Source organism: Stenotrophomonas sp. B2, from assembly GCF_014947095.1.
In the GTDB taxonomy this organism is placed as follows: domain Bacteria; phylum Pseudomonadota; class Gammaproteobacteria; order Xanthomonadales; family Xanthomonadaceae; genus Stenotrophomonas; species Stenotrophomonas maltophilia_P.
In genome coordinates, this window is sequence record NZ_JADCQA010000009.1 from 1 (window position 1) to 56,936 (window position 56,936).

Consider the following 56,936-nt stretch of genomic DNA (forward strand, 5'->3'; position numbering starts at 1 on the left):
CCGGTGGCGGGAGTGTCCGCGGCATGGATGCCGCGGCCAAGCCCCCATGGACGGGTTTACGGCGTCTCCCGCCACCGGACCCACCCCGCCATCCCACGGATAGCCTGTTGCTTCGGCTTCGGCTTCGGCTTCGGCCTCTGCAGGTGCAGGGCGGCAGCCCTGCATGGAAAACCCACCCCCTACCAAGGTAGGGCGGAACGCGCGGCAACGCGGCACTATGCTCGAACCCATGACTTCGTCTGGGAGGGCTGCGTCATGAACTACGAGGAAACCTACCGCCGCTCGATCGACGAGCCGGAGGCGTTCTGGGGCGAGGAAGCCAAGCGCATCCATTGGCACAAGCCGCCGCAACAGGTGCTCGACTACAGCAACCCGCCGTTCCGGCGCTGGTATGTGGGCGGCGAAACCAACCTCTGTTACAACGCGGTCGATCGCCATCTGGACACTCGGCCCGACCAGCTCGCGCTGGTGGCCATTTCCACCGAAACCAACAGCACCCGCGAGATCACCTACCGGCAGCTGTACCGTGAAGTGAACGACTTCGCTGCTGTGCTCCAGCGCCTGGGCGTCGGCCATGGCGACCGCGTGGTCATCTACATGCCGAACATGGCCGAAGCCGTCTTCGCGATGCTGGCCTGCGCGCGCATCGGGGCCGTGCACTCGGTGGTGTTCGGTGGATTCGCCGCGCACAACCTTGCCCTGCGCATCGATGACGCCAGACCCAAGCTGCTGATCGCGGCCGATGCCGGCATGCGCGGAGGCAAGCTCATTCCCTACAAGCCGATGGTGGACGCCGCCTGTGCGGAAGCCGGGCATCCACCGCCGCACGTGCTGATCGTTTCGCGCGGGCTGGATCCGGCCGAGCCGCGCATCGAGGGCCGCGACGTCGAGTACGCGACGCTGCGCGCGGAAGTCGGTGCCGTCGATGTTCCGGTGCAGTGGCTGGAAGCGAGCGAGCCGAGCTATCTGCTGTATACCTCCGGCACCACCGGCAAGCCCAAGGGCGTGCAGCGTGATGTGGGCGGATACGCGGTGGCGATGGCACAGTCGATGGAGACCGTCTTCGACTGCAAGCCGGGGCAGGTGATGTTCTCCACCTCCGATGTCGGCTGGGCCGTGGGACATTCCTACAACGTGTATGGACCGCTGATCGGCGGTTGCACATCGCTGTTGTACGAAGGCCTGCCGACCCATCCGGATCCGGGCATCTGGTGGGCCCTGTGCGAGCAGTACAACGTGCGCACGATGTTCTCCTCTCCCACCGCGATCCGCGTGCTGAAGAAGCACGACGCGGATTTCATCCATCGCCACGACCTGCGCGCGTTGAAGTACCTGTTCCTGGCCGGCGAACCGCTGGATGAGCCGACCGCGCACTGGATCAATGAAGCGCTGGGCAAACCGATCATCGACAACTACTGGCAGACTGAAACCGGCTGGCCGGCCTTGACCCTGTTGCCGGGCCTGGAGATGAAGCCGGTGCGCTTTGGTTCGCCGGGCTTCCCCAACCTCGGTTACCGCATGAAGGTGATCGACGAGAACACCGGCGAAGAAGTCGCACCCGGGCAGAAGGGAGTCCTGGTGGTCACCCCGCCATTGCCGCCGGGCTGCATGAGCACGGTGTGGAACGACGACAGCCGCTTCCTGCAGAGCTACTTCAGCCATTTCAAGGAGCTGCTGTACAGCTCGCTGGACTGGGCGATCCGCGACGATGACGGCTACACCTTCATCCTCGGCCGTACCGACGATGTCATCAACGTCGCCGGGCATCGCCTGGGGACACGTGAGATTGAGGAAGCCATCTCCAGCCACCCGCGTGTGGCGGAGGCCGCGGTGATCGGCGTCAAGGATGAACTGAAGGGACAGGTGCCGCTGGTCTTCGTCACCCTCAAGCAGGGGCTGGGGGGCGAAGACCCTGCACCGGTGGTGGCGGAGATGATGGCAACGGTGACCACGTCGCTGGGGGCGGTTGCACGGCCGGCGCACGTGCACGTGGTCAACGCGTTGCCGAAGACGCGCTCGGGGAAACTGCTGCGGCGCTCGCTGCAGGCGCTGGCCGAGCAGCGCGATCCCGGCGATCTGTCGACGCTGGATGACCCGGCCGCCCTGGAGGAGATCCGCCGCGCGCTGGGACGCTAGACCGGTCCTGTATTGCCGGGGCCGCGTGCAGCGGGCCGAGGCAAGGAATGCAGCGGTGCTGCACCGCAGCGTTCACCGTACCAGCAGTGCGTTAAGCTCGATGCCGGGGAGCGCGTCCGTCAGGGCGCGCAGGCATGCGCATCATGGAACGGGGGAGCTATGGCACTGCTGCACGCCAAGACGGCCGCTGGCCGCCAGGAAATCGAGGATCGTGCGCGGCGCCTGCCGGCCGCGCTGCGCTCGATCCTGCTGATGGTCGATGGTCGCCGCGATGACACCGAACTGCGCAGCCTGCTCGAAGGACTGCGGGCGCCACCCGATGCGCTGGAACAGCTGGCCGCGATGGAGCTGATCGAAGTGGTGGGGGGCAGCGCCGATGCGGTGCCGGTCGCTGGCCTCAGCAATGGTCGCGAACAGGACCCGGCGCTGTATCAGCAGCTGTACGAGGCGATGAGCGAAGCCGTGCGGCGCCACCTCGGGCTGAAGGGCTACTTCATGCAGTTGAAGATCGAGCGCTGCACCGATGCCTTGGCCCTGGAGCGCCTGTGCCCGGAACTGCTGGCGGCGGTAGGCAAGGCACGCAGCCCGGCACTGGCACAGCGCTGGTGGCAGGAAACGCAGGCATCGCTGGCAGCCGGCGATCGCGGAGTCGTGCAGGCCTGACGCAGCGCGTAGAGTGGATGGTTTCATTCCCATCAGGAGCCTCTCGTGCAGGACGACCACGACGACACCGACACCCCCGGCTGGGACGCGATCAATGCGGCGTTGGCGCCGCTGTACGCGGGCCAGGAGCCCCTGCATTTCGGAACGGCATTGCCGTACACGCTGGGCGGCCAGGATCCCCTCGATGGCATCAGTGTCTACCGCGCGGAGGCGCCGGTACCGCACTGGCACTACATCACCTATGGCCTGTCCGAGCTGTACGCCAAGGAGAGCAGTGACGCCGAAGCAAGTGGCTACGGATTCGAGCTGACCTTCCGTCTGGCAGCAGGCGAGGGCGTGCACGCCGAACAGGCACCGCCGACATGGCCGATGAACCTGCTGCAGAACCTGGCGCGCTACGTGTTCGGCAGCGGCAACGTGTTCGAGGACGGCCACCACCTTGACGCGAACGGCCCGATTGCCCTCGAGTCCGACACCCGCCTGCGCCATCTGGCTTTCATCGCCGACCCGCAATTGCCGGCGCGCGAGACCGCCAACGGCCGCCTGCAGTTCCTGCAGCTGGTCGGGCTGACGGATGGGGAAATGGCTGCAGTGAAACGCTGGTCGACCCGCGGGGTGCTGCACGTGCTGGAGCCGGCGATGCCCCTGTGGATCACCGATCTGCATCGGGCCGACCTGCTGGATGATCCGGCACTGGCGGCGCAGGTGCAGGCGGGCAGTGCGCGGGAGGGTTCCAGCACCGGCATGTTGTTCATTGAAACGCTGGACTGGCGACAGGTCTCGGGCGTGACCACGCTGGTGCTCGGCGCCGGCCAGGTGCCGAGCGTGCGCGAGCTGCTGCCGCTGCGCCTGCACCATGGCGCATCACTGGTGCTGGTCAGCCGTGAGCGCCAATGGGAGTTCACCCCGGCTGCGGGCGGCGGCGCCAACGACGTCGATGCCGACAGCGCGCGCTGGGCATTGGATGCACAGGGGGTCCAGGCATGGCAGGACGTGCGTGCCGAGCGCGGGATCTACCCGCTGGGCGGCCAGCTGCAGGTGGAGGTGGTGCCGACGCTGCTGCGTGACGCCAAGGGTGCCGTGATCCGCGAGATCGGTTGAACGGTGGACGCAGGTGCCGGCGATGCCCGGCGCGGGGCCGGGACGCCGGATCGGAGCCGCCTGCTCTGCCGGCGGCTCCGTTGTGCGGTCAGGCCAGGCCTTCGGCCTTCAGTGCGGCCTGCACGCCGGCATCGGCGTCCATGCGCGCCTTGTAGGCGGCCAAATGATCCAGCCCCGCCAGGTCGACCTTGGCGCCGGCTGCCCAGCGCAGGGTGATGTAGAAGTACGGATCGGCGAAGCTGCGGAATCCGGCCAGCCACGGCTTGTCCGCCAGCTGCCGGTCGGCCGTCTCGAACAGGCCACGCAGGCGCTTGCGGGCGGCCGCGCGGATCGCGTCGTACTGGCTCTCATCGCCGATGAACTTGCCCGGTGCGAACAGCGGCGAGAACGCCGGGTGCACATCGGAGTTGACGAAGGCCAGCCAGCGGGTGGCCTCGGCACGCTGGCGCGGGCTGCCGTCGCCGGCCAGGCCGGCCTGCGGGAAGCGGTCGGCGATGTAGCCCATGATGGCCGCGTTCTGCAGCAGGATGAAGTCGCCATCGACCAGCGCCGGAACCGAGCCGGCCGGGTTGATCTTGAGGAATTCCGGCCCCTTCAGGGTGTCCTTGTCGAGCAGTTCGACCTCGAACGGCTGGCCGGTCCACTGCAGGGCGATGTGGTCGGCGGTGGAGCAGGCACCGGGCTTGCTGTACAGCTTCATGGGAACTCCAGGCGGGGTGTGCGGGAATCGCCCACTATCCCAGAGCCTGCCGGCGCGCGGCAACGCTGCCGCTGGCAACAGTTCGTTACGACTGCCGGGGCTTGAGGTTCTGCACCTTATAGAAGGTGTGATCACCGATGGTGGCCACCTGGTAGGCATTGCGCCAGTTCGGGCTGGCGATGGCCAGGGCGGCGAAATGGCTGGCACCGGGGACGATCTCGCGGCGCTCGCCGGCCGGCAGCGCCCAGTTGCGCTCCGCATCGAAGGCCACGCTCATGGCCTCGCTCCAGGCCGCGTCGTTGCCCAGCTGGGTGCCGGGGGAGACGATGGTCGGGGCGAACTGCTTGCGTGCGGTCACCACCTGGCACATCGAGTCGCCCCACAGGCCGCTGTCGAGGCGGCGCAGTGCCACTTCGGCCACGGCCTGCTGGCCGCGCAGGGTCTGGTCGCGGGCTTCCAGGTACACGGTGGTGCTCAAACACAATGAATCAGCCGCCGGCTGGGGCAGCAACTGCGACAGCCAGAGAATCCAGGCCAGTTTCATATAACTCCTTGCTCCGTATGGGCCGCACCACGGGGTTCCGGCCGAAGAGAGGGCAGGAGGCGGGGTACGACTTGGCGTCATGGGGAGGCGGCCATCGGGGCCGCCCCGTGGGCGGCCCGGGAAAAGAGGATCGATGAACGATCCGGGAGGGCCGCACCGGCTCACCGGAAACTGGGTGGTGAGCGGAAAGTTGGCGCAAGGTAGGGGGGGCTGGCCGAACGCATCATGAATCGCCCGGCTTGACATTCAGCTTTGAGGTGGGTGACGGAAATCACAGTCCCGCCGCCCATTCAGGTCTGGATCAAAGGGCGGCCGCCACCCGGCTGCCCTGATCGATGGCGCGTTTGGCGTCCAGTTCGGCGGCCACATCGGCACCGCCGATCAGCTGTGCGCTGATGCCCGCCGCCTGCAGTTCGGCCTGCAGCGCGCGGTTCGGTTCCTGCCCTGCACAGATCACCACATGATCCACCGGCAGCAGCTGTTCGCTGCCTTCCACGCGGATGCGCAGCCCCTGGTCGTCCACGCCGAGATACTCGACGCCGCCCAGCATCCGCACGCCCTTGGCCTTCAGCGTGGCGCGATGGATCCAACCGGTGGTCTTGCCCAGGCGCGCACCCGGCTTGCCGGGGCTGCGCTGCAGCAGCCACAGCCGGCGTGGCGAAGCGTCCACCTGCGGGCGGGCCAGCGAGCCGCGGGCCTCGAAGGTGGCGTCCACCCCCCATTCGGCCATCCAGCGCTGCGGGTCCAGCGACGGCGATGGGCCCTCGTGGCTGAGGAATTCCCCGACATCGAAGCCGATGCCGCCGGCACCGATGATGGCCGCGCTGGCGCCCACCTCGACCCGGCCCTGCAGCACGTCCAGGTAGCTGACGACCTTGGCGTGGTCCGCGCCGGGGAAGTCGACCCGGCGCGGCGTGATGCCGGTCGCCAGCACGACCTCGTCGAAGCCGGCCAGGTGGGTCGCATCTGCCCGGGTACCCAGGCGCAGCTGCACGCCGGTGTCCTGCAGCTTGTGGCGGAAATAGCGCAGCGTCTCGTGGAACTCTTCCTTGCCCGGGATGCGCTTGGCCACATTGAACTGGCCGCCGATCTCGTCGCTGGCGTCGAACAGGGTGACCTGGTGACCGCGCTCGGCGGCCACCGTGGCGCAGGCCAGGCCGGCCGGGCCCGCGCCCACCACCGCCACCCGCTTCGGTGTGGACGTCGGGCTGTAGACCAGTTCGGTTTCGTGCGCGGCCCGCGGATTGACCAGGCAACTGGCCAGCTTGTTCTCGAAGACGTGATCCAGGCATGCCTGGTTGCAGGCGATGCACGTGTTGATCGTGTCGGCACGGCCGGCGCGCGCCTTGTTCGGCCATTGCGGGTCGGCCAGCAGCGGGCGCGCAAGCGACACCATGTCCGCACCGCCGTCGGCGAGAATGCGCTCGGCAACCTCGGGCATGTTGATGCGGTTGGTCGCCACCAGCGGCACCGCCACATGCGGCTTCAGCTTGGCGGTGACCCCGGCGAAGGCGGCGCGGGGCACCGAGGTGGCGATGGTGGGAATGCGCGCCTCGTGCCAGCCGATGCCGGAATTGATGATCGTCGCGCCCGCGGCCTCGATGGCCTGCGCCTGCTGCACGATTTCCTCCCAGTTGCTGCCGTCCTCAACCAGATCCACCAGTGACAGCCGGTAGATGATGATGAAATCCGGGCCGCAAGCTTCGCGGATGCGGCGCACGATCTCCACCGCGAAGCGCATGCGCTGGGAGGCATCACCGCCCCAGCGGTCTGTACGCGTGTTGGTGCGGGGGGCGATGAACTCGTTGATGAGGTATCCCTCCGAGCCCATCACTTCGACACCGTCGTAGCCGGCTTCGCGTGCCAGCCTAGCGCTGCGCGCGTAATCGGCGATGTGCCGTTCGACGCCGCTGGCCGACAGTGCGCGCGGGGTGAACGGATTGATCGGCGCCTTGAGCTTCGAGGGCGCCACCGACAGGGGGTGGTAGGCATAGCGGCCGGCGTGCAGCAGCTGCAGACAGATCTTCGCGCCATGCTGGTGGGCGGCGGCCGTCAGTTGCCGGTGCGGACGCACTTCCCAGGGCCAGGACAGCTTGCCGCCGAAGGGTTTGAGCCAGCCGACCACGTTGGGGGCGAAGCCGCCGGTGACGATCAGGCCGACGCCGCCTTCGGCGCGCTCGGCGAAGTAGGCGGCCAGGCGCGGGAAATCGCGCGCGCGATCTTCCAGCCCGGTGTGCATCGAACCCATCAGCACCCGGTTGCGCAGCTGGGTGAAGCCCAGATCGAGCGGGGCGAACAGGTGGGGATAGGCGCTTTCGTTGGCTGGCGACATGGTCAATACGCTTGCGTACGGAAGCGCGAAGCGTGCCGCGAAACGGCGGTCGGGGCAAGGGGCGGGCGATTTGGTAGCGCCGGGCCATGCCCGGCGATGCGGCTACCCGTGGCCGCGCTGCGCGCTCGCCGGGCGTGGCCCGGCGCCATCTGCCGGCAGGGGCCGGCCGATGCCGAACCAGCCCAGCGTCACCCCGCACAGCGGGCCGATCAGCAGCGCAAAGGCCAGGGTGCCGACGCCCACGTTGCCTCCCAGCCACCAGCCCAGCAGCAGGACGCTGCCTTCGATCAGGCTGCGCACCTTCCAGATCGGCCAGCCGGTGCGGGCATGCAGGCCGGTCATCAGCCCGTCGCGCGGGCCGGGGCCGAGCCGCGCGCCGATGTACAGGCCGGTGGCCAGTGCCACCAGCAGCATGCCGGCACCGAACATCGCCGCCTGCCAGACCAGGCCGACAGCCGGCGGCAACAGCCACAGGCCGAACTGCGCGGACGGACCGATCAGCAGCACGTTGAGCACGGTGCCTACGCCCGGCTTCTGCCGCAGGGGCCACCACAGCAGCAGGACCAGCGCGCCGATCACGTTCGTGGCCAGGCCGAAGGACAGCGGGGTCTGCGCCGCGACGCCCTGTGACAGCACGTCCCAGGGCGCGACACCGATCGCGGCACGGATCATCAGCGAGGCGCCGAAGCCGTACAGGAACAGGCCGACGATCAGTTGCAGCAGGCGCAGGGGCAGGGCAGTGGGCATGGGAGCGCTCGGGGGGAGGGAATCTGTCTCCACCGTAATCCCGAATCGCCAGCTCCCATAGATACAGATCCGGGTGAATCCCGCGCCACAGCGCGCGCGTCAGTCGTCCCAGCCTGCCAGTGCCAGCTTGCCCAGCGTGCGGCCGCTGGCCAGCCGCTCATGCGCCGCCTGCAGGTTGGCGGCATTGATCGTGCCGAGTGTCTCGCTGAGCGTGCCACGCAGCTGGCCTGCATCGATCATGCTCGCGGCGCGGCTCAGGATGCGGTGCTGCTCGATGCGGTCGGCGGTATCGAAGCGCGATCGCGCGAACATGAATTCCCAGTGGATGCCGATGCATTTGGCCTTGTACGGGTCGCCGATGCGCAGCGCGCCACGGGGTTCGACGATCAGCCCGACGTGCCCCTGCGGCGCCAGCAGCTGGCCCAGTTCATCCCAGTAGTGATCGGTGTCGGCCAGGTTGAGCGCGATCTGCACGGCGCTGATGCCCAACGCCTGCAGCTGCGGCTGCAGCGGCTGGCGATGGTCGATCACGTGATGGGCGCCCATCTGCCGGCACCAGTCGGCCGACCGCTCGCGGGAGGCGGTGGCAATGACCGTGAAGCCGGCATGGTGGGCCAGCTGGATGGCCATCGAACCGACGCCGCCGGCGCCGCCGATCACCAACAGGTGCTGCCCGGCGTGGCGGCGGTCATCCAGATGCAGCGGCATGCGCTCGAACAGCAGCTCCCATGCGGTCAGCGTGGTCAGCGGCAGCGCCGCTGCCTCGGCAAAATCCAGCGTGGTGGGCTTGCGTGCGACCAGCCGCTCATCCACCAGCTGATACTGGGCATTGCAGCCGGAGCGGGTGACATCGCCGGCGTAGTAGACCTCGTCGCCGGAGGCGAACAGGCGTGCGTCCTCGCCGATGGCCTCGACCACGCCCGCTGCATCCCAGCCGAGCACCCGCGGCGTGTCCAGCGTGGCCGGATCGGTGGCGGCACGCTGCTTGCCGTCGACCGGATTGATCGAAACCGCCTGCACGCGGACCAGCAGATCGCGGCCGGCTGGCGGCAGCGGCGGCGGCAGCCGGAGATCCTGCAGGGCGGGGGCGGATTCACGACTCAGGGCGACGGCTTTCATCTCGGCTCCGGCTCGGTTTCCCTTTTCATCATAAGGTTCCTCACGTTTCCGGGGGCGCGCTGAATCTCCTTCGCCGCGCGTTCCGCAGAATGTCGCCTGCGTTGCCTAAACACCGTCAAACCCTTATGGGGTGAGGGTCTTGCGGATTTTCATCATCCTGTATAGGGTTTCAACGTCGGACCGGTGGCCGGTCGGGCGCAACACTTCACATGTTACGGGACTGTTAACATGGCCTTCACCCGCCTGAGCATAATGTTCGCGGCGGTGGCGTGCTGAATCGGCTGTCTGAACATCGACGCAGTAGTGCTGGCCCATGCCTCTACCGGTTTCATACCCCCGAAATAGGAGCTGTACTCAATGAACAAGAAGATCCTTACTGCCGCGCTGCTGGGTGGTCTGGCTTTCGCCCAGGCTGCTTCTGCGCAGGAGTTCGATGACCGCTGGTACCTGACCGGTTCGGCCGGCTTCAACTTCCAGGACAGCGACCGTCTGACCAACGACGCTCCGTTCGTGACCCTGGGCCTGGGTAAGTTCATCAGCCCGAACTGGTCGCTGGACGGTGAGCTGAACTACCAGAACCCGAACTTCGACAGCAATCAGGACCTGAACTGGTCGCAGTACGGCATCTCGCTGGACCTGCGTCGCCACTTCATCAAGGAAGGCCGCGGCTGGAACCCGTACATCGTCGGTGGCCTGGGCTACCAGAAGTCGGAAGAAGAGTACCCGGCCAACAGCCTGAATGGTCCGCGTGAGCGCAAGGACGGCAACGTTGCCGCCAAGCTCGGCGTCGGCCTGCAGACCACCTTCGACAAGCGCGTTGCTGTCCGCGCCGAAGTGGCCTACCGCGCTGACTTCGACGACAAGAGCTACCACGCTGCCAGCGAAGACTGGTTCGGCGACGTGCTGGCTTCGGTCGGCGTCGTGATCCCGCTGGGCCCGGCTCCGGTCGCGGCTGCTCCGGCTCCGGCTCCGGTTGCCCCGAGCTGCGCCGACCTGGATGACGACGGTGACGGCGTCAACAACTGCGACGACAAGTGCCCGAACTCGCAGCCGGGTCAGACCATCGGTCCGGACGGTTGCCCGGTGCCGGTCTCGATCGACCTGAAGGGCGTGAACTTCGACTTCGACAAGTCGAACCTGCGTCCGGACGCCGTGGCCATCCTGAGCGAAGCCACCGAGATCCTGAAGCGTTACCCGGATCTGCGCGTTGAAGTCGCCGGTCACACCGACTCGAAGGGTACCGACGCTTACAACCAGAAGCTGTCGGAGCGCCGCGCCACCGCGGTGTACAACTACCTGACCAAGAACGGCGTGGACGCTTCGCGTCTGGTCGGCCCGATCGGCTACGGCGAGAGCCGTCCGATTGCTCCGAACACCAACCCGGATGGTTCGGACAATCCGGAAGGTCGCGCCAAGAACCGTCGTACCGAGCTGAACGTCCAGAACTAAGTTCTGACGTTTCGCCCGCAAGACACAGCAGGACCCGGCTTCGGCCGGGTCTTGTTGTTTCTGCGGCGGGAAAAGCCGGAACGGGCCTCCGTGGACCAACCGTTTGTCGGCTTTTTGTCCAAAAAACCAATGAGTTGGCGCATTCATTGAAAGTGGCGCTTGAAAGCTGTCGCCGCATTGCTACACTCGCCGCGTCACCTTCCTTCCGTGGATGCCTCTCATGCTGCGCTCTGCATCGGCCGCCGTCCTGGCGCTGGCCCTGGTTCCTGCCGCTCACGCTGCGGTCGATTGCTCGGTCAATACCAGCGCTTCGCCGCTGCCGCTGCCGGCCACGACCATCGCGCCGGTGGCCGACGAGCTGTACATCCGTGGCAACCAGCTGGGCATGCCGGCCGGTGTGCTGAGCAGCAGCTACGATCCTTCGCAGTCGCTGGACCAGGTGCTGCAGCGCCTGCGCATCGACGGCTGCCAGAACATCGCCAAGGCGATTCCGAGCGCGCCGGCGGTGAAGCCGAACGATCCGGCGGCGTACAAGCCGCAGACCGAATTCGACAATACGCCGTGGCGCTTCGACATGAGCCAGAACGGCAAGCGCATGACCGCCGAGGAATTCGATGCCTGGATGAAGGCGCGTGGCGTCCGCGTGGTCAAGGCGCGCCCGGCACCGGTGGCCACCCCGGCCGCGGCCGAAGTTCCGGCTGAGACCAAGCCGGTCGATAAGAAGTAACCGTCGCGGGGAGCAGAGGCTTGCGTACGCGCCGCCCACCTGCCGCCCCCGCCGCCCGCTCCCACGTCCTGCGTGGGCGCGCGGATCCGGATGCATCCAAGGGTGTGCGCCATGGCCTGGCGCGTGTGCTCTCCAAGGCCGGCGTGTGCTCGCGCAGCGAAGCCGCGCGCTGGATCGCCGAGGGCCGCGTGCGCGTCTCCGGCCGTATCGTCCGTGACCCGGAGTTTCCGATCGGCAGCCCGGCACCTCCCATCGAGGTCGATGGCCTGCCGCTGGCGCCGCCGCAGCGGCTTTACCTGATGCTCAACAAGCCGCGCGGGGTGGTGACCACCGCGCAGGACGAGCGCGGTCGTGACACCGTATACCGCTGCTTCGACGGCGCCGGCCTGCCCTGGATCGCGCCGGTCGGCCGGCTGGACAAGGCCAGTGAGGGCCTGTTGCTGTTCAGCAACGATCCGCAGTGGGCGGCGCGCCTGACCGATCCGCAGACCGGGCCGGACAAGACCTACCACGTGCAGATCGATCGCCTGCCCGATGCGGCCACGCTGGCGGCGCTGCAGGCCGGGGTGGACGACGAGGGTGAATTCCTGGCCGCCCGGGCCGTGCGCGTGCTGCGCAGCGGTGACAAGACCGCGTGGCTGGAGGTGGTCCTCGACGAGGGCCGCAACCGCCACATCCGCCGCCTGCTGGCGGCCTTCGACCTGCAGGTGCTGCGCCTGGTCCGGGTCGCGATCGGCGAACTGGCGCTCGACGATCTCGGCAAGGGCCAGTGGCGGATGCTGGAGGTCAATGACCAGCAGCGGCTGGGGGCCGCTGCACCGGGCTGAGCGTCATGCCCGCGGCCGGCGGATGCCGGTCACCGTTCCAGGCGTAGGGGGCGCCTGGTTGTCGAAATCCCGAACGGAGCCTGCCCATGTACCACTCGTCCCTCAACCGAACCCTGCGCTGTGCCGGCCTGCTGCTGCCGATCGCGCTGCTGGCCGCCTGCGGTGGCCACAAGAAAATGGCCAAGACGGAAACGCCTGCCGAAACCCCGGTGGTGGAAGTGAAAACCCCGGAACTGGATGGTCGCGGCAGTTACCGCTTCCTGATGAGCGACGGCGACAGGAAGATGACCGCCGACGAGTTCGATGCATGGATGAAGGCCAATGGCATCCGCGTCGCCCGTGGCAATGCCCAGGACGCTGCCGCCAAGCCGGTCGTGGTGGCCAGCAAGGATGAGCCGAAGGACAAGAAGAAAAAGAAATGACGCGCATTGCGCGTCATTCCGGTAGCGCCGGGCCGTGCCCGGCGAGCGCATGGCGCGGCTGTCGGGAAACCGCCGGGCATGGCCCGGCGCTGCCCCTCGGGGCGATCAACCCTTGATCACGCCCAGCTCGACGCCGATGCGGGAGAAGGCGTCGATCGCGCGGTCCAGCTGCTCGCGGCTGTGCGCGGCGCTGATCTGGGTGCGGATACGTGCCTGTCCCTTGGGCACCACCGGGAAGAAGAAGCCGATCGCATAGATGCCTTCCTCTAGCAGGCGCTCGGCGAACTTCTGCGCCAACGGTGCGTCGTACAGCATCACCGGGCTGATCGGATGCACGCCCGGCTTCACGTCGAAGCCGGCGGCGGTCATCTTCCCGCGGAAGTACGCGGTGTTCTCGGCCAACCGGTCGCGCAGGTCGTCGGCGGCAGCCAGCATCTCGAAGGCCTTGATGCCGGCGGCGACCACATGCGGCGGCAGCGAGTTGGAGAACAGGTACGGGCGCGAGCGCTGGCGCAGCAGTTCAATCACTTCGGCGCTGGCGCAGGTGAAGCCACCCAGTGCGCCCCCCATGGCCTTGCCCAGAGTGCCGGTGATGATGTCGATCTTTTCCAGCACACCCTTCACTTCGGCCGAGCCACGACCGGTGGCGCCCAGGAAACCCGTGGCATGGCATTCGTCGATGTGCACCAGCGCGTTGTACTTCTTCGCGAGCGCGGTGATCTCGTCCAGCGGTGCAATGAAGCCGTCCATCGAGAACACGCCGTCGGTGGTGATCAGCTTGGTCCTGCAACCGGCGGCGTCGGCGGCCTGCAGCTGCGCTTCCAGGTCGGCCATGTCGCAGTTGGCGTAGCGGAAGCGCTTGGCCTTGCACAGGCGCACACCGTCGATGATCGATGCGTGGTTCAGTGCGTCCGAGATGATCGCATCGTTCTCGCCGAGCAGCGGCTCGAACAGGCCGCCGTTGGCATCGAAGCAGGCCGCATACAGGATGGTGTCCTGCTTGCCGAAGAAATCGGCGATCTGTTTCTCGAGCTGCTTGTGCAGGTCCTGGGTGCCGCAGATGAAGCGCACCGAGGCCATGCCGAAGCCGTGGGTATCCAGAGCATCCTTGGCGGCCTGGATCAGGTCGGGATGATCGGCCAGGCCCAGGTAGTTGTTGGCGCAGAAGTTCAGCACCTTGCGGCCATCGGCCAGCGTGATCTCGGCCGATTGCGGACTGGTGATGATCCGCTCGGACTTGAACAGGCCCTGGGCGCGGATGGCGTCCAGTTCCTCGGCATAGTGGCGGGTCAGGGCGGAGGAGGCGTCGGTCATGGCGTGGGCACGGCTCAGCACGGGAAACCGACGATTCTACCGGGCATCGATGGCTGGCGACCGACGACAGGCAGGCCCCGCCATGGCCGGCACATGTTGCAATGCAATAGCAAACGGGTTAAAAAATCGTGAACCGGCCCGTTCTGGCTCCGGTTCCCGCAACTGCCCTGCACGCCACCGCCCCCCACCGGAGACGACCATGAAGCACGCTCGTGCCTGCCTCGCCCTTGCCGCCGCCCTGACCCTGGCCCCGTTTGCCGCCAGCGCTCAGGACAGCGAATCGCCGTACAGCTGGAACGTTACCGCCGTGTCGGATTACCTGTTCCGTGGTGTGTCGCAGACCGATGAGGATCCCACCCTGCAGGCCGGTTTCACCTATACCAGCCCGGTTGGCCTGTATGCCGGTGTCTGGGGATCGGGCGTGGACTTCGGTCCGGGCGACCCGAGCGTTGAAGTGGATTACCAGATCGGCTACGGCGTCGACGCCACCGAGCGCGTGAACTTCGATGTGCTGCTGAACCGCTACACCTACCCCGGCGCCAGCGAGCTGAACTACAACGAGCTGATCACCACCACCACGCTGGATGACACCTACAAGCTGACGGTGGCCTACAGCAACGACGTGTGGAACAGCAGCACCGATGGCTGGTATTACGCGCTGGGCGGCGAGTGGGGCCTGCCGCAGGATTTCACGCTGAGCGCCAGCGTCGGCCGCAGCACCTTCGAAAAGGGTATTGCCAAGGATTACACCGACTGGAACGTTGGCGTGGCCCGTACCTGGGGTCTGTTCACCCTCGGCCTGGGCTACTACGGCACCGACGGCAACGGCCGCGACAACAGCGGCAAGCTGGCCGACAACCGGGTGGTGTTCACGGTGGCGGTAGGCCAGTAAGCGGCGCATGACATCAAACGAAAAAGGCACCCCTGGAGGTGCCTTTTTCGTGTCTGGCGTCGGGCACTCTGTGGGCCGGCCAACGGCGCGGGGACAAAGTGAGATGCGGGGGAATCAGGCGGTCGCGCCGGAGGCGCGAGTGATCAATTCCAGCTCAGTACCACCTTGCCGGCCTTGCCTTCTTCCATCAGGTCGAAGCCCTTCTGGAAGTCGTCGATCGGCAGCTGGTGGGTCATCACCTTGCCGAGCGGGAAACCGGACAGCACCAGCTGCGTCATCTTGTACCAGGTCTCGTACATCTTGCGGCCGTAGATGCCCTGCACGGTCAGGCCCTTGAAGATGATCTTGTCCCAGTCGCAGCCGGCACCCTTGGGCATGATGCCGAGCATGGCGATCTTGCCGCCGTGGTACATGCAGTCGAGCATGTCGTTGAAGGCGCGCGGATTGCCGCTCATTTCCAGGCCCACGTCGAAGCCCTCCATGTGCAGTTCCTTCATCACGTCCTTCAGCGAGGTGTTGGTGACATTGACCACGCGCGTCGCGCCCATGTCGGCGGCCAGCTTAAGGCGGAAGTCGTTGACGTCGGTCACCACCACGTTGCGCGCACCGATGTGCTTGCAGATGCCCGCAGCGATGATGCCGATCGGGCCGGCGCCGGTGATCAGCACGTCCTCGCCGATCACGTCGAACTCCAGCGCGCAGTGCGCGGCGTTGCCGTACGGGTCGAAGAAGGCCGCCAGTTCGGACGGAATCTGGTCGGGGATCGGCCACAGGTTGCTGGCGGGCATCACCATGTACTCGGCGAAGGCGCCATTGACGTTCACGCCGATGCCGACGGTGTTCGGGCACAGGTGCGGGCGGCCGCCACGGCAGTTGCGGCAGTGGCCGCAGACGATGTGGCCTTCGGCCGAGACGCGCTGGCCAACCTCATAGCCGGTCACCGCCGAGCCAAGCGCGGCGATGCGACCGACGAATTCGTGGCCGATGGTCAGGCCCGGCTTGATGGTGCGCTGGCTCCACTCGTCCCACAGGTAGATGTGCAGGTCGGTACCGCAGATGGCGGTCTTTTCCAGCTTGATCAGGACCTCGTTCGGGCCCGGGGTCGGCACCGGGACCTCTTCGAGCCAGATGCCCTTGGCCGCTTCGCGCTTGACCAGGGCCTTCATCGTTTGCTGCGCCATCGGGGTGGAACTCATCAGGGGGAAAGCGCGGATTATAGAGGTCTGCGCGGAATTCCAATGTTGCGCTGCGGGCGCGCTGGCGGAACGAAAGGCGTGCGCCGGCGGGCGTTTCGAACGTGACCGGCGTGCTCGCCGGGCATGGCCCGGCGCTGCCGGGAAATCGGGCGGCTCGCGCTCGCGGGGCATGGTCCCGCGCCATCGGGAAATCGTGCGGGTAGCGCCGGGCCATGCCCGGCGGGCCCGCGGCCATGACTTCCGGGGTTCGGGACAGGGCAGGGGGGCGGGCTACAATCGAAGGTTCCACTACCAGGGGCCGCTCCATGCGCTCGAACCTGCTTGCATTCTCCGTCGTCGCCAGCCTTGGGCTGGTCCAGGTCGCCCATGCCGCCGAAGGCATGTGGGTACCGCAGCAGCTGCCGGAGATCGCCGGCCCGCTGCAGAAGGCCGGCCTGAAACTGTCGCCGGAACAGCTGTCCGACCTGACCGGCGACCCGATGGGCGCGGTGGTGGCGCTGGGCGGCTGCACCGCCAGCTTCGTTTCCCCGCAGGGCCTGGTGGTCACCAACCACCATTGTGCCTACGGCGCGATCCAGCTCAACTCCACCGCCGAGAAGAACCTGATCAAGGAGGGTTTCAACGCGCCGACCCTGAAGGACGAACTCAGCGCCGGTCCCAACGCCCGCGTGTTCGTGCTGGACCGGATCACCGACGTCACCGACCAGGCCAAGGCCGCCATCGCCGCCGCCGGCAAGGACCCGCTGGCCCGCACCCGTGCGCTGGAAGCGTTCGACAAGGCCCAGACCGCCGCCTGTGAAGCCGACGCCGGTTTCCGCTGCCGTCTGTACAGCTTCTCCGGCGGCAATACCTACCGCCTGTTCCGCAACATGGAAATCAAGGACGTGCGCCTGGTCTATGCGCCCCCGGGCAGCGTCGGCAAGTTCGGCGGCGACGTCGACAACTGGATGTGGCCGCGCCACACCGGCGACTTCTCGTTCTATCGCGCCTACGTGGGCAAGGATGGCAAGCCGGCCGCGTTCTCGGCCGACAATGTGCCGTACCAGCCGAAGCACTTCCTGAAGTTCGCCGACCAGCCGCTGGGCGCGGACGACTTCGTGATGGTGGCCGGCTACCCGGGCCGCACCAACCGCTATGCGCTGGCCGGCGAATTCAATGAAACCGCCGAGTTCACCTACCCGACCATCGCCCGCCATTACAACGAAGTGCTGGCGCTGATCGACAAGGCCGGCAAGGCCGACGCCGACGTCAAGGTCAAGTACGCCAACACGGCGGCCAGCATGAACAACGTGGCCAAGAACTACGTCGGCCAGCTGGAAGGCTTCAAGCGCATCGACGCGGCCGGGCAGAAGCGGGCCGAAGAGGCCGCCGTGCTGGCCTGGCTGAAGCAGCAGGGCGCAGCCGGCAAGCCGGCCCTGGCCGCACACGCCCAGTTGCTCAAGCACCTGGATACCAGCAAGAGTACCCGCGAGCGCGATCTGTTCGTCGGCCAGTTCAACAACACCTCGGCCGTGGGCGCCGCGCTGTCGCTGTACCGTCTGTCGATCGAACGCGCCAAGCCGGACGCCGAGCGTGAAGCCGGTTACCAGGAGCGCGATCTGCCGACCCTGGAAGGCAATCTGCGCCAGATGGACCGTCGCTACGTCGCCGGCATGGACCAGCAGCTGCAGCAGTACTGGCTGGACCAGTACGTCGCGCTGCCGGCGGCACAGCGCAACAACGAGGTTCTCAACCAGTGGCTGGGCGGCAGCGATGCCGGGGCCGTCAACGGCCTGGTGAAGAAGCTGGCCGGCACAGGACTGGGCAGCCTCGATGCACGCCTGAAGTGGTTCAAGGCCGACCGTGCTGCCTTCGAGGCCAGCACCGATCCGGCCATCCAGTACGCCGTGGCCGTGATGCCGGCCCTGCTGAAGCAGGAAGAACAGAGGAAGATCCGCGAAGGTGAATCGCTGACGGCCCGTCCGCTGTACCTGCAGGCGGTGGCGGACTACAAGAAGAGCAAGGGCGAGTTCGTCTATCCCGATGCCAACCTGTCGCTGCGCATCACCTTCGGCAATGTCATGGGCTATGGCAAGGACGGTGTCCAGTACACCCCGTTCACCACGCTGGAAGGCGTCGCGGCGAAGGAAACCGGCGTCGATCCGTTCGACTCGCCGAAGGCCCTGCTGGATGCGGTCAAGGCCAAGCGGTATGGCGGCCTGGAGGACAAGCGGATCGGCTCGGTGCCGGTGAACTTCCTGTCCAACCTGGACATCACCGGTGGCAACTCCGGTTCGCCGGTGCTCGATGCGCACGGCAAGCTGGTCGGCCTGGCCTTCGACGGCAACTGGGAATCGGTCAGCTCCAACTGGGTATTCGACCCGGTGATGACCCGCATGATCGCGGTGGACAGCCGCTACATGCAGTGGATCATGCAGGAAGTGGCCCCCGCGCCGCAGCTGCTGAAGGAATTGAACCTGGCGCAGTAAGGTTCATGCTGGCGCCGCCGGGCCATGCCCGGCGGAATCCGTCTGCAATCCCGAAACCCCGCGATCCCCGTCGCGGGGTTTTTTCATGTCCCGACCGGTGCGATGCGCCGAACAGGTATCATCCCTGTTCCGCGTACTTCACAGGATGTGAACGAAACGCGGCCATCTCCTCCCCCCAGGACTCCTTGCACGCATGCGCATCCTGCTTGCCCGCCACGGTGAAACCCCGTGGAACGCCGAAGGCCGCTACCAGGGCCAGATCGACATCCCGCTTTCGCCCATCGGCGAAGCCCAGGCCCAGGCGCTGGGCGCCCGCCTGGCATCCGTGGACATCACCCGTGCGGTGGCCTCGCCGCTGTCGCGCGCGCAGCGCACCGCCCAGCTGGCCCTCGGCGCCGACCGTGCCGGCACGCTGCAGACCGAACCGGATCTGCAGGAAATCGCCCATGGCGAGTGGGAAGGCCTGCTGGCCAGCGAGATCAACGAGAAGGACCCGTCGCGGTTGAAGGCGTGGCGTGAGGAACCCGATACCGTGCTGATGCCGGGCGGCGAGTCGCTGCGTCTGGTGCTCGAGCGCAGCTGGCGCGGCCTGGCACGCGCCAGCGAGGGCCTCGGGGAGCACGACACGCTGCTGGTGGTCGCACACGATGCCGTCAACCGGGTGATCCTGTGCAGGGTGCTGGGCCTGCCGCTGTCGCGGCTGTGGACCTTCCGCCAGGCACCGACCACGTTGAACCTGCTTGAAGGTCCGGACCTGGAGAGCCTGGAGGTCGTGCGCCTCAACGACTGCGCCCACCACACCCCGTTCTTCGGCGAAGCCAAGCACCGCGCCCTCTGATCCCTGTCCACATCGAACCACCCTGCTTCTGCTGGAACCGCTGCCGTGACGAACCTGCCGACCACCCTGGCCGAATGGCTGGATTACATTGAACGCCAGCACCCGGCGACGATCGACATGGGCCTGGAGCGCGTCCGCGCCGTGGCCACGAGGATGGGACTGGGCGCGCCGGCCAAGCGCACCATCGTGGTCGGTGGGACCAACGGCAAGGGCTCCACGGTCGCCTTCATCGAGGCCATCGGCCGCGCTGCAGGCTGGAAGGTGGGGGCCTACACGTCGCCGCACCTGCTGCGCTACAACGAACGCGTGCGCATCGATGGGCAGGATGCGGAGGATGCCGCTCTGGTGGCGGCATTCAACGCCGTCGAAGCTGCGCGTGGCGACATCACCCTGACCTACTTCGAGTACGGCACGCTGGCCGCCCTGCAGCTGTTCGCGGGGGCGGCGCTGGATCTGGCGGTACTGGAAGTCGGGCTGGGCGGGCGTCTGGATGCGGTCAACATCGTCGACGCCGACGTGGCCGTGATCACCACGGTGGACATCGACCATGCCGAGTGGCTGGGCGAGGACCGTGAAGCGATCGGTGCGGAAAAGGCCGGCATCATCCGCGGCTGGAAACCGGTGATCCTGGGCGAGACCGACCCGCCGTCGAGCGTGCTGGCACGGGCCTATCTGCTGGGCGCGAACGCCATCCGCGGCGGCAGCGACTACTTCTACGAGCCGATCGATGCCCAGCGCTGGCGCTGGCGCGATGTCGGCCTGCGCATGGAACTGCCGACCCCCGCGCTGGCCGGTCCGATCCAGCTGGCCAATGCGGGTGCGGCCATTGCCGCGCTGCGCGCGCTGGACCGGCCGCTGCCACGCGCGGCGTGGGCGGCTGGCATCGCCGCCGCCCGCATCAACGGCCGCCTGCAGGCATTCGATCGTGATGGCGTGCAGGTGCGGGTCGATGTGGGTCACAACCCGCAGGCGGCTGGCCAGCTGGCACGCGCGCTGAAGGCCGAAGCTGTCCCGGGCCGGACCCTGGCGGTCTATGCCGCGTTGCAGGACAAGGATGCGGAAGGCGTGGTGCAGGCGCTGCAGGATGTGGTGGACGAGTGGACGCTGGCCGGCCTGGAAGGTCCGCGCGGACAGAGTGCGCAGCAGCTGCAGGCACGCCTGCACGGCACCGCTGCGGTTACCGCACGGCTGGTCGGCACTGTCGAGCAGGCACTGACGCAGGTGCTGGCACAGGCCCAGCCAGGCGACCGCGTACTGGTATTCGGTTCGTTCCACACGGCCGCTGCGGCCCTGCAGTGGTTGCAGCCCGCGCCCTGATCCACGTTCAGCCAACGCCGACGCCGTCCGGTCCGGCACCCGTATAATCGACCGCAACCCCCGGACAGTTGCCTGCCTCACGTGGATACGCCTCTGAAACAGCGATTGATTGGTGCCATCGTGCTGGTGGCACTCGCCGTGATCTTCCTGCCGATGCTGGTGAAGGGGCCGGCGCCGGACAGTGGCGTCGCCAGTGTGCCGATCGCAGCGCCCAATGCGCCCGCCGACGGCCAGTTCGAGACCCGTGAGCTGCCGCTGGTCGCCCCGGCCGGGGGGGCCACCGGCCTGCAGAGTGGCCAGGCCGCACCGCTGCAGGACGCAGCCGCGCCCGCCACGCCGCCGACCGTGGACACCTCGCCGGCGGTGGCTGCCGGCAACTATGCGGTGACATTCGGCGCCTATGGCAGCAAGGCCGACGCCGATGCGGTGATCGCCTATCTGAAGCGTTCGCAGCTGCCGGGCTTTGCCGAGGCGGCGACCATCAACGGCCGGCAGGCGTGGCGCGTGCGCGTCGGACCGTATGCCGATCGCGCCCAGGCCGAGGCGGCCCGCCTGCAGGCGGTGAAGATCCGCTCCGACGTCCATGCCGAGGTGATCACGCTGGATGCGCCCGCAGCTGCGGCTGCACCGGCCGCCGCTGCTGCGGCGCCGGCGGCACCGTCGGCCAGCACCCCGGCGGCGGCGTCCACGCCGTCGGCCACGGGCAACCCGGTGCGCAGCGAGAGCCTGCCGCCCAGCACGCCGGTCGCCAAGCCTGAAGCACCGAAGGCAACGGCGACGCCGGAGGCGACGAAGCCGGTCGCCAAGCCCGAGCCGAAGCCGCAACCGCAAACCCCGGCCGCGCCGGCGGCGGGCGGTGTTGGTTTCGCGGTCCAGCTGGGGGCGTTCGGCCAGGCCAACGACGCCAACGCGCTGCGCGACAAGGTGCGCGCTGCCGGATTCAGTGCCTTCGTCGAGCAGGTCCGCACCGAAAAGGGCACCCTGCATCGCGTGCGCGTCGGGCCGGTGGCCAACCGCGCCGATGCCGAGCAGCTGAAGGCCCAGGTGGCGGCCAAGGTCGGCGTGGCCGGCATGGTCCGACCGCACCCGTGATCACGCGCGCTGTCCGCCGCTGTCGTCGGCAGGAGCGGGCAGCGTGATCGACATCGTGCTGGGCGTGCTGATCGGTGCGTCGGTGCTGTTCGGCTTCATCCGCGGTTTCGTCGGCACGGTGGTCGCGCTGGTGTCCTGGCTGCTGGCCGGCTGGATGGCGTTCACCTTCGGCAATGAGGCATCGCACTGGTGGGCGGCGCCGCAGCCACCCGGCACGGGTCACTATCTGGCCGGCTATCTGGGGGTGTTCGTGCTCACCGTGGTGGCGGTCGGGCTGGTCGGGCTGTTGCTGAAGGCAGCGATCAAACTGACTCTGCTGGGCGGCGTGGATCGCCTGCTGGGCGGTGCCCTGGGCCTGGTCCGCGGCCTGTTCTTCGCCAGCGTGCTGTTGCTGCTGGCCGGTTTCACCGCGTTGCCGGCTGAGCCGGCATGGCAGCAGTCGCAGGTGCGGCCGTTGCTGCAGCCGGCGGTGGCCTGGATGCAGGCCCAGCTGCCGCAGCTGGACGGCATGCTGCCACAGGCGCTGCCGCTGGACGGCCTGCTGCCGGGGGCACTGCCCTTGCCCCTGCTCGAGAATGCCCCCACCTCCTCGCAGGTATTGGGCAAGCCGGCGCCGACAGGCGATAATGGCGTTCTCAACGAGGTAGTGGCGGGCGGCGGATGGCCGCGGCCCGTGGACGTGGAGCGGGAGCCCCGGCCGGCCCCCACACTGCCCAGCAACATCGAGCCGGCGCCCGCGCGTCCGGCCCGGCCCGCGCCTGCCGCGGGCGGGACCCCAGGCCAGGCACGGCCACCTTCCTTGTAACTGGGCACAGCCCAGCGGAGACCTCGCACCATGTGTGGCATCGTCGGAATCGTCGGCAACCAGAACGTCGCCGGGCAGTTGTATGACGGCTTGACCGTCCTCCAGCATCGCGGCCAGGACGCGGCAGGCATCGCCACCGCCAACGGCAGCCGCCTGCGGGTGCAGAAGGCCAACGGCCTGGTCCGCGACGTGTTCGACGCACGCACCATGTCCACCCTGGAGGGCAGCGTCGGTATCGCCCACGTGCGGTATCCCACGGCCGGTTCGGAAGGCATGGACGAGGCGCAGCCGTTCTACGTCAATTCGCCGTATGGCATCGCCCTGGCGCACAACGGCAACCTCATCAACACCGAGGCTCTGCGCCAGCAGGTGTTCGAGCAGGACCGCCGCAACGTCAACACCGATTCGGACAGCGAAGTGCTGCTGAACGTGTTCGCCTACGAACTGGAACAGCAGCGCCAGCTCAGTCCGGAAGCCGCCATCCGCGCGGTGGCCGGGGTGCATCGTCGCTGCAAGGGCGGCTACGCGGTGGTCAGCGTGGTGCTGGGCCTGGGACTGGTTGCCTTCCGCGATCCGCATGGCATCCGTCCGCTGGTGCTGGGCAAGCGCAGCCATGCCGAGGGCGACGAGTACATCGTCGCTTCCGAATCGGCCGCACTGGACGTGCTCGGCTTCCAGCGCGTGCGCGACGTGCAGCCGGGCGAAGCGCTGGTCATCACCGCGCGTGGCGAGCTGTTCTCGGAAATCTGCGCCGAACCGGCCGAGCATACGCCGTGCATCTTCGAGTACGTGTACTTCGCCCGCCCGGATTCGATGATCGACAATGTCTCGGTGCACAAGGCGCGCATGCGCATGGGCATCAAGCTGGGCGAGAAGATCCTGCGCCTGCGCCCGGACCACGACATCGACACCATCATCCCGATTCCGGACACCTCGCGCGATGCGGCGCTGGAAATCTCCAATGTGCTCGGGGTGAAGTACCGCGAAGGCTTCATCAAGAACCGCTATATCGGCCGCACCTTCATCATGCCGGGGCAGGGTGAGCGGGTGAAGTCGGTGCGGCGCAAGCTCAACCCGATCCACCTGGAGTTCCGCAACCGGGTGGTGCTGCTGGTGGACGACTCGATCGTGCGTGGCACCACCAGCCAGCAGATCGTGCAGATGGCCCGTGATGCGGGCGCACGCAAGGTCTACCTGGCCAGTGCCGCGCCGCCGGTGCGCTTCCCGAACATCTACGGCATCGACATGCCGGCCGCCGAAGAACTGGTCGCGCACAACCGCAGCGTTGAAGAAATCGAGGCCCACCTGGGCTGCGACTGGCTGATCTACCAGGATCTGGAAGACATGGAAGCGGCCGTGAGCGAGGGCAACCCCGCACTGCGCAACTTCGACTCGTCCTGCTTCAACGGCCACTATCCCACCGGCATCGAACCGGGCTACTTCGAGCGCATCCAGCAGCTGCGTTCGGACGACGCCAAGCACAAGCGCCGCGCCTGAGGCCAAGGGCGTGGTCGAGCTGGCCGACGTCGGTGGCGACCTGCTGCGTGCCGCGCAGCAGTGCCTTGCAGAAGCCGATCCGCTGCGCAAGGTGGCCTTGACCCAGGCCCATGCCGCGGCATTCCGCGCGGGGCGGCTGAAGGTGGCGGTGGATGCGCCGCCACCGGAGCCGATCCGGATGCCGGGCAGGCCGGACCGCCTGGTACTGGTCCATCCGCGCGAGGTGCCGCGGCGTGGCCTCGGTGGCGTGGAAGGGCGCGCCGCCTTCATCCATGCCATCGCCCACATCGAACTCAATGCGATCGATCTGGCCTGGGATGCCGTGTATCGCTTCCGCGGCCTGCCCGCAGCCTTCCATGCCGACTGGGTCAGTTGTGCCGATGACGAGTCGCGGCATTTCATGCTGTTGCGTGAGCGCCTGCTGGCACATGGCCACGACTACGCCGACTTCCCTGCGCATAACGGCCTGTGGGAGATGTGCGAGAAGACCGCACATGACGGCCTGGCACGCATGGCGCTGGTGCCCCGCGTACTGGAAGCGCGTGGCCTGGACGTGACACCGGGCATGATCGACAAGCTGCGCAACGTCGGCGATGGCGAGACCGCGGATGTGCTGGAGATCATTCTGCGCGAGGAAGTGGCGCACGTCGCCGCAGGTTCGCGCTGGTATCGGTGGTACTGCGAACGTGCCGGCGTCGAACCGCGCGCACGCTTCAAGGCACTGCTGGTCGAGTTCGCAGGCGGTTACCTGCACGGTCCGTTCAACCTGGAAGCCCGCCTGCTGGCCGGTTTCGATGCCGACGAACTGGCCAACCTGGTCGAACAGGCCGGCTGACCGGCAACGCGGGAGCCCAGTCCCGCCCTGCGCGGGTGCGTCTCATGTGTTCGGCAGCACCACCCGCTTGCCATCCACGGTGGGGCGGTTGATGTAGAACAGGCCGGGACCGGGTCGATACGGCAGCTCGCTCACGCCGGCATCGGCCGCATAGGTCAGCGCGGTATCGCCCAGTGCGTCGAAATTCCAGTGTGCCGACTGCATCAGGTAGCGCCTGCGCAGCAGTGCTTCCTGGGCCGGGGTGAGGGCCTGGCCGGCCATCAGCCGGCGCGCGATCGGCAGCAGTGCGTCGGGCAGTTCCCAGCCGGCAACCGCGTTGGCATCTGCGCGCCAGCGTACGCCGGCGGCGATGGCCTGCTGCTGCATCACCTGCAGGGCCACCAGCTGGTAACGCCAGTCGATGCGCCGACGCAGCACCACTGCCGCGGTGACGTACAACGCCGGCGACAGCAGCACGCTGCGGCTGCCGGCGCGACGTTGCTGCTGCCACTGGTGCCAGACATCGACCCACACTTCCTTTTCGCCCAGCCCGAGCTGCTGCCGCCAGCGTTCGGCATCCGCCTGCGCCTCGGCGTACACCGTCGTGGCCTGAAGCTGTGCCAGCGGGGGGACCTGGTAGTCGGCCACGCCTGGCCGGCGCAGCTGCTGCCGGCGTGGGCGACTGAGCAGCTTCGGTCCTTCCTCTGTCTGGTTGTAGCCACCGCCGATGTTGGCGTGCACGCCGGGCAGTGCGATCTCCATGTGCGCTGCGGCCACCCGCGTGAGCGGGTAGTGCTGGCGATGTTCGTCGCGCGCGACCAGCTGCACGACACGTCCGGCGATGTCGGCGGCGAGGGCGACGCGTGGTCGCTCATCGGCTCTTCCCCCGCTTACGGCGACGACCGTGTCGAACAGGCCGATGAAGCGCAGCAGCGGCCGTGCCGGCGCGAAGCCGGCGGCGCACACCAGCCCCGCGTCCTGCAGCAGTTGCTGCCAGCGGGCCGTATCCCAGGCCTGCAAGCGGTTGGCGGCATCGCGCGCCGCCGCCGCCCCGCGCGAGTATCCGAACAGATCCAGCTGCACGCCCTGCACGGGCCTGTGCCAGCGCGCGGACACGCTGGTCAATGCTGCCGGCAACAGCTCGTTGAGCGCGCGCTCGACCTTGGCACGCACACCGCTGGCGCCGATGCCGAAGGCCAGTCCCAGCAGATCGTCTTCGGCATCATCGCGGGTGCCCACCCCTTCCACGTAGATGGCCAGCGAGGGGAACGGCAGCGTCTCCTGGCGGCTGTCCGGATACAACCGGTGCAGCCGTGCGACGTTGGTCAGGCCATTGTCGTAGCTGCTGGTCAACCGGCTCTGATAGGTCGAATCATCGTCGGCGCGCAGCACGGCAGGGCGGGGTTGCGGCACCTGGACGTGTCCGCGCGCCAGGTTGTGCGCGTTGTTGCGGGTGCCATCGAAGAACAGACCAATCCGCAGCACGGCGGCATCGTCATGGGTGTCCTGCGCTGGTGCCATGTGCATTCCCCGTCGTGGCTACGTCACGGTAGCGCGAAAGCGGTGTGTTGGCGAAGTGTAGCGACGCTGTTGACCTGACTGAACGCAGATGCGGTCGATCACAGATCCAGATTCTCATTCCCACCGCCTATTGAATTCACACGACCTGCGCAGGCCAGATGGCCGGACCCGACACAACGGGTCGTGCTGCATCACTGCTGTTCACTTCATTCAAGGAGCGACGAAATGATGTCCAGATCGATTGGCAAGACGGCGGGTGGCCTGTTGCTGGGAATGTCGGTGGTTGCGGCCGCCGGTGCTGCACCGTTGTTCGAGCCGGTGACGGTACTCAGTCGTGCATCGGCAAGCAGTGAACCTGCGCTGGGCCGGTTGCTGGCGACGCCGTCCACGGCCGCCGTGCAGGAGGTGCGGGTCGATGCCGCTGCCACCGCGCAGCCGCAGCTGGAGTTCGAGCTGCTTGGCCAGCGGGTGCAGGCGGTACGCAGCAAGGTCGAAACGCTGCCCGACGGCGGCTCTGTCTGGTACGGCCAGCTCCGCTCCGCGTCGGGCAGGCTGCAGGCGGCCACCTCCAATGGACAGGATGACCCTGGCAATTCGGTGATCCTGGTCCGCTCCGGCGACACGCTGACCGGCTCGATCCGCAAGGACGGCAAACTCTACCGGTTGCGTCCGCTCGGCAACCGCCACGTCCTGGTGGAAGTGGATGAATCGCGGATGCCGGCCGACCACCCGGCCGACTACAACCAGTTGCCGAAGATTCCGCTGCCGGCCGATGACCGCATCGGCATTGCCCAGGCGTCTTCGGGAACGCCGGCGACCATCCGCGTACTGGTGGTGGCCACCAATGCCGCCGTCGCCGCCTATGGCGGCAACATGCAGTCGCTGGTGCAGCTGGCGGTCGCCGAGTCGAACCAGGGCTACACCAACAGCAATGTCGGCCTGACGCTGCAGCTGGCCCGCTACGAGACCACCAGTTACAGCGAATCCGGCGACTTCAATACCGATCTGGCACGTTTCCGCGGCACCAGCGACGGCTACATGGACAGCATCCACAGCAGCCGCAATACCTACACGGCCGATGTCGGCGTGCTGCTGATCAACAACGCGTCGTACTGCGGCCTGGCCTCGGGCATCGGCTCAAGCGCATCCACCGCGTTCGCGGCGGTGTACTGGGATTGCGCGACCGGCTACTACTCGTTCGCCCACGAGATCGGCCACCTGCAGAGCGCGCGGCACGATCTCGCCAACGATCCGAGCACGTCGCCGTACGCCTATGGCCATGGCTATCGCTATGAGCCGTCCAGCGGTACCGGCTGGCGCACCATCATGGCGTACAACTGCACCCGCAGCTGCCCGCGCCTGAATTACTGGTCCAATCCGAACATCAGCTACAACGGCATCCCGATGGGCACTGCCAGCACCGCCGACAACCAGCGCGTGCTGGTCAATACCAAGCACACCATCGCCGGCTTCCGGTAACCGGCACCCGGGGCGCACGACCCGGGGTCGTGCGCTGCCGTGGATGGACGGGCCTCAGGTCAGCGAATCCAGCGTCCAGCCCTCTGGGGTCACGCGCAGTACCGAGCCCTGCTCGTACCAGTCACCCAGAACGATGCGGGTGCAGCTGCGTCCGCCGGCCTGCAGCGCATGGATTGCGGGGCGGTGGGTGTGGCCGTGGATCATGGTGTCCACGCCGTGACGGATGAAGGTGGCCTCCACTTCGGCCGGGGCCACGTCGGTCACTGTCTCGAACTGCGCGCGATCGCCCTGTTTCATTTCCGACTGCCGTGCCTGGCTCGCTTCACGGGCCTTCTGTGCGAAGGCAATGCGTGCGGCCAGCGGTTGCGAGAGGAACTGCGCCTGGAATGCCGGATCGCGCGTCTGCGCGCGGAACTGCTGGTAGGGAATGTCGTCGGTGCACAGCAGATCGCCGTGCTGCAGCAGCACCGCACGGCCGTACAGCTCGATCACGCACGGGTCGGGCAGGATGCGCAGACCGGCACGGCGTGCGTAGTCTTCGCCAAGCAGGAAATCGCGGTTGCCGCGGATGAAGTACACCGGCACGCCGCTGTCGGCGAGCGTCCTCAACGCGTCCGCCACCGCATCGGCGGCGGGTGAGGGCGTGTCGTCGCCGATCCAGGCCTCGAACAGATCGCCCAGGATGTACAGCGCGTCCGCGCCGGGCGCCTGTTCGCGCAGGAAACGCAGGAACAGGTCGGTGATTTCCGGACGGCTCGGGTCCAGGTGCAGGTCGGAAATGAACAGCGTGGTCATGCCTGCATTCTAGGTCATCCCGGATACCGGTAGCGCCGGGCCGTGGCCCGCCAGCGCGGCGGCGGTGGCCCTCACACCGGCAGCGGCAGCCAGGCCAGGCTGGCCGACGCCAGCAGTGCGGCGATGCCGGTGGCGGCCAGCACATCGCTGGGGTAATGCAGGCCCAGCACGACCCGCGACAGGCCCACGCCGAGGGTGAACGGCACCAGCAGCGGCGCCAGCCAGGGGTAATAGGCCAACGCCACGATGGTGAACGACACCGCGTGCAGGGTATGCCCGGACGGGAAACTGAACTCGTCCAGCGGGGCCACCCAGGCCCGGATGCGCAGATCCGCGGCATACGGGCGGGGGCGCCGGGTCCAGCGCTTGAGGCCCTTGTACAGCAGCAGCGCGGCCAGGCCGGTGGCGGCCATGTGCACCGATGCGCGCAGCCCGTCGAAGCCATCGATCGCCACCAGCACACCCATCAGCACGTACCAGAACACGCCGTCGCCGAGCCGGCTGATGATCGAGAACAGACGGCGCACGCGGCGGCGCCGGCAATAGTGGTTCGCCCGCCGGCACAGGCGTGTTTCGCTGCCGCGCAGCAGTTCAAGCGGCGTGGTGCGCATGGCCAGTCCTCCGGGTGTTCGCCAGCTCGGCCAGCAGCGCATCGAACTCGGCCACCACCTGCTGCGGATGCAGCCGCTTCATCGCCCGTGCGGCCTGGCTGCCCAGTTCGCGGCGCAGCGTGTCATCGCTGGCCAGCTGCACGGCCGCTTCGACGAATTGCTCGTCGTTGTCCACGGCGGCACCGTTCTCGCCGTTGCGCAGGTACTCACGCGCCGCGCCGTAATCGAAGGCCACCGTGGCCAGGCCGCTGGCCATGCTTTCCAGGGTCACGTTGCCGAAGGTCTCGCTGCGGCTGGGGAACAGGAACAGATCGCCGCTGGCGAAATGGCGGGCCAGCGCTTCGCCGCGCTGGATGCCGCAGAAGATGAAGTCGGGGTTCTCATGCGCCAGCTTCTCCCGTGCGGGCCCGTCGCCGACCCAGACGAAGCGTGCCTTCGGCCGTATCTGCTGCAGGCGGCGGAACGCCTTCACGGCCAGTCCGAGGTTCTTCTCGGCGGCGATGCGGCCAACGTAGATCGCTGCCAGGCCGTTGCCGTCGATGCCCCATTCCTCGCGCAGGGTGGGGTCACGCCGGCCCGGGTCGAACTGCTGGCTGTCGACCGCGCGGGCCAGCAGCCGGACGCGCTCGAAGCCCTGTTCGGCAAGGAACTGTTGGAGCTCGCGGGTGGGCACGAGGGTGGCGTCGGCCTGGTTGTGGAAGCGGCGCATCCAGCGCATCGCAGCGGCCTGCAGCCAGGCGACCCCGTAGTCCGGCAGATACTCGTCGAAGCGGGTGTGAAAGCCACTGGCTACCGGGATGCCGAGGCGCCGCGCGGTACGCAGCGCCGACCAGCCCAGCGGGCCTTCGGTAGCGACATAGATCGCATCCGGGCGCTGCTGCTGCCAGTGGCGACCGAGCCGGATCGGGGCCGGCAGGCCGAACCGCAACCCGGGATAGCGGGGCAGGGCGGCGCCGGGCACCAGCAGGGTACCGGGAGCGGAATCCAGCGCTTCACTGGCCTGGCGTGGCCGGATCAGGTCGATCTCGTGCCCGGCCGTCCGCAGGCCCTGTTCCAGTCCCTGCACGGTCAGTGCGACGCCGTTGACTTCCGGCGGATACGTCTCGGTGACGATGGCATAGCGCATGGCGGGCCTCCGGTTTCCCGGCATGCTCGGGCCTGGCGATGTAGCCGACATGACGGCTTGGCGACACAGGCATGACAGACGCGCAGGAGTGCCGGCGGCGGGGCCGGGGCCAGAAAAAACCACGGCCCCGAAGGGCCGTGGTCGTGGAGCGTCGCAGTGCGATCGATCAGAAGCGCTGCTGGTACTTCATGTAGATGAAACGACCGATGTCGTAGCCACCGTAGTACGAGAACGCGGAGTTCGGCTTGCTGTACATGATCGGGCCGGACTTCTCGAACACGTTGTTGGCGCCGACGGCGACGGTCGCATCCCACGGCAGGTTGTAGCGGAACTGCACGTCGTGGAAGGTCACCGAACCACGCTCGTTGTAGTTGCGCGAGCCCTTGTACCACGGTGCATACACGCCCGGATCGGAGCACTCGTCCGGATACAGACCGATGTTGGAGCAGGTCTCCTTCACGCCCGAGTAGTAGCGCGCGGTCCAGGTCACGCCGAAGTCACCCAGATCGTAGCCCAGCGCCAGGTTGGAGCGGACGCGGAAGGCGCTGCCGATGCCGTTGGTGACGATCGGAACGATCGAGCTGTCGTTCGAGGTGCGGTAGGTCGCACTGGACACGTAGGTGGTGGCCGAATTCACGTTGAACTTGCCGAACCGGGTGTCCAGACGGTAGCTCACATCCAGGTCGTAACCTTCGGTTTCCATGAAGCCCGCATTGCGGTTGCCGAACTTCAGGTTGGTCACGATGCCCGTCACCGGGTCACGCTGGAAGCGCGTGCAGCGCGAATCGATGCCTGCTTCGTAGCAGTCCTGCAGGATCTGGGTCGGCGTATCGGCAATGATCGTGTTGTCGATGCGGATCTTCCACCAGTCCAGCGAGGCGTTGAAGCCCTGGATGAAGCTCGGGCTCCAGACCAGGCCCAGCGTCTTGCTGGTCGAGGTTTCCGGAGTCAGCAGCGGATTGGAGCCGGAGGTGAACGGCACCGGCGTGGCATCGGTGGAGGTGTTCACCGGAGTGCCGCCCTGGCGCAGCTGGCGGAAGGTATCGGCATTGGCGATGTCGCGGGCGCAACGCGAACGGACTTCGGCGCTGGAGGCCGAGGAACCGAAGCGGGTGTCGCACGGATCGCTGAACTGCGCGAAGGTCTCGGAGCCACCACCGAACAGATCGTTGATGGTCGGGGCGCGGAAGCCCTCCGCCCAGGTGCCACGCACCATCAGCGAGTCGATCGGCTTCCACTTGAAGCCGAACTTGCTGTTGAGGGTGTTGCCGAAGGTGTTGTAGTCCGAGAAACGGGTAGCACCGTTGAAGCTCAGTTCCTTCGCGCCCGGCAGATCGGCCAGCACCGGAACGTTCACTTCCAGGTAGGCTTCATTGACGGTGTAGTCGCCACCGGTCGGGCCAGCCGCGAGGTTGGTGGTGGCGCCGGTCTGGGCCAGGGCATCCGGGGTGTACTTGCCTTCTTCCTTGCGGCTTTCCACGCCGAAGGCGAAGCCGAGGTCACCGGCCGGCAGGGTCACGATGCTGCCCGCGATGCTGGCGAAGAAGTTCTTGGAGGTGGTGCGGCCCTTGGTGATCTCATCCGGGAACAGCCACGCCTGCAGTTCTTCGTTGCCATAGATGCCATCGGCAGCGGTGGTGCCGTACGGAACCAGCGGGTTCCACGGCTTGCAGACGTCGTAGGAGATCGGAGCAGCGGCCGTGCCGCACTGCACCTTGCCGGTGGCGGCGTTGAAGAAGGACGGACCTACGCCGGCCGCGACGCGACCCTTGTGCAGGTTGCCGGTCGCCACCGATTCCAGCTCGTTGCGGTTGTACTGGTAGCCCACTTCCCAGTCGAAGTAACGCTCGCCGATATCGAACGAGCCGTCGAACGACGCCACCGCGCGGTAGGTCTTCAGCTCGCTGGTGGTCACGCGCGGCACTTCCCAGGTGCGGCGGTTCCAGGCCACCGCAGTCGGGGTGGCGAAGCCGTGCTGGTTGCCGAACGGGTTGAAGTAGCTGTCGATCGACATGGAGCCGACACCGGCGGTGCTCGACTGCAGCGGATAGCCCGCGATCTGGCGGGTGGACTCGCGCTGGTTGTAGCCCAGCTCGGTGCGGAAGTTGACGTTGTCGGTGATCTTGAACCGGCCGTCGAAGTAGATCGAGTCGCGCTTGACCGGGTACATCACGTGCATCTGGTCGTTGGCGTTGCTCACGTCACCGGTGAAGGGCGTGGTGCTGGTGAGGTGGTAATTGGCCGGATTGGTCGGGTCCGTGCCACGGTTGAGCGAGTAGCCACAGCCTGCCGGAGGCGTCGCATTGCAGCCGGGACCGCGCACGCCGGTGAACTGGCCGTACTGGCTGATGGTGGTCCAGTTGCTGCTGTCGTTCGGGTGGCGATCGGTCATGCCGTACTGGCTGAAGCCGCGGTCACGTGCCCACACGCCCTTCTCTTCTGCATGCTCGGCCGACAGGGTCAGCGAGATGCGGTCGTTGTTCCAGCCGGCGACCACGTCGAAGCGGTCGCGCGCGCCGTCGCCCTCGCTGTACTGGCCGTGGTAGACGTTGGCGGTCACGCCGGTGACGTTGGAGCGGGTGATGATGTTGACCACGCCAGCCATGGCATCCGAACCATAGATCGCAGAAGCGCCGTCCTTCAGCACCTCGATGCGCTCCACTGCCGACACCGGCAGGGAGGAAACGTCCTGGTAGCCGGACGTGCTGATGCCCAGGCGCTTGCCGTTGACCAGCACCAGCGTGCGCTGCGTGCCCAGGTTGCGCATGTCGATGTAGGTGCCGCCCGCGTTCTCGCCTGCGGTCAGCGCGTTGGCGCGGCTGATTGCCGGGCTGCCCATCGCGGTGACGTTCTGCAGGATGTCGGCAACCGAGCTGAAGCCCTGGCGCTCGATATCGTTGCGGCTGATCGCGAACACCGGCTGGGCGGTTTCCACGTCGACCTGACGGATACGCGAACCGGTGATCTCGATACGGTCCAGGTTGGTCGGCGAAGCAGTGCTTTCGCTCTGGGCGAACGCGGGCAGTGCCGCCAGCGTTGCAGTGGTAGCCAGGGCATAACGGATCGCCTGCCCCAGGGCGGTGGTACGTGAAGTCATACGAGCTCTCTCTCTCAGGTCGTGCAACGGACGCCAAAAAGGGCGTCGAAGAAGCCGGAAGGTCGTGCGACCGGACCAGCAACCCGATAGTAGTCTCGTTGGTTAATGCTGTGTAAAGAGGGTGTGTCGAACAAATTAACGCTTTGTCACAAATCCTCACAAAAAATGAACAAAAGCAATCGCTTACGGTGCCGTCGCGGATGGACCCCCAACGACGGGCTGACGCGATGCAACAGGAAAAGCCGCCAGATTGCGCAAAGTGTCACCGAATGTAACGCCGAGGCGCGCGTATTCAGGCAACGAAGGGACGGAACTGGATGCCGAGGCCGGCGATGCCGTCGGTCTCGCCGATCAGGTCGGCGCGCAGCAGCGGCCGGGCGTCGATGAACGCCTGCGGCACGATCAGCGACAACCGGTTGTCATCGGCGGTCAGTTCCAGCGGCGGCAGCGGAGCGTCCTCATGGGCACGGTTGAGCAGCACCGCCAGGCGCAGCAGCGCGGCCAGCCGCCGCGCGGTCAGCAGCAGGCGCTCGGGCAGGGCGTCGAACGCGGTCTTGCCCACGCTGCGGCGATGGCTGCGGACCAGGGCCGCCAGCATCTGCTGCTCCTGCCGCGAGAAGCCGGCGATGTCCGAGTGTTCCAGCACGTAGCTGCCATGCACGTGATAGCCGCTGTGGGCGATCATCAGCCCCAGCTCATGCAGGCGTGCCGCCCAGCCGAGCATGCGGGCATCGTCAGCGTCGAGCTTCCAGCGTTCCTGTACCTGCTCCAGCAGCGACAGGGCGGTGTCCTGCACGCGGTCGGCCTGGACAGTGTCGATGCCGTAACGGTGGGTGAGCGCAGCGACCGATTCGTCGCGCAGGTCGTTCTCGCCGGCACGGCCGACGATGTCGTAAAGGATGCCTTCGCGCATCGCGGCCTTGCTGACCAGCAGCTTCTGCAGGCCCAATGCCTGGAAGGCCGCCTCCAGCACCAGGATGCCGCCCGCGATGATCGGGCGGCGATCGCTGGACAGGCCCGGCAGCACGATGTCGTCGATCTTCTTGGCCTTGAGCAGCTCGTCGCGCAGCTGTGGCAGGGCTTCGGCGGTGATCGCCCCCTTGCTCAGCTTCATCGTCGCGCAGATCTCGCTGATCGCCTTGTGGGTGCCCGAAGAACCCAGTGCCTCCTGCCAGCCCAGCGCACGGTACTTGCTGGCGAAGGGCTGGAACTCGCGACCGATCTCGGCCAGTGCATCCTTCCAGCGCTTCTTGCTGAGCTTGCCGCCCGGAAAGAAGCGGCGGGTGCTGGCAATGCAGCCGGCCTGCAGGCTCTCGCGCTCGAGGGTCTGCATGCCCATGCCGATGATGAACTCGGTCGAGCCACCGCCGATGTCGATCACCAGCCGGCGCTCGCCCGGTTTGGGCGGCTGGGCATGGGCGACGCCCAGGTAGATCAGGCGCGCCTCCTCGCGGCCGCTCACCACTTCAATGGCATGTCCAAGCGCGGTTTCGGCGGGAACCAGGAACGACTGCGGTGAACGCAGCTGGCGCACGGTATTGGTGGCCAGTGCACGCACGCGGTGCGACGGGACATTGCGGATGCGCTGGCCGAAGCGGGCTAGGCATTCCAGTGCGCGTTGCCGTGCCGCAGCCGACAGGCCCCCCTTGCCATCCAGACCGTCGGCCATGCGCACGGTTTCGCGCAGGCGGTCGATCACCCGCAGCTGGCCGAGCGTGTAGCGCGCGATGACCATGTGGAAACTGTTGGAGCCAAGGTCGATGGCGGCCAGCAGGTCGCCATCCTGCAATGCGGGCGGAGTCGTGGTGGTATGCGGCATGGGCGAATGTTAGCCGAAGGGGCGGTGTGCTCGTCACCGCATGGCCTTCACATTTTGTCGGGGGGGCGTTCGGTAGTGCCGGCCGCTGGCCGGCAAGGTCAACGTCAACGTCAACGTCAAAAGCGGGTTTTCTGAGGGATGGCGGGGTGGGCCCGGATGAGGGGGACGCCGTCAACCCATCCCTGGGGGCTTGGTCGCGGCATCCATGCCGCTCACACCCCCTCAACCGGACCCACCCCGCCTTCGACAGTTGGCCGCGGTCTGCCGGAACGACACGGGGTCGGATCCCGTTGCTGCGCAACGGGCTCTGACCCCGGTGTTCTACATTGGACGCATTGTGCCGACCAAGGCCGGCACCTACCGGGTCAGAGACCCTGCATCAATGCCATCTGCGCCGAATGCGGGGCCTCGTCGTGGGCTGGGGCACGCTTGTGATAGATGCCATCGGCATCCAGTTCCCAGGCGTTGAGGTTGTCATCCAGGTAGTTCTGCAGGACTTCGCGGTAGACCCGCTTGGCCAGCGTCGGATCCAGGATCGGGAAGCAGGTCTCGACCCGCCGCAGCAGGTTGCGCTCCAGCCAGTCGGCGCTCGCGCAGTACAGTTCGGGCGCACCATCGTTGCCGAACCAGTAGACCCGGCTGTGTTCCAGGAAGCGGCCGACGATGGAGCGGACGCGGATGTTGTCGGACACGCCCGGGACGCCGGGACGCAGGGTGCAGGCGCCACGGATGATCAGGTCGATCTGCACTCCGGCCTGCGAGGCGGCGTACAGCGCGCGGATTACCTGGGCCTCGTTGAGGGCGTTCATCTTGGCGATGATGCGTGCCGGGCGGCCGGCGGCCGCGATGCGCGTCTCGCGCTCGATCCGCGCCAGGATGCCGGTATGCAGGGTGAAGGGCGACTGCAGCAGGCGCTTGAGCTTCATCTTCGAGGCCAGCCCGGACAGCTGCTGGAACAGCAGGTGCACATCATTGCCGATGTCCGCATCAGCGGTGATCAGGCTGATGTCGGTGTACGCGCGCGCCGTACCGCTGTGGTAGTTGCCGGTGCCCAGGTGCACGTAACGGCGCAGCTTGCGGCCTTCGCGACGCACGATCAGCAGCATCTTGGCATGGGTCTTGTAGCCGACCACGCCATACACCACCTGTACGCCGGCTTCCTGCAGGCGATCGGCCAGCCCGAGGTTGGCCTCTTCATCGAAGCGTGCGCGCAGCTCGACCACCACGGTCACATCCTTGCCGGCACGTGCAGCCTGGATCAGCGCATCGACGATCAGCGAATCCTTGCCCGTGCGGTACAGGGTCTGCTTGATCGCCAGCACGTTCGGATCCAGCGCCGCCTGGCGGATCAGGTCGAGTACGGCGGCGAACGCATCGAAGGGATGGTGCAGCAGCAGGTCCTGGCGCGCCACGGTCTCGAAGATGCCGTCGGTGTCGCGCAGCGTGCGCGGCGTCATCGGCGGATATTTCAGGTCCGGCTGCGCGATGAGGTCGTACAGCTGGATGATGCGGTTGAGGTTGACCGGGCCGTCGATGCGATACACCGCGTTCTCGGTCAGGCCGAAGTTCTGCAGCAGGGTACGCACGATCTCGCGCGGCATGTCATGGGCGATTTCCAGCCGCACCGCCGGCCGGTAGCCGCGGTCGACCAGTTCATCGCGCAGTGCCAGCGCCAGGTTCTCCACTTCCTCCTCGTCCACCACCAGCTCGGAATTGCGGGTCACGCGGAACTGGTAGGCGCCCTGGACTTCCATGCCCGGGAACAGTTCATCCACGAAGGTGGACAGCACCGAGGACAGGAACACGAAGTTCTGCGAGCCACCGAGTTTTTCCGGCAGCTGGATGATGCGCGGCAGCGAGCGCGGTGCTCGCACGATGGCCAGGTGGCCGGCGCGGCCGAATGCATCGGTGCCCTTCAGCACGACGACGATGTTCAGCGACTTGTTGAGGATCTTCGGGAACGGATGCACCGGATCCAGGCCCAGCGGCGACAGCACCGGCATGATCTCGTTGCGGAAGTAGGCCCGCAGCCAGCGCTTCTGCCGGTGGTTCCACGAATGGCGGCCGAGCACGCCGATGCCGGCATCCATCAGGGCCGGGCGCAGTGTCTCATTCCAGCAGCGGTACTGCTGGTCCACCAGTTCGGCGGCGCGTTCATGGATGGCGTTGAGGATGGCCTGCGGGCTCATCCCGTCCGGAGCCGGCGGCAGGCCGTATTCCTGCGCGTGGCGGACAGCGGCGGCCCGGATCTCGAAGAACTCGTCGAGGTTGGTGCAGGAGATGCACATGAAGCGCAGGCGCTCCAGCAGGGGCACCTGCGGGTCCATGGCCTGGGCCAGCACGCGGAAGTTGAAATCCAGCTGCGACAGTTCGCGGTTGATGTACAGCGCCGGATCGCGCAGCGGATCGTTGTCCGGGCTCACGGGGAGAGGGAGGGATCCGAGGCTGCTCATGGCTTCATTCTTCGACGGAGGTCAGGGGGGCGGACTCGCGCGGGCGCACGTGGTCGGCATCGAAATGACAGGAGAACACCGATCCTTTGCCGACCTCGCTTTCGATCTCCAGCCGCGCATGGTGCAGGCCGAGGATGTGCTTGACGATGGAAAGGCCGAGGCCGGTGCCGCCGCTCTCGCGCGAGCGGCTGCTGGAAACGCGGTAGAAGCGCTCGGTCAGCCGCGGCAGGTGGGTTGCCGGGATGCCATAGCCGGTATCGCGCACGGCCAGCACCGCGCCGTCGCCTTCGCGACGGAACTCTACGGTGATGCGGCCGTCGGCCGGCGTGTAGCGCACTGCATTGGTGACCAGATTGGAGAAGGCGCTGTGCAGCTCCTTGGTCGAGCCCTGCAGGTCGACGCCGGCAAGGTCCTCGATGCTGATCTGGTGGCGACCCTGGCTGTGGGCCTCGGCTTCGCGACGCAGCGTGGCCAGCATCGGCTGCATGGCCACGACTTCCTCCTCGGTGTGCTCCTGCGACTCCAGCCGCGACAGGGTCAGCAGGTCTTCCACCAGCTGGGCCATGCGCTGGCTCTGCTTGCGCATCTCTTCAAGCATCGGGCCGGTGCCGGGGAAATCCTCCGGATCCATCATGTCCAGGTAGCCGTGCACCACGGTGAGAGGGGTGCGCAGCTCATGTGAAACATTGGCGACGAAATCGCGGCGGACCTGCTCCAGGCGCAGCAGCTTGCTGACATCACGGGCGATCAGCAGCCAGTAGTCCGACGAATACGGAATCAGGCGGAGGTTCAGGCGGATCGCTGGATCGACCGGCGAGGGCACGTCCAGGATCGGCTCGGCGTTGCGACCACCGGCCAGCCAGTGGGCCAGCGGCATCGGCTGCAACCGCTCGACAAGGGCCTCGCCCAGGTCGCCCGGGTGGTGCAGGCCAAGCAGGGCGGTGGCCGCTTCGTTGAACCACTGCACGCGCTGGCTGTTGCGGTCGAGCACCACCACTGCGTCGGGCAGCGCGGCGGCCGCGGCGCGGTAGCTGCGCAGCATGTCCAGCAGGCGCCGCTTGCGCACGCGCATTTCGACCTGGTTGCGGTACAGCAGGCGATCCAGTTCATTCCACACGCCCGTGCCTTCGGCGGTATCCCAGCGCTGGCGCGCGGTCAGCCGGCGCAGCACGCTGCGCAACCGCCAGTAATGCCAGGCCAGCGTCGCCAGCGCGCCCAGTGCGACGCACAACCACAGATGGCCCGTGAACCATCCCACCAGTCCGGCGAACAGCAGTACCGCGGCGACGGTAGCCAGCGTCTTCAACCAGGCAGAGCGGATGTGGCGGGGCATTGCGGTCTCGTCGATGAGGTGCGGTGGTTCACTGGAATGAACCAAGGGTTATAGCAGAGTTGCCGGCATCGGCACCCGTGGGTGCGCGATGCCGGCACGACGGGACTCAGGTGGCGGTCGAGAAGCGGTAACCCGCGCCGCGCACGGTCTGCACCATGTTCTCGGCATTGAACGGTTCCAGCGTCTTGCGCAGGCGGCGGATGTGCACGTCGATGGTGCGCTCCTCCACGTACACGCTGCCGCCCCACACGTGGTCGAGCAGCTGGGCGCGGGTGTACACGCGCTCGGGGTGGGTCATGAAGAAGTGCAGCAGGCGGTACTCGGTCGGGCCGATCGGCACCGGCTGTTCGTTGGCGAACACGCGATGCGCGGCACCGTCGATGCGGATCGGACCGACCGCCACGCTGCCGTCCTCGTCGTCTTCGCGGGCGCGGCGCATGACCGCACGGATGCGGGCCAGCAGCTCCCGGGCCGAGAACGGCTTGACCACGTAATCGTCGACGCCGGCTTCCAGGCCGCCGACACGGTCGTTCTCCTCGCCACGCGCGGTCAGCATGATGATGGGCACCTCGCGGGTCAGCGTCTCCTTGCGCCAGCGGCGCGCCAGGTCCAGGCCGCTGGTGCCGGGCAGCATCCAGTCCAGCAGGATCAGGTCGGGAACACGGTCGGCGATCGCGGTCTGGGCTTCGCGGGCATCACCGGCGTGGACCGGCTCGTAGTCACCCTTGCGCAGGGCGAAGGCGACCATTTCGCGGATCGCGGGCTCGTCGTCGACGATCAGGATACGTTTCTGCACGAGGGCACCGTAGGGCTCGGTTACTGGACGGGTGCCAGTAGACTACGGTTTGATGACATGTTTGTGACCATCGGGCCGGAACCGCTCCCGATTGCCACGGACCGGTCATGCAGCGCTCAGCGGCGGTCCAGATCGGGGTCCTGCACGCCCTGCCGGCGCAGCTCCAGCACGGTCGGGGTGATCGATTCGATGCGCGCGTCGACCCGGGCCCGTCCCACGTAGTCCAGTGCGGGATTGCGCTTGAGCGCCTGCAGCTGCATCAGCGCCTGCTCCGGCCGGCCGCTGAGGAAGGCGGCCTCGGCGTAGGCCTCGCTGGCACGGACGCTGTCCCCGGCCAGCTCGCTGGCACGGGCGTAGCGCTGCTGGAACACCGGATCGTTACCACTTTGCGACAGCAGCGGCCGCAGCATGGCCTGCGCGCGCTGCCCCGCCTCGCGGTTGCCCTGTTCGTTGAGGATCTCGGCGTAGGTCAGCGCGACGGGCCGACTGTTGGGATGCTCGCGCAGCAGCTGCTCGAAACGGGCATTGGCCTGCGTGGCCTGGCCCGAGCGCGATTCGGCCTCGGCCAGGGCCAGCGCCACCCACAAGCTGTCCGGATGGGCCTGCAGCAGGCCGTTCAGGGTCTGCCGCGCCTCGCCGGCACCGCTGCGTCCCCCCCGCATCACCGCCAGGGCCTGGCCGTAGCGCTGGGCATCGTTCAATCCACTCTTCTGGCGTTTGCCCAGGTCGGCGTACTCGCGCTCCACCTCGCCGGCGGAGTCGGCACTGAGCACCCGCAACCGTTCACGTGCCCAGTCGAAGTCGCCGCTGGGGCCCCGGCTGAGCTGGCCAACCGGCACCCGCAGCACACTGCTTGGCAGCAGCGGGTTGCTGCCGCGCAGCAGCGGTTCGGACAGGGTCGGGTCGGCCGGGTCCACCCGTTCCCTGCGCTCGCCGCTGGGCGTGGTGGTGGTCAGCAGCACCGTGTCCTTCTTCATCTGCTCGGCGCGGGCCTTCGCTTCGCTGATGCGGGTGATGTTGACCGGGTGCGTGCGCAGGAACTCCGGCACGCTGTAGCCGCCCTCGTTGCCGCGCATGGCCGTCGACATCCGCTCGAAGAAGCCGGCCATCGCGTCCACGTCGTAACCGCTGCGTGACAGGGTGCGTATGCCCAGCCGATCGGCTTCCGATTCGTTGGAGCGGGTGTAGTTGATCTGCCGCTGCTGCATCAGGCCCATGCCCGAGCTGATCGCGGCCATGGTCGCATTGCCTGAAGAGGTGCTGTTGCTGGCCTGTGCCGCCACCACCGCCGCCAGCATGCCCAGCAGGATCGGGATCTGGTCGCGCTGGGCGCGCTCGACCCCGCGCAGCACGTGCTGCTGGGTGACGTGGGCGATTTCGTGTGACAGCACCGCGGCAACCTCGTCCTCGCGTTCGGCCGTCAGCACCAGCCCGGCGTTGACCCCGATGTAGCCGCCCAGGGTCGCGAAGGCGTTGATCTGGCGGTCCTTCATCACGAAGAAGGTGTAGGGCTGGCGCGGCTGGTCGCTGTTGGACCCCAGGCGGGTGCCCATGGTCTGCAGCCAGTCATTGACCAGCGGATCGTCCAGCAGGTAGCCATAGTTGCGCAGCTCGCGCAGCATCATCGCGCCGTACTCGGCCTGGCGGGCCGGGGTCAACAGCTCGCCGGCCGAGGAGCCGATGTCGGGCAGCTTCTCCTGGGCCTGGGCCAGCGGCATGGCCAGGGCGAAGGTGACGGCGGTCGAAAGCAGCAGGGCTCGCAAGCGGGAGGTCCTCGGGCGGGGCGCGCCAAGCGTGGCAGGGCAGGGGGCAACCATTCGTTAATCCACAGTGTTGCGGTGGTAGCGTGGAAATTCCAGCGCACCGGTACCATATGTAGACCGTCGATCCATCGTGGAGTTTCCCGTGACAGCCCAGACCGCCGGCGGTGCCCCCGCCATCACCATCTATTCCACTGCCGTCTGCCCGTACTGCGTGGCCGCCAAGAACTTCCTCAAGAGCAAGGGCCAGCAGTGGACCGAGGTCCGCATCGACCTGGACCCGGCCGAACGCGAGAAGATGATGGCGCTGACCCGCCGCACCAGCGTGCCGCAGATCTTCGTCGGCGACGTCCATGTCGGTGGCTATGACGACATGATGGCGCTGCACCGTGAAGGCAAGCTTGAGCCGCTGCTGGCCGGGCAGGGCCAGGCATGAGCGCGGCCGACGACGGCAGCAAGGACCGCATCGCCGAGTTCACCGCGTTCCGCAAGCGCATGAACGAGCGCATCCTGGGCGAGCCGAACCAGGTGGTGCGCCGGTTCTTCGCGCTGGATACGCAGACCTACCAGGCCGGTGCGCTGGATGTGAAGACCAAGGAGCTGCTGGGGCTGGTGGCCTCGATGGTGCTGCGCTGCGACGACTGCATCAGCTACCACGTGGCCCAGTGCAAGGAGGCCGGGGTGACCCGCGAGGAGTTCTTCGAGACCTTCTCGGTCGGCCTGGTGGTCGGCGGCTCGATCGTGATCCCGCACCTGCGCCGCGCGGTCGATTTCCTCGACCAGCTCGAAGGCGGTGCCGCCGCCCCGGAAGCCCACGAGCACTGAGGGTAACGCCGGGCCATGCCCGGCGAATGACCGGACGCCCACCCGCCGGGCATGGCCCGGCGCTACCGGAATACGCGGGCAATTCTGCCTGAGCCGGGGACTGGGACCATGGTCTATTTGGGACCTCGGCCCCGGCTCAGGCATAATTGCCGGTGAAACTTCCTTTGCGCCGGCGTTTCCGGGCACGTCCGGACGGCGTTTTTTCCCCCTGTTCGGAACATCGATCAATGACGCAGAAAATTACGGTCATCCGCGGCGACGGCATCGGCCCGGAGATCATGGACGCCACCCTGTACGTGCTCGACCAGCTCAATGCCGGCCTGGAGTATGAAGAGGCCGACGCCGGCCTGGCGGCGCTGGAGAAGCACGGCGACCTGATGCCGGCGGTCACCCTGGACTCGATCGCGCGCAACAAGGTTGCCCTGAAGAGCCCGCTGACCACGCCGGTCGGTGGTGGCTTCACCTCGATCAATGTCAGCCTGCGCCGCCATTTCGACCTGTACGCCAACGTGCGTCCGGCCCACACCTTCCCGAACACCAAGTCGCGTTTCGACAACGTCGACCTGATCACCGTGCGTGAGAACACCGAAGGCGCCTACCTGGCCGAAGGCCAGGAAGTGTCGGCCGACGGCGAGACTGCCTTCTCCGGCACCCGCATCACCCGCAAGGGCTCGGAGCGCATCGTGCGCTACGCCTTCGAACTGGCCCGCAGCGTCGGCCGCAAGAAGGTCACCGCCGTGCACAAGGCCAACATCATCAAGTCGACCTCGGGCCTGTTCCTGAACGTCGCCCGTGAAGTGGCCGCGCAGTATCCGGACATCGAGTTCCAGGAAATGATCGTCGACAACACCTGCATGCAGCTGGTGATGCGCCCGGAACAGTTCGATGTGATCGTCACCACCAACCTGTTCGGCGACATCATTTCCGATCTCTGCGCCGGCCTGGTCGGCGGCCTGGGCCTGGCCCCGGGTGCCAACATCGGCAAGGACGCGGCGATCTTCGAAGCGGTGCACGGCACCGCGCCGGACATCGCGGGCCAGGGCAAGGCCAATCCCTGCGCGCTGCTGCTGGCGGCGGCACAGATGCTGGATCATATCGGCCAGCCGCAGAATGCCGAGCGCCTGCGCAAGGCCATCGTGGCGACCATGGAAGCCAAGGACTCGCTGACCGGCGACCTGGGCGGCACCGGCACCACCATGAGCTTCGCCAAGGCCATCGCCACGCGCCTGTAAGCGGTGGCTGGACCTTGTCTGGATTTCCAGCGGGGCGCCTTCGGGCGCCCCGTTGCGTTTGGGTGCCTGCGCATGCTCTGCGCAGCTCATGTGGTGTGGCGGCACCGAAAGTGCGCGCGCTGGTCGGGTACCTTGCCACGCACTACGCTGCCCAGGCCGGCGTGGCAGCGTAGCCACGGGGTCGTAGCGAGGTGATGATGGATTCGGTGTATCTGCTGGTCGCACTTGGAGCGATCGTGGCGGGATTCGTGCAGGGACTGTCCGGCTTTGCGTTCGGAATGGTCGCCATGTCGTTCTGGGCGTGGGGGCTGGAGCCACGCCTGGCGGCTACGCTGTCGGTGTTCGGCGCGCTGGTGGGTCAGCTGGTGGCGGTGTTCACCGTGCGGCGCGGATTCAATCTGCGTCTGCTGCTGCCCTTCGTCTTCGGCGGCCTGGCGGGCATTCCGCTGGGCGTGATGGTATTGCCGCAGCTGGACATGGACTGGTTCAAGGCCCTGCTGGGAGGCTTCCTGGCACTGTGGTGCCCGGTGATGCTGATGGCCCGTTCGCTGCCGCCGATCACCACGGGCGGGCGCATCGGCGACACCGTGGCGGGCATGGCCGGTGGCGTGCTCAGCGGCATCGGCGGCTTCGCAGGTCCCGTGCCCACGTTGTGGAGCACGCTGCGTGGTTTCGGCAAGGAGGAGCAGCGCGCGGTCATCCAGAACTTCAACCTGGCGATGCTGTCGGTCACCATGGCCACCTACGTCGGCAGTGGCCTGGTTACCCGGCAGATGTTGCCGTACTTCGCTGTCGTCGCCCCGGCCATGCTGGTTCCGGCGCTGCTGGGGGCGCGGGTCTACATCGGCATCAGCGAGGCGCGGTTCCGCCAGATCGTATTGAGCCTGCTGACGCTGTCGGGCATCGCGCTGCTCGCCTCGTCGCTGCCGGCCCTGTTGGCGCGCCCGGTTGCCGGCTGAGATTCAGGCCGGCCGGAACATGCGGAAACGCTGCTCGGCACTGACGCGGAAATAGTCGGCCGGTCCACCGCCGCGCAGGATCGGGTCGGCGGCTGCAGTGTCGTAGATGCCATCGACCAGCAGTCGTGCCTCGATATGTACGGCGACCACCTCGCCGAGCACCAGCCAGCCGTTGGTGTCCTGTCCGGCGGCATCGCGCAGGCGGACGATCTGGGTGCAGCGGCATTCCATGCTGACCGGGCTTTCTGCAACACGCGGCGGCTTGACCTGCCCGGAAGCCAACGGCGTCAAGCCGGCCAGCGTGAACTCGTCGACGTCCGGCGCGACCGCCCGGCAGCTCTCGTTCATGGCTTCGGCCAGGTCGAAAGTGGCCAGGTTCCAGACGAACTCGCCCGTCGCTTCGATGTTGTGCAGCGAGTCCTTGCGGCCCTGGCTGGAGAAACCAATGATCGGCGGCGTGTAGTTGAAGGCGTTGAAGAAGCTGTAGGGCGCCAGGTTCAACGCGCCGTCGGCAGCGCAGCTGGAAATCCAGCCGATCGGGCGGGGGCCGATGATGGCGTTGAACGGGTCATGCGGCAGGCGATGGCCGTCAGCGGGGCGATAGCTGTGGAAGAGGGCAGGCATGGCGGGGTCGAAAGGGGGAGGGGAACAGAAAGGGCGCCACGGAGGCGCCCTTTGTCGTTTTCAGCCTGACCGGAATCAGCGCTGCTGGATCTTTGACAGCAGGCGGAGGAACTCGACGTACAGCCAGACCAGGGTCACCATCAGGCCGAATGCGCCATACCACTCCATGTACTTGGGCGCGCGCTGGGCCACACCGCTCTCAATGAAATCGAAATCCAGCACCAGGTTCAGCGCGGCGACCACGACCACGAACAGGCTGAAGGCGATGCCCCAGCCGCTGGAGGAGTGGATCAGCGGGACTTCGATGTTGAAGAACGACAGCACGAACGACGCCAGGTAGAGCAGGGCGATGCCACCGGTGGCGGCGACCACGCCGAGCTTGAAATTCTCGGTGGCCTTGATGACGCCGGTGCGGTAGGCCACCAGCAGGGCAGCCAGCGTGCCGAAGGTCAGCAGTACGGCCTGGAATACGATGCCCGGGAACCGCAGCTCGAACACGGCGGAAATGGCGCCGAGGAACAGGCCTTCCACCAGCGCGTACAGCGGTGCGGTGACCGGCGACCATTGCTTCTTGAACACGGTGACCAGCGCCAGCACCAGGCCGCCGATCGCGCCGCCCATGGCATACAGTTTGGCGGCCGGCAGCACCTGGCCGAAGGCCACGGTCTGGTTCCAGGCGAAGGCTGCGGTCAGCACGGTCAGCAGCAACAGGATGCCGGTCTTGTTGACGGTGCCGTTGAGGGTCATCGCCTGGTCGGGGCGGGTCACCACCGAGCCGTTGGCGAGGTCGAGGAAAGTCGACTCGGAAAGAGCCGGGTTGCCGCTGCGCATGCGCGTTCTCCGTGCGAATGAGGGATCAGGAAGGCCATCCGGCCGACGATGTCGAGCATAGCCGATGGCCACTGCCACTGCCGTGACCGCGCGCCCGGGACAGATCGCTGCGTTGACAGTTCGCCGCGTGCTTGGCGACAATGACCAACTCCCCGGGCCTGGCTCGAGGGGATTGCAAGACCGGGGTATAGCGCAGTCTGGTAGCGCGCCTGCTTTGGGAGCAGGATGTCGGGGGTTCGAATCCCTCTACCCCGACCAATCCCACGCCACGTCGGATTGGACGCCGTTCCGGTTCGGGCGCCCGTAGCTCAACTGGATAGAGCACCGGCCTTCTAAGCCGGCGGTTACAGGTTCGATTCCTGTCGGGCGCGCCATTGGCGAGGCACCGGGACCGCGTCGGCGGATGTGAAGAAAGGCTTGCAAAAGCGTGAGGACTCCACCAGAATATCGGACTCGCTTCGGCGGCCCGAACTTCGGTGACGGTCTCCAGGCAAGGCTTCAAAGCTCCAGCGCCAGCAGCATTGGCGATGAAGCGAATGTTTCAGTGGTGGCTGTAGCTCAGTTGGTTAGAGTACCGGATTGTGATTCCGGTGGTCGGGGGTTCGAATCCCCTCAGCCACCCCACTGATTCAACCGCATCGGCACAGCCGACACGGTGTTGCAATAAACAGAATGCACGCTATAATGTGCGTCTGAGTTTCACGGGCCGTTAGCTCAGTTGGTAGAGCAGTTGACTCTTAATCAATAGGTCCAAGGTTCGAATCCTTGACGGCCCACCAAGACAGAAGCCACCTGGTACCCCAGGTGGCTTTTTTCTTGCCTGCAGGCCGCGCAAAGGGCATGCGAAGCACCTTGGGTCGTGGCACGCATGCATCGATCAACGATGTTGAAAAAAAGCTTGCACCCCGTGTGCGCATCAGGTCATAATTCGCGCCCCGATTTCGGGCTGTTAGCTCAGTTGGTAGAGCAGTTGACTCTTAATCAATAGGTCCAAGGTTCGAATCCTTGACAGCCCACCAGACGAAAGCCACTTGGTCCTCCAGGTGGCTTTTTTCTTGGGTGTTCAGCGGCTGCCGGACGGCTCTGCGAGTGTGCCGATGGACACCACGCGCCTTCCTGCTTCATGCACCAGCAGCGGCAGGGCCCAGCTCAGTACCAGCAGGCTCGGCACCATCACCAGAGGCGATGCCAGCTGCATGAGCGCAGGCACCAGCAGCGCCAGGCGGAACACCGCGGGTGACAGCGTCACCAGGTAGCTGCGCAGCATCCATCGCCGGTGCTGCTCGACGTCGCCACGCCGGATGCTGCGATAGCCGCAGAATGATGTGACCAACCACGCCAGGCCGGTCGCAGCGAACGCCATTTTCAGTGCCAGCCAGCCCTGGGTGGTGGCGATCAGGCCGGCGACAGCGGCGCTCCCCAGCAGGATGCCGGCCAGGTAGATCCGTCCCAGCCAGCGATGCAGCCGGGGACGGTGTCGCCGCAGGGGACCGATGAACTGCGTGGCGCCAGCCAGCATGGCCAGGCTGCCGCCGGCGACATGCAGCCACAGCCAGTTGCGACGCTCCCAGAACATGCCATAGGCCTCTGCGCTGACCTGCCCGTAGCGCTGTGCGGTGACCCACAGGAAGTGCAGCGCTACTGCAAGACCGAGCAGCCAGACGAGTGTGGACCAGCCGGGCATCCGGGCCTGCAGGGGCGTGCGGAGTGGGGTGCGTTCCATCGGGGCAGACCGGGTGGCGGCAACGGCACGAGTCTACGCGCACGTGCTGGCGCCTGCGCGTGGGCGTCCGGACTACGTATTCAGGTTTGTCATGCCTTCCGCTTTGTGCACCCGCCTGCGACAATGACGGCCTGTGCCGGCCACGCGAAAGTGGCGGAATTGGTAGACGCCCTGGATTTAGGTTCCAGTGCCGCAAGGCGTGGGGGTTCGAGTCCCCCCTTTCGCACCAGTGCCGGCCTGCCTCCGCCCCCGCCGGGCGTTCCCGAGGCGCTTGCCCGGCCTGCGCTGGCAGTGCACGCCGAATTGGGCGAAACTAAAGGGCTGCGGCAAGCAGGCGCGTCCCGGACGCCGTCACCTTACAACCGTTTCATCCATCATCGAGCCGGAGGCCAGAGCGCCACCGGTGGCAGGAGTCAACATGCAAGCTTCGATCGAATCCATCGGCAACCTGGAACGCCGCCTGAGCTTCTCGCTGCCGGAAGACCGTCTGCAGAGCCACATCAACGGCCGCCTGGGCGAAATCGCCCGTACCACCCGCATCAAGGGTTTCCGTCCGGGCAAGGTGCCGGCCAAGGTGATCGAGCAGCGCTTCGGCGCGCAGGTCCGTGGCGAGGCGCTGGACGGCCTGCTGCGCGAAACCTTCGACGCGGCCGTGCGCGAGCACGACCTGCGCATCGTCGGCAGCCCGCGCATCGACAAGGGCGACGAGGGTGAGTTCTCCTTCGTGGCCACCGTGGAGGTGGTGCCGGACTTCGGTGACATCGACGTCAGCAAGCTGACCGTGGTGCGCCATACCGCCGAGATCACCGACGCCGACATCGACCAGATGATCGAGAACCTGCAGAACCAGCGCCGCACCTGGGCACCGGTTGCGCGTGGCGCGCAGGATGGCGACCTGGTCGCGGTCGAAACCTGGTCGCAGGCCGGCGAAGAGCGCCTGCCGGCCGAAGGCACCGAGAAGGGTTCGATCGTGCTCGGCCAGGGCATGATGTTCGAGACCATCGAAAAGGGCCTGGTCGGCCTGGCCAAGGGCGAGGAAAAGACGCTGGACGTCGATTTCCCGGCCGACTGGCGCGTGCCGGTGCTGGCCGGCAAGACCGTGCAGGTCACCGTCAAGGTTGCCGAAGTGTCCGAGCCCGTGGTGCCGGCGGTCGATGAGGCCTTCATCAAGAGCTTCGGCGTGAAGGGCGGTGATGTCGAGCAGTTCCGCAGCGACATCCGTGCCAACCTGGAGCGCGAGCTCAAGGGCGCGCTGATGAACCGCCTGCGCCGTGAAGTGGGCGAGCAGCTGATCGCCGCCTATTCCTCGGTGGAAATGCCGCCGCGCCTGGTCGAGAACGAAGCCCGCGCGATGCTGGCCCAGCAGGTCGAGCAGATCCGCCGCAGCGGCCGCAACCCGGGCGAGATCCCGGCCGATGCCCACGAAGGTTTCAAGGACGCCGCCGCCAAGCGCGTGCTGGTCGGCCTGCTGGTCGGCGAAGTGGCGCGCACCAACGATCTGCGCCTGGAGCCCAAGCGCCTGAACGAAACGCTGCGTCTGATCGCCTCGACCTACGAAGAGCCGGAGCAGGTCATTGAGATGTACCGCAACGACCCCCAGCTGATGTCTGGTCTGCAGAACCGTGTGATGGAAGAGCAGGTGATCGACTGGATCGCCGAGCGCGCCCAGCACACCGAAGAGAAGCTGTCGTTCCAGGACGCGATCCGCCAGTAAGTCCGGGCGGATCACCGTATGCCCCGCGTCCCTGCCGGCGCGGGGTTGTTTCCCCCCAAGATAGGTACCTCACGTAATGGACAACCGAACCAAAGCCCTGAACCTGGTTCCGATGGTGGTCGAGCAGACCAGCCGCGGCGAGCGTGCCTACGACATCTATTCGCGCCTGTTGAAGGAGCGCCTGATCTTCCTCGTGGGCCCGATCGACGATCACATGGCCAACGTGGTGGTGGCGCAGTTGCTGTTCCTGGAATCGGAGAACCCGGAGAAGGACATCAACATCTACATCAACTCGCCGGGTGGCGTGGTCACCGCCGGTATGGCGATCTACGACACCATGCAGTACATCAAGCCGAATGTGAGCACCACCTGCATCGGCCAGGCGGCCTCGATGGGTGCCCTCCTGCTGGCTGCAGGTGAAGCCGGCAAGCGCTATGCGCTGCCCAATTCGCGCGTGATGATCCACCAGCCGCTGGGGGGTTACCAGGGCCAGGCGACGGACATCGACATCCACGCGCGCGAGATCCTGACGCTGCGTTCGCGCCTGAATGAGATCCTGGCCCGCCACACCGGCCAGTCGCTGGAAACGATCGCTCGCGATACCGAGCGCGACAACTTCAAGAGTGCGGTCGAAGCGCAGGCCTACGGCCTGGTCGACCAGGTCCTGGAGCGTCGCCCGGATGAGTCGGTCCAGGCGGGTTGAGCCGCCTTCACGGGGCCAGGCAGGCCTCGTTCCTGCAGGGTCGGGCGGGACTGGTGTCCCTCCGGCCCTGTGCTATTCTCGAATCGAACCCCCGTTCAGCGGGTGGGGTAACTGGGTAAGCGAAGCATGAGCGAAGACCGCCAAGGTCGTTCCACGGACACCGGCAAGATCCTCTACTGCTCTTTCTGCGGCAAGAGCCAGCATGAAGTGCGCAAGCTGATTGCGGGTCCGAGCGTGTTCATCTGCGATGAATGCGTGGAGCTGTGCAACGACATCATCCGCGAAGAACTTGAGGAGAAGGCGCAGTCGGCGCGCAGCTCGCTGCCGAAGCCGCGCGAGATCCTCGAGGTCCTCGACCAGTACGTGATCGGCCAGAACCGCGCCAAGCGCACCCTGGCCGTGGCCGTGTACAACCACTACAAGCGCATCGAGAGCCGGCAGAAGAACGACGACGTCGAGCTGGCGAAGTCGAACATCCTGCTGGTCGGTCCGACCGGTTCGGGCAAGACCCTGCTGGCCGAAACCCTGGCCCGCCTGCTCAACGTGCCGTTCACCATGGCCGACGCCACCACGCTGACCGAAGCCGGTTACGTGGGCGAGGACGTGGAGAACATCATCCAGAAGCTGCTGCAGAAGTGCGACTACGACGTCGAGAAGGCGCAGCAGGGCATCGTCTACATCGATGAGATCGACAAGATCTCGCGCAAGAGCGAGAACCCGTCGATCACCCGCGACGTGTCCGGCGAAGGCGTACAGCAGGCCCTGCTGAAGCTGATCGAAGGTACCGTGGCCAGCGTGCCGCCGCAGGGCGGTCGCAAGCATCCGCAGCAGGAGTTCCTGCAGGTGGACACCAAGAACATCCTGTTCATCTGCGGCGGCGCGTTCGCCGGCCTGGACAAGGTGATCCAGGCCCGTTCCACCGACGTGGGCAGCATCGGCTTCGGCGCCAAGGTGAAGAGCGCCGAGCGCAAGCAGGAAGTGGGCAAGCTGCTGGCAGAAGTCGAGCCGGAAGATCTGATCAAGTTCGGCCTGATTCCCGAGTTCGTCGGCCGCCTGCCGGTGGTGGCGACCCTGGAGGAGCTGGACGAGCCGGCCCTGATCAAGATCCTGACCGAACCGAAGAACGCCATCACCAAGCAGTTCAAGAAGCTGTTCGAGATGGAGAACGTCGAACTGGAGTTCCGTCCGGACGCCCTGTCGGCCATCGCCCGCAAGGCGCTCAAGCGCAAGACCGGCGCCCGTGGCCTGCGCACCATCGTCGAATCGGTGCTGCTGGACACCATGTACGACCTGCCTTCGCAGGAAAACGTCAGCAAGGTGGTGGTGGACGAATCGGTGATCGAGCACAAGTCCGAGCCGTACCTGATCTACCAGACCCCGGCGGCCCCTGAACAGAAGGCCGCAGGCGCCGAGTGATTCTTCCAAGTTGTTGATTGGAAAGAATTTTAAAGGAATGCCTTGCATCTGAAAGCCGATGGCCCCATAACGGGGCCATCGGCTTTTTTTGTCTCCGGAAGATGTCCTCCCGGAGGCGGTTTTCCCCTTCCCTGGAGCCCCCATGGCCCGTTCCCCAAGTGAAACCCTCGACCTGCCGGTCCTGCCGCTGCGCGACGTAGTGGTGTTCCCGCACATGGTCATCCCGCTGTTCGTCGGCCGTGACAAGTCCATGCACGCGCTCGAACAGGCAATGGAGGCAGACAAGCGCATCCTGCTGCTCGCGCAGAAGTCCGCCGAGACCGACGACCCGCATGCGGCCGATCTCTACCAGGTCGGTACGCTGGCGCAGGTGCTGCAGCTGCTGAAGCTGCCCGATGGCACGATCAAGGTGCTGGTCGAAGGCCTCTCGCGCGTGCAGGTGAACCATGTCGACGAACGCAACGGTTCGCTGCACGGCCAGGCCGTGGAGATCGACGCTGCGGACGAGCGCGAGCCGCGCGAGATCGAGGCGATCGCCCGCTCGCTGATGTCGCTGTTCGAGCAGTACGTGAAAACCAACCGCAAGCTGCCGCCGGAGCTGCTGCAGACCCTGGCCGGGATCGACGAGCCTGCGCGCCTGGCCGACACCATCGCCGCCCACATCAGCGTGCGCCTGGCCGACAAGCAGCGCCTGCTGGAAACGCTGGCCGTCGGCGAGCGCCTGGAGATGCTGGTCGGCCTGGTTGACGGCGAGATCGACGTGCAGCAGATGGAAAAGCGCATCCGCGGCCGCGTGAAGTCGCAGATGGAGAAGAGCCAGCGCGAGTACTACCTCAACGAACAGATGAAGGCCATCCAGAAGGAACTGGGTGACCTCGACGACGCGCCGGGCGAGCTGGAAGAGCTGGCCCGCAAGATCGCCGAAGCGGGCATGCCGAAGGCCGTGGAAGCCAAGGCGCGCAACGAACTGAACAAGCTCAAGCAGATGTCGCCGATGTCCGCTGAGGCGGCGGTCGTGCGCAATTACCTGGAGTGGCTGCTGGGCGTGCCGTGGAAGAAGCGCACCAAAGTGCGCAAGGACCTGAAGGCTGCGCAGGACACACTCGATGCCGACCATTACGGCCTGGAGAAGGTCAAGGAGCGCATCCTTGAATACCTGGCGGTGCAGTCGCGGGTGAAGCAGATGAAGGGCCCGATCCTGTGCCTGGTCGGGCCGCCGGGCGTGGGCAAGACTTCGCTCGGCCAGTCCATCGCCAAGGCCACCAACCGCAAGTTCGTGCGCATGTCGCTGGGCGGCGTGCGTGATGAGGCCGAGATCCGTGGCCACCGTCGCACCTACGTCGGCTCCATGCCGGGCCGCATCGTGCAGAACCTCAACAAGGTCGGCAGCAAGAACCCGCTGTTCGTGCTCGACGAGATCGACAAGATGTCGATGGACTTCCGTGGTGATCCCTCCTCGGCGCTGCTGGAAGTGCTCGATCCGGAGCAGAACAACGCATTCAACGATCACTACCTGGAAGTGGACCTGGATCTGTCGGAAGTGATGTTCGTGGCCACCTCGAACTCGCTCAACATTCCGGGCCCGCTGCTGGACCGCATGGAAGTGATCCGCATCCCCGGTTACACCGAGGATGAGAAGCTCAACATCGCGACCCGCTACCTGGTGCCCAAGCAGATCAAGGCCAATGGCCTGAAGCCGGAGGAACTGGAGATCGGCAGCGATGCGATCCAGGACATCGTGCGCTACTACACCCGCGAGTCGGGCGTGCGCAATCTGGAGCGCGAGATCGCCAAGATCTGCCGCAAGGTGGTGAAGGAGATCGCGCTGGCAGGCCCGCAGCCGGTGAAGGCCAGGAAGGGCGCGAAGAAGGCCAAGGCGCTGGTCACGGTGACCGGCAAGAACCTGGACAAGTACCTGGGCGTGCGCCGCTTCGATTTTGGTCGCGCCGAGGAAGAAAACGAGATCGGCCTGGTCACCGGCCTGGCCTGGACCGAAGTCGGTGGCGACCTGCTGCAGATCGAATCGACGCTGGTACCGGGCAAGGGCCAGTTGATCCTGACCGGTCAGCTCGGCAACGTGATGAAGGAATCGGCTTCGGCGGCGTTGTCGGTCGTGCGTTCGCGCGCCGATCGTTTCGGCATCGACAGCGACTTCCTGCAGAAGCACGACGTGCACCTGCACGTTCCGGACGGCGCCACGCCGAAGGACGGCCCGAGCGCCGGCGCGGCGATGGTGACGTCCCTGGTCTCGATGCTGACCAGGGTGCCGGTGCGTGCCGATGTGGCGATGACCGGCGAAATCACGCTGCGTGGGCGGGTCACCGCCATCGGTGGACTGAAGGAGAAGCTGCTGGCTGCCCTGCGTGGCGGTATCCGCACGGTCATCATTCCCGAAGAGAACCGCAAGGATCTGGCCGACATCCCGGCCAACGTCACCCGTGATCTGAAGATCGTGCCGGTGAAGTACATCGAAGAAGTGCTTGATCTGGCGTTGGAGCGTCCGCTGGCACCGAAGAAGGCGCGCAAGAGTGCGCAGCGCGTCACGGTACGTAGCAAGGCGAAACCGAGTGGAAACGCGCGCGTCAAGCACTGACGCGCGTTGCCGAATGGCCTGAAACCCGCGTCGTTGCTGGCTTTCCAGCTTGCGTGGGGGTAGGGCCACTGGTATAAAAGCAGCACTCGCAAATGAGTGATCGCTGTTGGCGATCTCTGAATCGGCGAACCGTTTCCACATGGCGATCGCGCGCAGATGGCGTGCGGTTGCTTCCCTGTCGAATCCGCGGAACCCACCGCCAAAGGAGTTGTAGAGAATGAACAAGACCGAATTGATCGACGCCGTTGCTGAAGCTGCCGACCTGACCAAGGCCGAGTCCAGCCGCGCTGTCGATGCCGTCGTTGCTGCCATCACCAAGGCGCTGAAGGACGGCGATGCGGTCACCCTGGTTGGCTTCGGTACCTTCCAGGTCCGCGACCGTGCAGCCCGCACCGGCCGCAACCCGAAGACCGGCGACACCATCAAGATCGCTGCTTCGAAGAATCCGTCCTTCAAGGCTGGCAAGGCCCTTAAGGATGCTGTAAACTAAGCGGCTCGCTGGGGTGCTTAGCTCAGCGGTAGAGCGTCTCCTTTACACGGAGAGGGTCGGGGGTTCGAAACCCTCAGCACCCACCACAGCACCGCGGTAAAAGTTTGAGTGTGGAGCGGTAGTTCAGCTGGTTAGAATGCTGGCCTGTCACGCCGGAGGTCGCGGGTTCGAGTCCCGTCCGCTCCGCCACTTCAACGAGGCCTCCGGCCAAAAGCTGGAGGCTTTGTTTTCTCCCTGATCCTGATCGGGAAGAGAACACAAGCAGTACAACGCGGAGCGGTAGTTCAGCTGGTTAGAATGCTGGCCTGTCACGCCGGAGGTCGCGGGTTCGAGTCCCGTCCGCTCCGCCATTACATCGAGGCCCCCGGCCCAAAGCTGGGGGCCTTGTCTTCTCCCCGGCCTGTCCGGGACGAAGGCAGAAGGGTTGTCGCAAGCACGGAGCGGTAGTTCAGCTGGTTAGAATGCTGGCCTGTCACGCCGGAGGTCGCGGGTTCGAGTCCCGTCCGCTCCGCCATTGCGCAGTTCTTAAGTCCCTGTGAAAAAACTTTGAAAAAAGTGTTCATCGGGCTGGGTTTCCAGGGTGTCTTCGGATATACTGGGCGCCTGCAAAGTTTCAAGCGCGGAGCGGTAGTTCAGCTGGTTAGAATGCTGGCCTGTCACGCCGGAGGTCGCGGGTTCGAGTCCCGTCCGCTCCGCCAACTTTCAAAAGCCCTCGGCGAATGCCGGGGGCTTTTTCTTTGCGCGCATGTCGCCCTTGGCGTTTTTGGTCCCTGCGACGAAGCGGGTTACACTGCCGGGCTCGCCAATCAGGCCTTGTGATTCCTCACCATGCTGCAGAAACTCCGCGACAAGACCTCAGGCTGGATCGTCACCGTGATCCTGGGGCTGCTGATGATTCCGTTCCTGTTCGTGATCGACAACAGCTACCTGGGTGGCGTTGGCGCACAGAACGTGGCCAAGGTTTCCGCACCGCCGACCTGGTGGCGTTCCGCGCCGTCGTGGTGGCCGGTACGCATGCTGTGGCAGCACCATGAGATCAGCGCGCAGGATTTCCGCACCCGTTTCGAGCAGGAGCGCATGCGTGAGCGCCAGCAGCAGGGCGACAACTTCGACCCGCGCGCGTTCGAAAGCACCGAGAACAAGCTGGCGGTCCTGGATCAGCTGATCGACGAGCAGGTCGTGCGCCTGGTCGGCGAGCAGGCGGGTGTGGTGATTGGCGATGGCGCCGTGCGCGAGTACATCACGTCCATGCCGGCGTTCCAGGGGCCGGATGGCAAGTTCAACGAAAACAGCTACCGCCTGGCGCTGGCCGGCGGCAATCCTCCGCGTACCCCGACCCAGTTCCAGGAACTGGTGCGCGAGAGCCTGCAGCAGTCGGTGATTCCGGCCGGACTGCAGAACTCCGGTTTTGTCACCCAGGCCGAGACCGAACGCCTGTTGAAGCTGCTGGGCGAAACCCGTGATGTCGAGCTGGCTGCGCTGCCGCCGGTGCCGGCTGACACGGCCCCGGTGACCGATGCGCAGATCAAGCAGTGGTACGACAGCCATGGCAAGGATTTCCGCCAGGCCGAAACCGTTTCGCTGGAGTATGTCGAGGTCAACGGTGCCAACCTGCCGGCGCCGACGCCGGCCGACGAAGCCACCCTGCGCAAGCGCTACGAGGAAGAAAAGGCCAAGTTCACCTCTCCGGAGCAGCGCCAGGCCGCCCACATCCTGATTACCGGCGACGGTGCTGAGGCCAAGGCGAACAAGCTGGCGGCCGAGGCAAAGGCGGCCGGTGCCGACTTCGCAGCCCTGGCCAAGGCCAACTCCGAGGATCCGGGCTCCAAGGACCAGGGCGGTGACCTGGGCTGGGTGGAGCGTGGCGCGATGGTCAAGCCGTTTGAAGACGCCCTGTTCGCGGCCAAGGCCGGCGACGTGATCGGTCCGGTCAAGACCGACTTCGGATACCACATCATTAAGGTGGCCGCGGTACGCGGCGGCGAAGGCAAGTCGTTCGAGGACGTGCGCGATACGCTGGCCGCCGAACAGCTCAA

Annotated in this window: 46 protein-coding genes and 11 tRNA genes (1 of these 57 running past the window's edge); 37 read left to right on the plus strand and 20 right to left on the minus strand. The window is 66.5% G+C overall.

Annotation, left to right across the window (positions count from 1 at the left end):
• The first annotated feature begins 255 nt into the window (after positions 1 to 255).
• From prpE to IMX13_RS11875, 3 genes are all read left to right on the plus strand, one after another.
• Positions 256 to 2,136, plus strand: a complete 1,881-nt coding sequence (prpE, locus tag IMX13_RS11865; RefSeq protein WP_065182872.1) for a propionate--CoA ligase — start codon at positions 256 to 258, stop codon at positions 2,134 to 2,136.
• Between the two features lie 159 nt (positions 2,137 to 2,295).
• Positions 2,296 to 2,799 carry a hypothetical protein gene (locus IMX13_RS11870; RefSeq protein WP_193396431.1) on the plus strand — a complete coding sequence of 168 codons (504 nt, stop codon included), beginning with the start codon at positions 2,296 to 2,298 and terminating at the stop codon, positions 2,797 to 2,799.
• A gap of 45 nt (positions 2,800 to 2,844) precedes the next feature.
• Positions 2,845 to 3,900 (plus strand): suppressor of fused domain protein, encoded by a 1,056-nt coding sequence (locus tag IMX13_RS11875; protein WP_193396432.1) that lies wholly within the window; start codon positions 2,845 to 2,847, stop codon positions 3,898 to 3,900.
• A gap of 88 nt (positions 3,901 to 3,988) precedes the next feature.
• Here the strand turns inward: IMX13_RS11875 and IMX13_RS11880 are convergent, their stop codons facing one another.
• From IMX13_RS11880 to IMX13_RS11900, 5 genes are all read right to left on the minus strand, one after another.
• A complete protein-coding gene (locus IMX13_RS11880; protein ID WP_065182874.1) occupies positions 3,989 to 4,600 on the minus strand; it encodes a glutathione S-transferase N-terminal domain-containing protein in 612 nt (203 codons plus the stop codon).
• 85 nt (positions 4,601 to 4,685) lie between these two features.
• Positions 4,686 to 5,144 (minus strand): cell wall hydrolase, encoded by a 459-nt coding sequence (locus IMX13_RS11885; protein ID WP_053520031.1) that lies wholly within the window; start codon positions 5,142 to 5,144, stop codon positions 4,686 to 4,688.
• 301 nt (positions 5,145 to 5,445) lie between these two features.
• The gene (locus IMX13_RS11890; protein ID WP_193396433.1) at positions 5,446 to 7,476 is read right to left on the minus strand and encodes an NADPH-dependent 2,4-dienoyl-CoA reductase; all 2,031 of its coding nucleotides are present in this window, start codon (positions 7,474 to 7,476) and stop codon (positions 5,446 to 5,448) included.
• A gap of 102 nt (positions 7,477 to 7,578) precedes the next feature.
• Positions 7,579 to 8,223, minus strand: a complete 645-nt coding sequence (locus IMX13_RS11895; protein ID WP_193396434.1) for a hypothetical protein — start codon at positions 8,221 to 8,223, stop codon at positions 7,579 to 7,581.
• Between the two features lie 99 nt (positions 8,224 to 8,322).
• Entirely contained in the window at positions 8,323 to 9,342 is a 1,020-nt protein-coding gene (locus IMX13_RS11900) for a zinc-binding alcohol dehydrogenase family protein (protein WP_065182877.1), read from the minus strand.
• A gap of 357 nt (positions 9,343 to 9,699) precedes the next feature.
• Here IMX13_RS11900 and IMX13_RS11905 point away from each other — a divergent pair, with 357 nt between their 5' ends.
• The 4 genes from IMX13_RS11905 (at position 9,700) to IMX13_RS11920 (ending at position 12,767) form a co-directional block, all read left to right on the plus strand.
• On the plus strand, positions 9,700 to 10,791 hold the full coding sequence (locus tag IMX13_RS11905) for an OmpA family protein (RefSeq protein ID WP_164153140.1): 1,092 nt from the start codon (positions 9,700 to 9,702) through the stop codon (positions 10,789 to 10,791).
• Between the two features lie 220 nt (positions 10,792 to 11,011).
• A complete protein-coding gene (locus IMX13_RS11910; RefSeq protein WP_053520026.1) occupies positions 11,012 to 11,518 on the plus strand; it encodes a hypothetical protein in 507 nt (168 codons plus the stop codon).
• A 68-nt stretch (positions 11,519 to 11,586) separates the two neighbouring features.
• A complete protein-coding gene (locus IMX13_RS11915; RefSeq protein ID WP_227255422.1) occupies positions 11,587 to 12,345 on the plus strand; it encodes a pseudouridine synthase in 759 nt (252 codons plus the stop codon).
• A gap of 86 nt (positions 12,346 to 12,431) precedes the next feature.
• The gene (locus tag IMX13_RS11920) at positions 12,432 to 12,767 is read left to right on the plus strand and encodes a hypothetical protein (RefSeq protein ID WP_193396435.1); all 336 of its coding nucleotides are present in this window, start codon (positions 12,432 to 12,434) and stop codon (positions 12,765 to 12,767) included.
• A gap of 105 nt (positions 12,768 to 12,872) precedes the next feature.
• On the opposite strand, the gene kbl is transcribed toward IMX13_RS11920, so the two are convergent.
• Positions 12,873 to 14,081: a glycine C-acetyltransferase gene (gene kbl / locus IMX13_RS11925; protein ID WP_065175932.1), complete on the minus strand. Its 1,209-nt coding sequence runs from the start codon at positions 14,079 to 14,081 to the stop codon at positions 12,873 to 12,875.
• Between the two features lie 199 nt (positions 14,082 to 14,280).
• Here kbl and IMX13_RS11930 point away from each other — a divergent pair, with 199 nt between their 5' ends.
• Positions 14,281 to 14,973 (plus strand): TorF family putative porin, encoded by a 693-nt coding sequence (locus IMX13_RS11930; protein WP_053520023.1) that lies wholly within the window; start codon positions 14,281 to 14,283, stop codon positions 14,971 to 14,973.
• Positions 14,974 to 15,116: 143 nt separating this feature from the next.
• On the opposite strand, the gene tdh is transcribed toward IMX13_RS11930, so the two are convergent.
• A complete protein-coding gene (tdh, locus tag IMX13_RS11935) occupies positions 15,117 to 16,139 on the minus strand; it encodes an L-threonine 3-dehydrogenase (RefSeq protein WP_053520036.1) in 1,023 nt (340 codons plus the stop codon).
• Positions 16,140 to 16,474: 335 nt separating this feature from the next.
• Between tdh and IMX13_RS11940 the strand changes: the two genes are divergently transcribed.
• From IMX13_RS11940 to IMX13_RS11970, 7 genes are all read left to right on the plus strand, one after another.
• Entirely contained in the window at positions 16,475 to 18,637 is a 2,163-nt protein-coding gene (locus tag IMX13_RS11940; RefSeq protein ID WP_193396436.1) for a S46 family peptidase, read from the plus strand.
• Between the two features lie 193 nt (positions 18,638 to 18,830).
• Positions 18,831 to 19,475: a histidine phosphatase family protein gene (locus tag IMX13_RS11945; RefSeq protein WP_053519451.1), complete on the plus strand. Its 645-nt coding sequence runs from the start codon at positions 18,831 to 18,833 to the stop codon at positions 19,473 to 19,475.
• Between the two features lie 45 nt (positions 19,476 to 19,520).
• Positions 19,521 to 20,792 (plus strand): bifunctional tetrahydrofolate synthase/dihydrofolate synthase, encoded by a 1,272-nt coding sequence (gene folC, locus IMX13_RS11950; RefSeq protein ID WP_193396437.1) that lies wholly within the window; start codon positions 19,521 to 19,523, stop codon positions 20,790 to 20,792.
• Between the two features lie 81 nt (positions 20,793 to 20,873).
• Positions 20,874 to 21,884: an SPOR domain-containing protein gene (locus IMX13_RS11955; protein ID WP_111186889.1), complete on the plus strand. Its 1,011-nt coding sequence runs from the start codon at positions 20,874 to 20,876 to the stop codon at positions 21,882 to 21,884.
• 43 nt (positions 21,885 to 21,927) lie between these two features.
• On the plus strand, positions 21,928 to 22,689 hold the full coding sequence (locus IMX13_RS11960; RefSeq protein WP_053519448.1) for a CvpA family protein: 762 nt from the start codon (positions 21,928 to 21,930) through the stop codon (positions 22,687 to 22,689).
• A gap of 30 nt (positions 22,690 to 22,719) precedes the next feature.
• A complete protein-coding gene (purF, locus tag IMX13_RS11965; protein WP_065175938.1) occupies positions 22,720 to 24,186 on the plus strand; it encodes an amidophosphoribosyltransferase in 1,467 nt (488 codons plus the stop codon).
• Positions 24,187 to 24,196: 10 nt separating this feature from the next.
• On the plus strand, positions 24,197 to 25,021 hold the full coding sequence (locus IMX13_RS11970; protein ID WP_065175939.1) for a ferritin-like domain-containing protein: 825 nt from the start codon (positions 24,197 to 24,199) through the stop codon (positions 25,019 to 25,021).
• Between the two features lie 42 nt (positions 25,022 to 25,063).
• Here IMX13_RS11970 and IMX13_RS11975 read toward each other — a convergent pair whose 3' ends face one another.
• On the minus strand, positions 25,064 to 26,521 hold the full coding sequence (locus tag IMX13_RS11975) for a DUF2235 domain-containing protein (protein ID WP_193396438.1): 1,458 nt from the start codon (positions 26,519 to 26,521) through the stop codon (positions 25,064 to 25,066).
• A gap of 225 nt (positions 26,522 to 26,746) precedes the next feature.
• Between IMX13_RS11975 and IMX13_RS11980 the strand changes: the two genes are divergently transcribed.
• The gene (locus IMX13_RS11980; protein WP_053519444.1) at positions 26,747 to 28,000 is read left to right on the plus strand and encodes a M12 family metallo-peptidase; all 1,254 of its coding nucleotides are present in this window, start codon (positions 26,747 to 26,749) and stop codon (positions 27,998 to 28,000) included.
• A gap of 54 nt (positions 28,001 to 28,054) precedes the next feature.
• Here IMX13_RS11980 and lpxH read toward each other — a convergent pair whose 3' ends face one another.
• The 9 genes from lpxH to IMX13_RS12025 all read right to left on the minus strand — a co-directional run bounded on the left by lpxH (position 28,055) and on the right by IMX13_RS12025 (position 41,847).
• Positions 28,055 to 28,795 (minus strand): UDP-2,3-diacylglucosamine diphosphatase, encoded by a 741-nt coding sequence (lpxH, locus tag IMX13_RS11985; RefSeq protein ID WP_193396439.1) that lies wholly within the window; start codon positions 28,793 to 28,795, stop codon positions 28,055 to 28,057.
• A 71-nt stretch (positions 28,796 to 28,866) separates the two neighbouring features.
• A complete protein-coding gene (locus IMX13_RS11990; RefSeq protein WP_053519442.1) occupies positions 28,867 to 29,406 on the minus strand; it encodes a phosphatase PAP2 family protein in 540 nt (179 codons plus the stop codon).
• On the minus strand, positions 29,387 to 30,532 hold the full coding sequence (locus tag IMX13_RS11995; protein ID WP_065182471.1) for a glycosyltransferase family 1 protein: 1,146 nt from the start codon (positions 30,530 to 30,532) through the stop codon (positions 29,387 to 29,389). Before IMX13_RS11995 ends, IMX13_RS11990 begins: the two co-directional genes overlap by 20 nt.
• A gap of 166 nt (positions 30,533 to 30,698) precedes the next feature.
• Complete coding sequence (locus tag IMX13_RS12000; RefSeq protein ID WP_053519440.1) at positions 30,699 to 33,629, minus strand: TonB-dependent receptor; 2,931 nt, start codon at positions 33,627 to 33,629, stop codon at positions 30,699 to 30,701.
• A gap of 292 nt (positions 33,630 to 33,921) precedes the next feature.
• A complete protein-coding gene (gene ppx / locus IMX13_RS12005) occupies positions 33,922 to 35,448 on the minus strand; it encodes an exopolyphosphatase (protein ID WP_053519439.1) in 1,527 nt (508 codons plus the stop codon).
• A gap of 365 nt (positions 35,449 to 35,813) precedes the next feature.
• On the minus strand, positions 35,814 to 37,901 hold the full coding sequence (ppk1, locus tag IMX13_RS12010) for a polyphosphate kinase 1 (RefSeq protein WP_053519438.1): 2,088 nt from the start codon (positions 37,899 to 37,901) through the stop codon (positions 35,814 to 35,816).
• Between the two features lie 4 nt (positions 37,902 to 37,905).
• Positions 37,906 to 39,234: a phosphate regulon sensor histidine kinase PhoR gene (gene phoR / locus IMX13_RS12015; RefSeq protein ID WP_053519437.1), complete on the minus strand. Its 1,329-nt coding sequence runs from the start codon at positions 39,232 to 39,234 to the stop codon at positions 37,906 to 37,908.
• A 106-nt stretch (positions 39,235 to 39,340) separates the two neighbouring features.
• Positions 39,341 to 40,030 carry a phosphate regulon transcriptional regulator PhoB gene (phoB, locus tag IMX13_RS12020; protein WP_053519436.1) on the minus strand — a complete coding sequence of 230 codons (690 nt, stop codon included), beginning with the start codon at positions 40,028 to 40,030 and terminating at the stop codon, positions 39,341 to 39,343.
• A 116-nt stretch (positions 40,031 to 40,146) separates the two neighbouring features.
• The gene (locus IMX13_RS12025) at positions 40,147 to 41,847 is read right to left on the minus strand and encodes a M48 family metalloprotease (protein ID WP_193396440.1); all 1,701 of its coding nucleotides are present in this window, start codon (positions 41,845 to 41,847) and stop codon (positions 40,147 to 40,149) included.
• 88 nt (positions 41,848 to 41,935) lie between these two features.
• On the opposite strand from IMX13_RS12025, the gene grxC reads away from it, so the two are divergent.
• The 4 genes from grxC (at position 41,936) to IMX13_RS12045 (ending at position 44,806) form a co-directional block, all read left to right on the plus strand.
• Complete coding sequence (grxC, locus tag IMX13_RS12030) at positions 41,936 to 42,226, plus strand: glutaredoxin 3 (protein ID WP_004154541.1); 291 nt, start codon at positions 41,936 to 41,938, stop codon at positions 42,224 to 42,226.
• The gene (locus tag IMX13_RS12035; RefSeq protein ID WP_053519434.1) at positions 42,223 to 42,615 is read left to right on the plus strand and encodes a carboxymuconolactone decarboxylase family protein; all 393 of its coding nucleotides are present in this window, start codon (positions 42,223 to 42,225) and stop codon (positions 42,613 to 42,615) included. The genes grxC and IMX13_RS12035 overlap by 4 nt, the downstream gene beginning before the upstream one ends.
• 227 nt (positions 42,616 to 42,842) lie before the next feature.
• Entirely contained in the window at positions 42,843 to 43,847 is a 1,005-nt protein-coding gene (locus IMX13_RS12040; RefSeq protein ID WP_053520418.1) for an isocitrate dehydrogenase, read from the plus strand.
• A 197-nt stretch (positions 43,848 to 44,044) separates the two neighbouring features.
• Entirely contained in the window at positions 44,045 to 44,806 is a 762-nt protein-coding gene (locus IMX13_RS12045; RefSeq protein ID WP_053520419.1) for a sulfite exporter TauE/SafE family protein, read from the plus strand.
• Between the two features lie 3 nt (positions 44,807 to 44,809).
• Here IMX13_RS12045 and IMX13_RS12050 read toward each other — a convergent pair whose 3' ends face one another.
• The gene (locus IMX13_RS12050; RefSeq protein ID WP_053520417.1) at positions 44,810 to 45,430 is read right to left on the minus strand and encodes a flavin reductase family protein; all 621 of its coding nucleotides are present in this window, start codon (positions 45,428 to 45,430) and stop codon (positions 44,810 to 44,812) included.
• 75 nt (positions 45,431 to 45,505) lie between these two features.
• Complete coding sequence (locus tag IMX13_RS12055) at positions 45,506 to 46,261, minus strand: Bax inhibitor-1/YccA family protein (protein ID WP_053520416.1); 756 nt, start codon at positions 46,259 to 46,261, stop codon at positions 45,506 to 45,508.
• 181 nt (positions 46,262 to 46,442) lie between these two features.
• On the opposite strand from IMX13_RS12055, the gene IMX13_RS12060 reads away from it, so the two are divergent.
• The 5 genes from IMX13_RS12060 to IMX13_RS12080 all read left to right on the plus strand — a co-directional run bounded on the left by IMX13_RS12060 (position 46,443) and on the right by IMX13_RS12080 (position 47,280).
• A tRNA-Pro gene (locus tag IMX13_RS12060) sits at positions 46,443 to 46,519 on the plus strand.
• A 39-nt stretch (positions 46,520 to 46,558) separates the two neighbouring features.
• Positions 46,559 to 46,635 (plus strand) — tRNA-Arg (locus IMX13_RS12065).
• A 173-nt stretch (positions 46,636 to 46,808) separates the two neighbouring features.
• A tRNA-His gene (locus tag IMX13_RS12070) sits at positions 46,809 to 46,885 on the plus strand.
• A 79-nt stretch (positions 46,886 to 46,964) separates the two neighbouring features.
• Positions 46,965 to 47,040, plus strand: a tRNA-Lys gene (locus tag IMX13_RS12075).
• Between the two features lie 164 nt (positions 47,041 to 47,204).
• Positions 47,205 to 47,280, plus strand: a tRNA-Lys gene (locus IMX13_RS12080).
• Between the two features lie 44 nt (positions 47,281 to 47,324).
• On the opposite strand, the gene IMX13_RS12085 is transcribed toward IMX13_RS12080, so the two are convergent.
• A complete protein-coding gene (locus tag IMX13_RS12085; protein WP_080375359.1) occupies positions 47,325 to 47,984 on the minus strand; it encodes a DUF2306 domain-containing protein in 660 nt (219 codons plus the stop codon).
• 144 nt (positions 47,985 to 48,128) lie between these two features.
• Here IMX13_RS12085 and IMX13_RS12090 point away from each other — a divergent pair.
• The 12 genes from IMX13_RS12090 to IMX13_RS12145 all read left to right on the plus strand — a co-directional run.
• Positions 48,129 to 48,213, plus strand: a tRNA-Leu gene (locus IMX13_RS12090).
• A gap of 189 nt (positions 48,214 to 48,402) precedes the next feature.
• A complete protein-coding gene (tig, locus tag IMX13_RS12095; RefSeq protein ID WP_053520350.1) occupies positions 48,403 to 49,698 on the plus strand; it encodes a trigger factor in 1,296 nt (431 codons plus the stop codon).
• A gap of 76 nt (positions 49,699 to 49,774) precedes the next feature.
• Complete coding sequence (gene clpP, locus IMX13_RS12100; RefSeq protein WP_053520351.1) at positions 49,775 to 50,401, plus strand: ATP-dependent Clp endopeptidase proteolytic subunit ClpP; 627 nt, start codon at positions 49,775 to 49,777, stop codon at positions 50,399 to 50,401.
• A gap of 126 nt (positions 50,402 to 50,527) precedes the next feature.
• Positions 50,528 to 51,817 carry an ATP-dependent Clp protease ATP-binding subunit ClpX gene (gene clpX, locus IMX13_RS12105; RefSeq protein WP_053520352.1) on the plus strand — a complete coding sequence of 430 codons (1,290 nt, stop codon included), beginning with the start codon at positions 50,528 to 50,530 and terminating at the stop codon, positions 51,815 to 51,817.
• Between the two features lie 142 nt (positions 51,818 to 51,959).
• Entirely contained in the window at positions 51,960 to 54,410 is a 2,451-nt protein-coding gene (lon, locus tag IMX13_RS12110) for an endopeptidase La (protein ID WP_193396441.1), read from the plus strand.
• Between the two features lie 217 nt (positions 54,411 to 54,627).
• Entirely contained in the window at positions 54,628 to 54,900 is a 273-nt protein-coding gene (locus IMX13_RS12115) for an HU family DNA-binding protein (RefSeq protein ID WP_005408270.1), read from the plus strand.
• 11 nt (positions 54,901 to 54,911) lie between these two features.
• A tRNA-Val gene (locus IMX13_RS12120) sits at positions 54,912 to 54,986 on the plus strand.
• Between the two features lie 26 nt (positions 54,987 to 55,012).
• A tRNA-Asp gene (locus IMX13_RS12125) sits at positions 55,013 to 55,089 on the plus strand.
• A gap of 84 nt (positions 55,090 to 55,173) precedes the next feature.
• Positions 55,174 to 55,250 (plus strand) — tRNA-Asp (locus IMX13_RS12130).
• An 87-nt stretch (positions 55,251 to 55,337) separates the two neighbouring features.
• A tRNA-Asp gene (locus IMX13_RS12135) sits at positions 55,338 to 55,414 on the plus strand.
• Positions 55,415 to 55,521: 107 nt separating this feature from the next.
• Positions 55,522 to 55,598: transfer RNA gene (locus IMX13_RS12140), tRNA-Asp, on the plus strand.
• 130 nt (positions 55,599 to 55,728) lie between these two features.
• Positions 55,729 to 56,936, plus strand: partial view of a peptidyl-prolyl cis-trans isomerase gene (locus IMX13_RS12145; protein WP_193396442.1) — the 5' portion only. It continues 748 nt past the right edge of the window; 1,208 of the gene's 1,956 nt are visible here — the first part of the coding sequence; it begins with the start codon at positions 55,729 to 55,731; its stop codon lies off the right edge, out of view.

Excerpts from the sequence above, each read along its gene's own strand:
- prpE (WP_065182872.1), top strand. The coding sequence starts at position 256 with ATGAACTACGAGGAAACCTACCGCCGCTCGATCGACGAGCCGGAGGCG.
- IMX13_RS11870 (WP_193396431.1), top strand. The coding sequence starts at position 2,296 with ATGGCACTGCTGCACGCCAAGACGGCCGCTGGCCGCCAGGAAATCGAG.
- IMX13_RS11880 (WP_065182874.1), bottom strand. The coding sequence starts at position 4,600 with ATGAAGCTGTACAGCAAGCCCGGTGCCTGCTCCACCGCCGACCACATC.
- IMX13_RS11885 (WP_053520031.1), bottom strand. The coding sequence starts at position 5,144 with ATGAAACTGGCCTGGATTCTCTGGCTGTCGCAGTTGCTGCCCCAGCCG.
- IMX13_RS11890 (WP_193396433.1), bottom strand. The coding sequence starts at position 7,476 with ATGTCGCCAGCCAACGAAAGCGCCTATCCCCACCTGTTCGCCCCGCTC.
- IMX13_RS11895 (WP_193396434.1), bottom strand. The coding sequence starts at position 8,223 with ATGCCCACTGCCCTGCCCCTGCGCCTGCTGCAACTGATCGTCGGCCTG.
- IMX13_RS11900 (WP_065182877.1), bottom strand. The coding sequence starts at position 9,342 with ATGAAAGCCGTCGCCCTGAGTCGTGAATCCGCCCCCGCCCTGCAGGAT.
- IMX13_RS11905 (WP_164153140.1), top strand. The coding sequence starts at position 9,700 with ATGAACAAGAAGATCCTTACTGCCGCGCTGCTGGGTGGTCTGGCTTTC.
- IMX13_RS11910 (WP_053520026.1), top strand. The coding sequence starts at position 11,012 with ATGCTGCGCTCTGCATCGGCCGCCGTCCTGGCGCTGGCCCTGGTTCCT.
- IMX13_RS11920 (WP_193396435.1), top strand. The coding sequence starts at position 12,432 with ATGTACCACTCGTCCCTCAACCGAACCCTGCGCTGTGCCGGCCTGCTG.
- kbl (WP_065175932.1), bottom strand. The coding sequence starts at position 14,081 with ATGACCGACGCCTCCTCCGCCCTGACCCGCCACTATGCCGAGGAACTG.
- IMX13_RS11930 (WP_053520023.1), top strand. The coding sequence starts at position 14,281 with ATGAAGCACGCTCGTGCCTGCCTCGCCCTTGCCGCCGCCCTGACCCTG.
- tdh (WP_053520036.1), bottom strand. The coding sequence starts at position 16,139 with ATGAAGGCCCTGGTCAAGCGCGAAGCGGCCAAGGGCATCTGGCTCGAA.
- IMX13_RS11940 (WP_193396436.1), top strand. The coding sequence starts at position 16,475 with ATGCGCTCGAACCTGCTTGCATTCTCCGTCGTCGCCAGCCTTGGGCTG.
- IMX13_RS11945 (WP_053519451.1), top strand. The coding sequence starts at position 18,831 with ATGCGCATCCTGCTTGCCCGCCACGGTGAAACCCCGTGGAACGCCGAA.
- purF (WP_065175938.1), top strand. The coding sequence starts at position 22,720 with ATGTGTGGCATCGTCGGAATCGTCGGCAACCAGAACGTCGCCGGGCAG.
- IMX13_RS11975 (WP_193396438.1), bottom strand. The coding sequence starts at position 26,521 with ATGGCACCAGCGCAGGACACCCATGACGATGCCGCCGTGCTGCGGATT.
- IMX13_RS11980 (WP_053519444.1), top strand. The coding sequence starts at position 26,747 with ATGATGTCCAGATCGATTGGCAAGACGGCGGGTGGCCTGTTGCTGGGA.
- lpxH (WP_193396439.1), bottom strand. The coding sequence starts at position 28,795 with ATGACCACGCTGTTCATTTCCGACCTGCACCTGGACCCGAGCCGTCCG.
- IMX13_RS11990 (WP_053519442.1), bottom strand. The coding sequence starts at position 29,406 with ATGCGCACCACGCCGCTTGAACTGCTGCGCGGCAGCGAAACACGCCTG.
- IMX13_RS11995 (WP_065182471.1), bottom strand. The coding sequence starts at position 30,532 with ATGCGCTATGCCATCGTCACCGAGACGTATCCGCCGGAAGTCAACGGC.
- IMX13_RS12000 (WP_053519440.1), bottom strand. The coding sequence starts at position 33,629 with ATGACTTCACGTACCACCGCCCTGGGGCAGGCGATCCGTTATGCCCTG.
- ppx (WP_053519439.1), bottom strand. The coding sequence starts at position 35,448 with ATGCCGCATACCACCACGACTCCGCCCGCATTGCAGGATGGCGACCTG.
- ppk1 (WP_053519438.1), bottom strand. The coding sequence starts at position 37,901 with ATGAGCAGCCTCGGATCCCTCCCTCTCCCCGTGAGCCCGGACAACGAT.
- phoR (WP_053519437.1), bottom strand. The coding sequence starts at position 39,234 with ATGCCCCGCCACATCCGCTCTGCCTGGTTGAAGACGCTGGCTACCGTC.
- IMX13_RS12025 (WP_193396440.1), bottom strand. The coding sequence starts at position 41,847 with ATGGTTGCCCCCTGCCCTGCCACGCTTGGCGCGCCCCGCCCGAGGACC.
- IMX13_RS12035 (WP_053519434.1), top strand. The coding sequence starts at position 42,223 with ATGAGCGCGGCCGACGACGGCAGCAAGGACCGCATCGCCGAGTTCACC.
- IMX13_RS12040 (WP_053520418.1), top strand. The coding sequence starts at position 42,843 with ATGACGCAGAAAATTACGGTCATCCGCGGCGACGGCATCGGCCCGGAG.
- IMX13_RS12045 (WP_053520419.1), top strand. The coding sequence starts at position 44,045 with ATGGATTCGGTGTATCTGCTGGTCGCACTTGGAGCGATCGTGGCGGGA.
- IMX13_RS12050 (WP_053520417.1), bottom strand. The coding sequence starts at position 45,430 with ATGCCTGCCCTCTTCCACAGCTATCGCCCCGCTGACGGCCATCGCCTG.
- IMX13_RS12055 (WP_053520416.1), bottom strand. The coding sequence starts at position 46,261 with ATGCGCAGCGGCAACCCGGCTCTTTCCGAGTCGACTTTCCTCGACCTC.
- IMX13_RS12085 (WP_080375359.1), bottom strand. The coding sequence starts at position 47,984 with ATGGAACGCACCCCACTCCGCACGCCCCTGCAGGCCCGGATGCCCGGC.
- tig (WP_053520350.1), top strand. The coding sequence starts at position 48,403 with ATGCAAGCTTCGATCGAATCCATCGGCAACCTGGAACGCCGCCTGAGC.
- clpP (WP_053520351.1), top strand. The coding sequence starts at position 49,775 with ATGGACAACCGAACCAAAGCCCTGAACCTGGTTCCGATGGTGGTCGAG.
- clpX (WP_053520352.1), top strand. The coding sequence starts at position 50,528 with ATGAGCGAAGACCGCCAAGGTCGTTCCACGGACACCGGCAAGATCCTC.
- lon (WP_193396441.1), top strand. The coding sequence starts at position 51,960 with ATGGCCCGTTCCCCAAGTGAAACCCTCGACCTGCCGGTCCTGCCGCTG.
- IMX13_RS12115 (WP_005408270.1), top strand. The coding sequence starts at position 54,628 with ATGAACAAGACCGAATTGATCGACGCCGTTGCTGAAGCTGCCGACCTG.